We start from the raw sequence: 57,671 nt of genomic DNA, 5'->3' as shown, positions 1-57,671 counted from the left end.
GCAATAATAGCGCCAACGGCGGCGGGGCGGTCGCCGTCGGGCGCGGGAACAGCGCCAATGGCGCCGGGGCGGTCGCGATCGGGAGCAGCAACAGCGCCAATGGCGCGGGAGCGGTCGCGATCGGGGCGAGTGCAAACGCAGCTGCTAATAATTCGGTCGCCCTCGGCTCGGGTTCGGTCGCCGATCAGGCGGACACGGTCTCCGTCGGTTCGCAGGGGGGCGAACGTAAGATCGTTAACGTCGCGGCGGGAGACATTTCGTCGGCGGCCTCCACTGACGCTGTCAACGGGGGGCAGCTGTTCACCACCAACAGTAACGTGTCGACCCTGTCGACCGGGCTGGACGCCACCAACAGCAACGTGTCCAACCTGTCCACGGGCCTATCCACCACCAACAACAACGTGTCGACCCTGTCGACCGGCCTGGACGCCACCAACAGCAACGTGTCCAACCTGTCGACGGGCCTATCCACCACCAACAATAACGTGTCGACCCTGTCGACCGGGCTGGACGCCACCAACAGCAACGTGTCCAACCTGTCGACGGGCCTGTCCTCCACGGATAGCAACCTGTCCAGGCTAGCCTCCAAGACCTCGTCGAGCGTCTCCACCCTGACGTCGGGCCTGTCCTCCACCAACAGCAACGTGGCCACCCTGTCGACTGGCCTGTCCTCCACGGACAGCAACCTGTCCAGGCTGAGCTCCAAGACCTCGTCTAGCGTCTCCACGCTGACTTCGGGGCTGTCCTCCACGGACAGCAACCTGTCCAGGCTAGCCTCCAAGACCTCGTCGAGCGTCTCCACCCTGACGTCGGGCCTGTCCTCCACGGACAGCAACCTGGCCGCGCTGAGCTCCCAGACGTCGTCGAGTGTCTCCACCCTGACGTCAGGCCTATCCTCCACGGACAGCAACCTCGCCAGGCTGAGCTCCAAGACCTCCTCGAGTGTCTCCACCCTGACGTCTGGCTTGGCCTCCACGGACAGCAACCTGGCCACGCTTAGCTCCCAGACGTCGTCGAGTGTCTCCACCCTGACGTCTGGCCTGTCCTCCACGGACAGCAACCTGGCCACGCTCTCCACGACCTTGTCGCCGGTGACCCAGCAGAGCAACGCGATCGCCGCCAACGGCGGAACGGCCGGTGTGACGGCCTTGGGCGGAGGCACCGCGAGCGGCATCGTCTCGACTAATGGCAACGCCTCAGGCGCAGGCGCCGGCTCATATTCTGCGGCAGAGGCGGCGGCCCGGGCGTCCGGCCAGGATTCCGCTGCGACGGGTCAGTTCGCCACCGTGCAGGGGGCCGGAGGAACGGCCTATGGCGCGTGGTCGAGCGTCACTGGGGACAATGGCACCGCGATCGGCTACAGCGCCGTGGCTGGCGCCGGATCTGTCGCCCTCGGTTATGCCAATCAGGCGACCGGTGGGCAGTCCGTCGCCATCGGCTACGCCAACGTGGTGACCGGAAATAACTCGGGCGCCATCGGCGACCCGAATATGGTCGTGGGCTCAAACAGCTACGCCATCGGCAACAACAACTACATTGCCGCGGACAATGCCTTTGTCCTTGGCAACCGCGCCGCCATCGCCGCTGGAAGTAACGGGGCGGTCGTTGTGGGCAATGCGGGCTCCGTAACTGCGGCGAATGGCGTTGCGATCGGCAGCGGGGCCAGTGCAAACGCCGCGAACTCGGTTGCGCTCGGTTCGGGGTCGGTCGCCAACGAGGCGAATACGGTCTCCGTCGGCTCGGCCGGAAATGAGCGGCGTGTCACCAATGTCGCGCCCGGCGTGAACGGGACGGATGCAGTAAACCTCGATCAGTTGAATGCCGGCGTGGCCTCGACCTTGGGAGCAGCCAATGCCTACACCAACACCCAGATCGCGAATCTGAACCGGAACCTCAGCTTCGGTATCGCCGGCGCCACTGCGCTGACGATGATCCCGGAGATTGCGCCCGGCCAGAAGTTCTCGGTCGGCATGGGCGTGGCGGACTTCAACGGCTATTCCGCCGTTGCTCTCGGCTTCAGCGGACGGGTGAATGAACACGTCAACGTCAAGGCGGGCGCCTCCATCTCCAACGGTCGATCGACCTACGGCGGAGGCGTCTCCTTCGGCTTCTAAGGCATTGCGAGGCTTGCCGCGGATAACCTCGCGCAGCGGCATGAAGCGGGCAGGACATCCTTTGCGGACTATCCTGCCCGCTTCACCCGGCCTTTCAAATATTTCATTCGAATTTGCCTCGAATCTTCAAGTTTCAGGATTCCATGTTGCGTGTCGGCATAAGCATACTATCCACCGAAGGCCGTAACGTTTGGAACAGTGGCATCGATCAGAACGTATATTTTCTGGCATCTCTTCTGGACGGCATTCCATTTGTCGATAGGGTCTTACTTCTGGACTGCGGTGATCAGCATCGGGCGCCCGATGATGCCGGCTCATTTGCCGATCGTTTCCCCATCGTGCAGCTCCGCGAGGCGGACGATCTCGTCGATGTCGTCATAGAGCTCGCAGGGGGCCTCGAGCGCGAATGGTGCGCCCGCTTCCGGGCCCGCGGGGGCAAGATCGCGACGCATCTTTGCGGTCATGTCTACGCGCCCTTCGTCGCCCAGACGATCTTCGACCATCGCACCTACTTCAGCGCCGAACCTCGCGACGAGATATGGATCCTTGCCAAGGATCAGCAATTCCGTGCGATGCTGCGCGCGATCCACCGCTGCCCGGTGTTCGAGACGCCTTATCTATGGGCTCCTGATTTTCTCGACGAGTCCGCGGCGACGATGGCGTCGCAAGGGCTGAGTTTCGGCTACAGGCCCGGCTCGCTGAGCGCCGGAGGCGCCGTTCCCGCGATCTTCGAGCCGAACATCTCCCCGATGAAGGTGGGGATAATCCCTTTCCTTATCTGCGAGGAAATGCAGCGGGCGGATCCGCACGCCCTGGCTCGGGTTCACTTCATGAACACTGCCCACATGAAGAACCACCACACGCTAGTTTCATTGGTCGGAAATTCCGATCTGTACAAGGTCGGTAAGGTCAGAATCGAAGCGAGGGACTATTTTACCAAGGTAATGGGGGGCGGCGCTAATTTGGTTGTCAGTCACCAAATTACCTGGTCACAAAACTATCTTTATCTAGACGCCCTGCATGGCAACTACCCGCTCATTCACAACTCTACATTGTTCTCGGATGCGGGATATTACTACCCCGATTCTGATGTCCCGGCTGGCGTCGAGCAATTGCGGCTCGCTATCGCCGACCACGATCACAACCTCGACAGCTACGCCGCCCGCGCGGCGGCGAAGATCGCCTCGCTTTCTCCCGACAATCGCGTCAACCGCGACGCCTATGCCCGGCGACTGCTCGCGCTGGTGGAGCCGAGCCGGCGGAACCGGGTGGCATGAACATGGCGTTCAGCCGAAAGCCGGGCCGCGCGTCGGGAACGCCGCGCGGTCTGAGGATTGGAGTCACCCTTTACGTGCGCGAGGGACACCAATCCCTCTGGGAGAACGGCATCTTCCAGAACTGCTATTTCTTGATTGAGTTGCTCAACCGCTCACCGTTGTTCGAGCGGGCCTTCATCGTAAATGGCGGGCCAGGTGATCCAGCGTTAGCTGGCGATTTCCTATCGCAGGCCTCAGCCCCGGTCATCGATCTCAACGAGGCGATGAACGGGCTGGATGTCGTGATCGAACTGTCGGCCCAACTCGACGCGGAATGGGGTCGCCAGTTCGTGGCCAAGGGCGGGCGCATCGTTTCGATGCATGTGGCGTCCGACTTCATCATCGACGCCGAGCGCATGATCTACGATCTCGATCCTGCCTTGCTGATGGCGCCGACCCCCTATGCCGAGGTTTGGACCCTGCCGGCCTTCGCGAAAACTTGCGCCAGCTATTATGCCTCGGCCCAGCGCGCGCGGGTCCGCGTCATGCCCCATCTTTGGAACGCAACCCTATTGGAGCGCGCCGCTGCGGCGCGCGACACCCGCTGCTTCGAATACGAGGCAGGGAGGGCGCGCTGGCGCTTGGCCATACTCGAACCCAACATCTGTACGGTTAAAACCTGCCACTTGCCGCTGCTTCTCTGCGATGTGGCGCACCGGCTCAACCCCGATGCCATTGAGTCCCTGCGGGTCTTCAATGCCCTCAGGCTCAAGGACCACCCCGAGTTCGTCGCCTATGCGCGCAGCATGGATCTTGTGCAGCAGGGGCTGGCCACGTTCGACGGGCGTTTTCCGATCTTCGAGATCCTGGGGCGGGAATGTGACGCCGTCGTCTCTCACCAATGGGAAAATGCTCAGAACTATCTCTACTACGAGGCGCTTCATGGGGGCTTCCCGCTAATCCACAATTCAGATCTGCTTGGCGACTGCGGCTATCGCTATCGCGATTTCGATCCCGCGGACGGCGCACTGGCGCTCTTGCAGGCCCTGGCCGAGCATGATCGCAACCTCGAGGCCTATCGCGCCCAGGCTCAGGCTTTCCTGAGCGGACTCGATCCTTGTCGGGATGACAATATCGCAACCTTCAGCACTGCCATCGCCGGGCTCTATGACGCCAAGCGCCCCGCATGAATCGTCGGACTGTACGGAATGGACTGCTGGGGCTCGCACTGAGCATCGGCGGGATGGGCGTAGGTTATATATCCGGTATCGGTCATGCCGCCCCGGCTCGGAACAACACTCCGCTGGTGACGCTCGCCGCTCAGAAGATTGGTGTCCGCCAATGTCTGCCCGCCGTCACTTCCATCGCCCAACGCGGCCTCCTGGGCGCGACCATGCAGGACATCGTTCTCAATTGGGATCATCAGGCGCCTGACGCGGGGCCATTCTTTTCTATGACCGGCATGGGGGCGGCTGTTCAACGTGCGACGCTGTCGATCACCGCCGTTCCTGTCGCTGGTGGCAGTTGCGCAGTTCTGGTCGAGCGCGTTTCCTCAGGGGCGGACAATTGCTCGATCGTCGCCACCCGTGACCTGCCGCCGATGCCCGGGGGCAAATTGATCGACGGAATTACGGTCTACCAGAACCCCAAGCAGCCCGAGGAAACCTACACGCTCGTGCAGAACCCAGGCAGTTGCATCGTCATCCGCCGGCAGGTGGTGTTCAAATGGTCCGCCGGCCAATGAGGTCGTGAGCCAATGGGCCTGAAAAGGACCTGAAAAGGAAGCGCCTCTCCAGCCTGTCTTTTGGCCCTGCATTGCCCGGGCGTTCAGATTTCTAACGATGCGCTTTGAAGGTCGAAGTCACTTTTTTTCGGCGGTCGGGCCCACGCGAGTCTGTGGCGGGCTTGGCCGATGCGGCGATCCGAACGGTCAGTCGGCTAGTCCACCTTGGACGCTGGTGTCGCCGCCTGTCTTCGAACGCGAGCTTGTCCCCGCGCGGTCCTGCTCCCATTCGCGCCAGTCGAGGCCAGCTGATGGGCGATCGAGCGCGGAGCGGCAACTTCGTTCAGCCTCAATCAACCCGTCCCCACACGACCGCGGACGCGAGGATCGGGGCATCGAAAAAAATTCCACTGAACCAAGGCGCTAGGCCCACGTTCGTCCGGCAGGAGCAAAACAATGTGACCGACGCCGTCCAGCCCTCTTCAGGCATTCCGACCCCACCCCCACGAGTTACGTCGAGGCAGGGTCTGGCGGATCGCCAGGACCTGGCGCTAATCGCCGTGCAGCGCACCCGCATGCCGATGGTGATCACCGACCCGCACCAGCGGGACAATCCGATCATCCTGGCAAACCAGGCCTTTCTGGACCTAACGGGCTATGCCCCCGCCGAGGTGGTCAACCGCAACTGCCGCTTCCTCCAAGGGCCCGAAACGGCGCCCGACGCGACAGGCCGCATCCGCGCGGCGCTTGAGGCCGAGACCGCGATCGAGCTTGAGCTCCTCAATTATCGGAAGGACGGAAGCACCTTCCTCAACCAGCTTTACGTGTGCCCGGTGCATGACGATGAGGGGCGCCTGGCCTATTTCTTCGCATCTCAGCGTGATGTCTCTGAGCGCATCCAGGTGCAGGCTCTGAAGGACGCCGAGCACCGGCTCCTGCGAGAGGTCGACCATCGGGCCATGAACGCGCTCGCCCTGGTGCAGGCGATCACCCGATTGACGAAGGCCGACACCGTCGCGGCCTACGCGGCCGCGGTCCAGGGCCGGATCTCGGCGATGGCCCGGGCCCACGCGTTGCTGGCCCTGGGAGGCTGGTCCCCAGTGTCCCTCGAGAAGGTGCTCCAACAGGAGGTGGGCGGGTTCTCTGGCGAGCGGGTGGTGTTGGCAGGTCCGCCCGTGATGATCCCCGCCAATCTGGTCCAGCCGCTGATGGTGCTGACCCATGAGATGGTCTCCAATGCTGCGACGCATGGAGCCTTGTCGGTCGCTGGCGGGATATTGTCGGTGTCCTGGGGCCAAACGCCGCCGCCCGTACGGGTCATTCTAAGGTGGCGCGAGCGGGGCCGGGCGCCGGAGGTCGACCACGCGGAAGGGTTCGGGTTGCGGATCATCCGATCGGTCCTGCGGCAGCAGCTGCGGGGCACGTTGGTGCAATCCTGGGAAGCCGATGGCCTGGTCTCCGAGATGAGCTTTCCGACCGCACTGCCTGCCGCGCAATAGGGCAGGCGCGCCTCTCGGCCGGTCGGCAAGCCTTGGAACGCCGTCGGCGGCCAACGCCTGCGACGATCTCGAAAGATGAACGTGAATCCGCCTCGGAAAAGCATCCGCGCGCGAGGATGTGGGGCCTACGTCGGATCTTTTAGGGCGCAACACCGGCAATGGCCTGCGCCGCACTTCCGCCGATACGATTCCAGCCGGGAACCTACAGTCAAGCCAGCCGCTTCGCCTAATTCCACGAACAGCTGCGCGGTCCAGTTCCCATGGCTCTCGAAATCGCGGTTGGACCGCAAAAGCTGGTGCTCAATCAGGGCTCGGTCTTCGCCGTCACCGACCAGGACGGCCAAATCAGCTGGCCGACCGACAAGGGCGTCTACTATTCCGACACCCGGATGCTCTCGAGTTGGCGGATCTACGCCGACGGCGAGCCCTGGAACCTGCTGAATTCCGGAAATATCGCCTTCTTTGCGGCCCGCATATTTCTCACCAACCGGAAGCTCGCCACCGAGACCGGTGAGGTCGCCGCGGGCTCGCTCGGCCTGACGATGGGCAGGTCCCTGGAGGGCGGGATGCACGAGGACCTGGACCTCGTGAACCACGGTCCGACCCGCGCGCAGTTCAATCTCGAGATCGCCATGCGCAGCGACTTCGCCGACCTCTTCGAGGTCAAGTCGAACGCCATCGTGCGGCGGGGACGGGTAGCCACCAGCTGGTCCAGGGCGCGCGCCACGCTGACTACGACCTACGAGAACAAGGACTTCCACCGCAGGCTGAGCGTGCAGGTGCGCAACGCCGGCTCGCCGGCAGTGTACGCCAACGGCCGCCTGAGCTTCGACATCGACCTCGCGCCAGGCGCGACTTGGCACGCCTGCCTGCTCTATGCTTTTTCGGACGGCAAGACGAAGAAACCCGCCCCTGCGGCGTGCATCCAGCACTGCCTGGAGTCGCGGTCCGCCAAGCGCCTGGCCGACTGGCAGGCCAAGGCCCTCACCATCAGCACCAGTAATCAGGAGTTCTACCGTTTCTACCGCCAGTCCATTGAGGATATGGGGGCCCTGCGGTTGCCGCTCGAGGGCACCGACCATCTGGAGTTCGTCCCAGCGGCCGGCATTCCATGGTTCGTCGGCCTCTTTGGCCGCGATAGCCTGATCGTCTCGCTCCAGAACGCGATGGTCTACCCCGACTTCCCCCGGGGCTCCCTCGAGGTGTTGGGGCGCCTGCAGGCCCGCAGGCGGGACGACTTCCGCGACGCCGAGCCCGGCAAGATCATGCATGAACTGCGGACCGGCGAGCTCGCCCACTTCAAGTTGATCCCGCACACGCCCTATTACGGCACCGCCGACGCAACACCGCTCTACCTGATCGTGCTGCATAACGCCTGGCGATCCACCGGCGACGCCGATCTTCTGACCCGGCACATGGCGACCGCCGAGCGGTGCCTCGATTGGATCGATAAATATGGCGATCGCGACGGCGACGGGTTCCAAGAATACCAGACACGATCAGCGGCCGGCTACGAGAACCAGGGCTGGAAGGATTCCGGCGAGGCCCTGGTCTATCCGGACGGCTCCCTGGTGAAGGGGCCCAAGGCGCTCTGCGAGCTTCAGGGCTATGTCTACGATGCTTGGCGGCGGATGGCGGAGATTTACGAAGCCCTCGGAAAGCGACAGCGAGCGGCGGCGCTGCGGACGAAAGCCGCCACGCTGTTTCGGAAGTTTAACGAAGAATTCTGGGACGAGGCGTCCGGCTTTTATGCCTTCGCACTGGACGGCGACAAGAAGCCGGTGCTGAGCGTGGCGTCCAACCCCGGGCACTGCCTGTGGTCCGGCATCGTGCCGCGCGAGCGCGCCGCACGGGTCGTGAAGCGGTTGATGGCGGACGACATATGGAGCGGATGGGGCGCCCGGACGCTGTCGTCAAAGCATCCGGCGTTTAATCCCCACTCCTATCAAAACGGCTCGGTCTGGCCGCACGATAATGGGCTGATCGCTTTGGGCTTCCGGCGCTACGGATTTGCCGAAGAAGCGGCCATGATCGCGCGCGACGTCAGTCGGGCGGCGGGATACTTCGAGCAGCACCGGATGCCGGAGCTCTATGCCGGGCTGCAGCGCGACCCGACTAACTTCCCGGTGCAGTATCTGGGCGCCAACGTGCCCCAGGCCTGGGCGGCGGGCTCCTGCTTCTGGCTGCTGCAGGCCATGCTTGGCTTCCAGCCTGATGCGCCGGCTGGAATGGTCTATCTGGATCCAGCCCTGCCGGCATGGATGCCGGCCCTGGAGTTGACGAACCTCCAGGTCGGTCGCCGCAGCTTCGACATCCGCTTCGTTCGCCAGGGCGACGGCAAGACCGCGTGGGAAGTGCGGCGAGGTGACCGTGACGCGGTTTCCCAGCGTGCCATCGCCACCTATAGCGGGGAAGACTCCATCAACGCAGATCCTGCCTCGCCGCCCGCATGACCGCCCCCAAACCACTCCTGCCCGCGCCGACGATCGTAGTGATGATGGGCGTCTCCGGAACGGGCAAGACCACGGTCGGCAAGGCGCTCGCCAAACGGCTGGGCTGGACGTTCCAGGATGGAGACGACTTCCATCCACAAGCCAACGTCGCCAAGATGAGCTCCGGGCGGCCGCTCGACGACGCCGACAGGGCCCCATGGCTGGCCAGGATCGGAGCCTGGATTTCCGATCAGCTTGCCGCGCGCCGATCCGGCGTGATCGCCTGTTCGGCGCTGAAGCGGACCTACCGCAGGGATCTGAGCGCGGGCCGTCCCGAGGTGATCGTCGTTTTTCTCAAAGGCAGCGAGCCGCTCATCGCCGCGCGGCTTGAACGGCGGCGCGGTCATTTCATGCCGGCCGGCCTTCTCGCCAGCCAGTTCGCCGCGTTGGAGCCGCCCACGCCTGACGAGGAGCCGATCGTCGTGGACATCGACCAACCGGTCGCCGCCCAGGTCAAAGACATCGTCGCGGGCCTGGCTCAGCGCGGGCGCATCGAGGGAAGCTAAGCGGTCAGCCGCCGTGGGCGAAGTTTGAATAGAGGCTCATGCCGCCATCCACGAACAGCGTCGCGCCCACGACATAGTCGGCAGCGTCAGAGGCCAGCCAGACCGCGGCGTCGGCGACATCCTGGGGCTGACCGATACGTCCGTAGGGGATGAGCTTGAGGAGTCTGCGTCGCGCGGCGGGGGTGCCCCAGGCCGCTTGGTTGATCGATGTCTGTATTGCCCCGGGTGCGATGGCGTTGACCCGGATCTTCTCGGGGGCCAGCTCCTGAGCCATGGTCTCCATCAGCATCTTCACCCCGCCCTTGGCGGCGGCGTAGTTGGCGTGGCCTGCCCAGGGTATCTCCTGATGGACTGAGCTGGTGAACAGGACCTTCCCCAGCGCCTTTGACCGTGATGGATCGAGACCCTGGCGGCGAAACCGGCGCACGGCTTCCTGTGCGCACAGGAAGGCCCCGGTCAGGTCCACGTCGAGCGCGGCGCGCCACTCCTCCAGCGTTATTTCCGTGAAGGCGGCGTCTTTCTGGATCCCGGCGTTGGCCACAAGGATGTCGACACCGCCGAAATGCTGAGTGGCGGCGTCGAAGATGGCCTTGATGTCGGCCGGGCGCGAGACGTCACCCTCGGCTTCGGCGGCGCGCCCACCTCTTTCGATGATCTGACGGACGACCGCTGCGGCCTCGTGCGCCTGTCCATGATGGTTCACTAACACCGCCGCGCCAGCCTCGGCGAAGCCCGCGGCCATGCCCGCTCCTATGCCGGAACTCGCACCCGTGATGAGCACGCGTTGGTTGGCAAGGGGCGTTCCAGTCATGGCGATCCTAACTACCTTGCGGGACCGACGTTCCGGAGCGGCGCAGCGGGTCTGGCCGTCCCCAACTCAACATGGGCGTCAAAACCTTGGTCTCGGGGGCGGGCCTCGGAGGCGCGGACAGCGTCTGGAGCCCTCCAGCCGAAGCCTTGAAGGAGGCGGCTGGAACCTGCTCACCCCCCGTTCGTTGCCACCGCGCCCAGTCGCCGAGCTCTGACGGAGTTAGCGGTGGGTCCGGAGGACAGTGTCATGGACACCACACTTATCGTCGTTCTTGCCGTCGTGGTGCTGGCCATCGCCGCAGCCACGTTGATGCTGCTCCGGCAGCGGCGATCACAGGGGCTGCGCAGCCGCTACGGCGCCGAATACATCGCCACCGTCGACGAGACGGGCGACCGCCGGAAGGCGGAGGCCGAGCTCAAGGCCCGCGAAAAGCGGGTGGAAAAGTTCGACATCAGGCCGCTGGACGCTGGCGAAGTGCGACGCTTCTCCGAGCGCTGGCGCGATGTGCAAGCTGAATTCGTGGATAGCCCCGGCGCAGCCATCACAAGCGCCGACGAATTGTTGGCCGAGGTCATGAGCGCCAGGGGTTATCCGATGAGCGAGTTCGAGCAACGGGCGGCCGACCTCTCGGTGGATCACCCGAAGCTCGTCAGCGACTATCGGGTGGCGCACGAAGTGGCAGGCATGCACGCCCGTAACGAGGCCGGCACCGAGGACATGCGCCGGGCCTTCATCCATTACCGCGATCTCTTCGAGGACCTGCTTGGCCTTTCGATCGGGCCGCGAAGCACCGATGAACCCCGAACATTCGTATCAAAGGAGCCTGACGATGAGCGAGCCGCGCGAGTTCGAGACGAGGACGACGGACGCCGAGCTGACCACCGAGCAACTCGCCAACGCCGGGAAGACGCGCGAGATGGTCGGCGAGCCCCGCGCATTTGACGACGACGACGACGACGAGCCGGGCGCCGAGGCAGAGCGGGTCGAGCGCGGCGGCGAAGAGCCCAGGGCCCAGCGCTTGTTCGCCGACGACGAGACAGTCGATCTGCGCCGCTCCTGGGACGAGATCCAGGTTGCCTTTGTTGACGAACCGCGCCGCTCGGTGGAACAGGCCGATCACCTGGTCGCCGCCACGATGAAGCGGCTGGCTGAGATCTTCGCTCAGGAACGCCAAGGGCTGGAAAGTCAATGGGATCGCGGTGACGACGTGTCGACAGAGGACCTGCGCGTCGCCCTGCAGCGCTACCGCGCGTTCTTTACTCGACTGCTTGCGGTCTGACGTTTCCGACGAGCTTCGTCGCGCAGGTCGATCGTACGGCGTTTGCGACCTCGCCGCCGCGCGCCGACGGCCCGCCTATTGGGGCAGCCGTCCGCCGTTAGACATGTGCGGACGCTCAGGGATCTTCGCGCTTGGTCCGAACCGCGGTCTGCTCATCGATAGCCGCAAGCACCGCCTTGGGGTCGGCCGGCGTCGCCAGGTCGTCGGTTTCGTGGTCGATGCGGTCTGCGACGTCCGGGTGATCGCGGCGGAGTTCCTCCAAAAGCGAGATGATTTTCGAACTCTTTCGGTCGGCAAGCAGGGCAAGTTCGAGGATGAGTTGCGCTCGACGGTCCGCGAGCTGATCCTCCCGTCGCTGGGTGACGAGGATCAGCACCGAGACGACCAGGGCCGCAAGCGTGCCGAACAGTTCGAGCCAACCGAAGGCCGGCTTGTCAATGCCGCCTCCGGTCTTGGCGGCGGCGTAGGCGGCCCAGCAGGCGATCCCAGAGAGCAACACTATGACGACGATCGGGCGGCCCAACTTTTCCGTCAGCCAATCGATGGACTGTTGAAGTCTCGAGGCCTCCCGGTAATGAGCCAGGTGAAACTCGGCCAAGCTGTCGACCGTGTCGGCGACCGACGCGCCCAGCGGAGACTCGCTGGGCGGCGGTTCGCGTTTCCCAGACTTCGGGCCTCTCGGCGGCTTATGGCCGCGCGGGGAAGGGAACGGCATGACCGCTAGCTCCGTGCGCGTCTGCCGGGCGTCGAGAGCGGCTTCGATTTCAAAGCCCGCGCCTCGCGTTCTGAAGCTGCCCTGTCCAGCAACCGCTGGGTTGCTCTCGACATTCGCTGGCACTTGTCGTGGAGGCGATCCAGTTCGCGGTCGGTCAGCTTCTCGATCCCCATGAACTCGTCTTCGGCGTCTGAGGCGCGGATGAGCTCGTCGAGCTTGGTCTGAATAGCCGCCCCGTCGCGGTTCTGGGTGTTCTGGATCAGGAACACCATCAGGAAGGTGACGATCGTGGTCCCGGTGTTGATGACGAGCTGCCACGTCTCCGAGAACTTGAACAGCGGCCCGGTGGCGGCCCAGATCAGGACCGAAGCGACACAAAGGAGGAAAGCGACCGGGCTGCCGGTTATTCGGGCGGTCGCGGTGGCGAACCTGGCGAAAAGCTTGTCCATCTGGCGCCTCCGGCCGCGCCGAGGCGCCACGGCCATGATTTTTTCAGAACCCCCGGAACGCTCGCCTCGGGCCGCGTCGCGCGCAGTTGAAGGCCTCAAGGTGTGCGACGGGCCCTGACGAAATGCATGACAACCAGCACGAGTGCGATGAGTAGAATGACGTGGATGGCGGCGGTTGTGACGTGGAACGCGAGGAATCCGAGTAACCACAGTGCGACCAACACGACGGCGATTATGAGAAGCATTTTCTTGGGTCCTTTGTTCTCGCCATCGGGCGGCTGACATCCAGCACCGAGCCCAATGCATCTGCTGAAGCTAGGGTTCCGGCCACGCACGGCAGGCCGCTAAACTTTCACGCCCCGAAGACGATTGTGGATGGCCGTCGCCGCAATGGCGGCCTCGCCCGCGGCCACGGCGATCTGGTTCAATCCGCGAACCACATCACCCGCTGCGAAGAGGCCGTCCACCGAGGTCATCTGGTGGCCATCGACGACTAGGTTCCCAGACGCGTCACAGCGGGCACCGCAAGCTGCAGCGAGGGCCGACTGTGGCTCGCAGCCGAGGGCGAGATAGAGCCGGTCAAAGGTCTTTTGCGCGCCGTCGGCGCTGGTCCACTTGACCGCGGCCTGTGTGAATTCCAGGTCGCCAGCCTGCTCGGCGATCAAGGTCACCTCGTCGGAGTATGTCCTCAGGAAGGCTGCCTCCCGCTCGGCATTGCCGCCATTGCCGAGGACGGCGATCCGCTCGCCGATCGCCTCATAGGCGTCGCAGATCGGGCACATGCGGACCACGCTGCGACGCACGGCGGCCTCAAGGCCAGGCAGGTTGGGCACGCGATCCACGACGCCGGTGGCCATCAGCACAGCTGAGGCTTCGATGCCGGCCGGGCCGGACACCTTGAAAACCGCGCCTACGCGCGCGAGCTCCTCGGCCCGCGCCTCGAGCATCTCCACGCCGAACTGAGCGGCCTGTTCGGTAAGGCGCTCCAGGAATTCCGGCCCACCCACGCCATCGGGGAAGCCTGGCGTGTTATGGCTTTCTGGAATCCAACTCGCGCGGGAGCGGCCTGCGCCCAGCACCAGAACGCGCCTCCGAAACCGTCCGAGATAGATCGCCGCCGTCAGACCCGCAGGCCCGGCGCCAACGACCACCGCGTCATAGGAGCCCATGAGCAACCCGCCTTGGCCAGAGCCCGTTCCCCGTCGCCCCGCTGGCGCGGCGCCTTAGGTCGAAGCCTAGCGCATCGCGCAGGGCCGTTGAGCAGGACGCCTGCGGGCGCTTGGATGTGGCCATCTTGCGGTGTTCCGTTGAAAGGCGAGGAAAGACCCCCTGACTGCAACGCAGGCCAGCAGGTTTTGTGCGAGCAAAGCCCCGGATAATTTGCGGCCCCACCTTCGGATCCGCGCTCGGACCGACGTCGATCAGCGCCTTAGGCCGCCACCGCCGCGATCGCCTTTCGGCTCGTCCTGGTGTCGGCGGCTGCGGCCTTGCGCCGCTTCCACGGACGCCACGCGTCTTCAGGTCCGACAGGATCGCCGAGGTGGTAGGCGGCGATGAAGGCCGCCAACGGTCCGAGCGGCTTCGGAGTGAGCGGGCGAAGCCGGCAGTAGCCGCCCTCCCGAAGGATTTCCAACGCGGCGCCCACGGTGCCGGCCCCGCGGATCGCCTCCTCCATCGAAGGGGCAGGACAGCCCAGCCAATGGGCGAGCAGTTTGTTTCGAAGCCGGATGATCTCCGCGCGATTGGCCGATCCGCTAAGGCCGGCGGCTTCAAGCGACAGGTCGCATTCGGTGTCGAACCCAAGCGAGCGGTTGTTGATGTTGGCCGAGCCAATCCGCAGCAGGGTGTCGTCGACGATGGTCAGTTTCGCATGCACGATGATCGTGCGTCCCAGCGTGGTCACCGGGCTGTAGGCCCGCAGGCGGCCATGCTTGTCCGCTGTCGTCAGTGTCTGAAGAAACGTCAGCCGTGTTCGGTCCATGGTGAGCTGGTCGAAATAGCTGGGTGAGTGCTCCGTGGAGATCAGGATGACCTCTGGCCCGCCTCGCTCACGAAGCCGGTTGGCCAGTTCGGCGGCGATCAGCGGCGAGGTGAAATACTGGTTCTCCATGTAGATGCAGGCCTTCGCCGCGCGGATCGCGGCGATGTGCAGGTCCTCGTTCTCGCGCACCTGAGGATAGTCGCGCCAGGCCGCGCCGGTGCGTGAGACGCCGGCGTCGATGTCGGCGAAGGCTGGCGCGATTTTGCCGGGCCACCGGGGGCGTCGGACCGGCGGGCAGGCATTCAGGGACTCGCCCGTCGCGCGCAGCCAGCGTGATCGGAAGAGCTCGCCCAGCGCGCTCGCAGCCGCGCCCTCCACGAGCCCCATCACCTCATGGCGGCTGTCGAAGTCCTTGTTGTCGCGGCGGGTCTTCTCGCGCCGCGGGTTGTCGTCGAGGTGCTCAGGGGTGTCCCACCGATCTGGCCCGATGTCCCCGCCGCCGCAGAAGGCGAGCGCGTCGTCGATCACGATCATCTTCTGGTGGTGGCACGCGCCCGCCGGAAGCTTGCCGTCGAGGACGAACTTCACGTTCGTGCCTGCGAATACCCTTCGGTCCATCAGGGGAAAGAAGTGCTGGGTCGCGGCGACCGGCATCGCCGACTTCCAGCACAGCACACGCACATCCAGGTTCGGCTTCCTTGATAGCGCGATCAGGAAGTTGCCGATGCGATCGGATTCCTTGCCCGTGCAGTTGGGGCCCGGATGGAAGAACGTCTGCGGTTCGAAGGCCCAGTTGAGCAGATGGACTGAGTGTTTGGCCCGGCCCATCGCCTCCATGGCGGCGTCGAAATAGGCTTCCATGTCGATGAGCAATGCGGCGCGCGAGGCCTTCTCGCACTTCCAGCAGGTCGTTCCCGGTTGCAGCAGCAAACGAGGCCTCCGCGTCTCAGGCCCAGGCCGGGCGTAGCGTCCGCGGCGAGGCCAGGGGTGCGTCCAGGATTTCGCGCAGCCGGACGGCGAGAGTGTCGCGCTGGTAGGGTTTGGCGACCAGGGGGAAGTCGTGCGGCTCCGTGGCGATGTCGTCTCCCAGATAGCCGGACGTGAGCAGCAGGCGTAGCCGAGGCCGCAGGTGCTGGGCGCGGCGCGCGAGTTCGATGCCGTTCATGCCGCCGGGCATCACCACATCGGAGAACAGCAGATCGTAGGGCTGTTCGCCGCTCAGCAGCTCCAGGGCGGCCTGCGCGTTCGTTGTGGTCGCGCAGGCGTAGCCGAGCTCAGTCAACATATCGACGCAGAGGGTGAGAACCTCCGGATCATCCTCCACGATGAGGATTCGTTCGCCGCCGCCCCGAAGCGTGTGAGGCGGGATGGGGGCGGGGCGAACTGCCGCCGGCGCGTCGGTGAGCGGCAGGAAGAGTTCGAAGACCGCTCCCTCGCCGGCGGCGGAGATCACGTTGACCCGTCCGCCGGACTGGCTGACGAACCCATAGACCTGCGACAGTCCAAGGCCCGAGCCCTTGCCCACGTCCTTGGTCGTGAAGAAGGGTTCGAAGATCCGGCGGGCGACCTCCGCGCTCATCCCCTGGCCAGTGTCGCCGACCGCGAGCCTGACCTCGGCCGGCCGGCCCCTGGCGCTCGGAGCCGGCGCGGCGCTGATGGTCAGCCGTCCCACCTTGCCCATTGCGTCGCGCGCATTGACGGCAAGGTTTAGGAGCGCGGCCTCGAGCTGTGCCGGATCGACATTGACCCGCGCTGAGGGTTCGGCCAGGTCGAGCTCGATCGTGACGCCGTCCCCGACTGCCTGCTGGACCAGCGGCGTGAAGGCGCCGACCAGTGCGTTGATCTCGATGACCGTGGGCTCCAGCTGCTGCTGGCGGGAGAAGGCCAGCAGTTGGCCGGTCAAGGTCTGGCCCCGCTCGGCGGCGAAGCGGATCGCCGAGAGTTGGCGCTGCAACTGCGCATCGTCCCCGGCCCGGCGCAGCAGGATGTCTGCGTTCCCCAGCACCACGGTCAGCAGGTTGTTGAAGTCGTGGGCCACCCCTCCGGTGAGCTGGCCGACCGCTTCCATTTTTCGCGCCTGGGCGAGTTGTTCCTCAAGTGAACGCCTGTCGGTGGCGTCGAGCAGGGTGCCGAAAACCTCCCGCTCCTCGGTGCTCGAGTCCGGGTCGAGCACGCCCTGGTCCAGGAACACCCGATAGGTCCCGTCGCGGCAACGCCAGCGATACTCGCAGCTGTAGGCGCCGGTCTGCCTTGCGTGCTCGATGGACTGCTCCACCAGGGCGCGGTCTTCAGGGTGGACCCGCGAAAAGCCGAACGCGGCCTTCCTTGTGAAGGCCGATGCCGCGAAGCCGGTGAGTTGCTCGACGCCGTCGCTTACAAAAAGCGCCCGGTAAGGCGGCTTAGAGGAGCGGGCGTGAAAGACGATAGGAAGGGATTGCAGGATCACCTCCTGACGTCGGCGGCTTTGCCTCAGCGCCGCCTCGGCGGCGTCCTTCTCGGCGCTGACCCGGGCGTTCTCGGCCAGCAACCGGCGGCCTTCGTCCACTTGGCGGCGCACTTCGAGTGTCTTCAGGTGCAGGTCCACCAGGATCGAGACCTTCGAGCGCAAGATGAAGGGATCCGCGGGCTTGAACACCACATCGACCGCCCCGACGGTATAGGCTTGGAAGATATGCGCCTCGTCGCGGAAGACCGCAGTGACGAAAAGGATCGGCGTATCGCGTGTCCGCGGATGTTCCCGGATCAGCCGGGCGGCCTCGTAGCCGTCCATGCCGGGCATATGCAGATCCATCAGGATCACCGCGAAGTCTTCGCCGAGCAGGGTGCGGAGCGCCTCTGGGCCGGAGCGAGCGATGACCAGTTCATGGCCAAGCGACTCCAGCGCCTCGCGCGCGGCGAAGGCGTTCCGCTCGTCGTCGTCGACGATCAGAATCTTTGCCCTCAGGCCCGGACGGGGCAAGACGGTGCTCAACGTCATGGCTAGGCGGCGCCAGCCGGCAGGGCGGGTTCGGGGTGTTCCGTCATCCGCGCCGCGTCCGTCCGTTGCAGCGAGACCCGCATGACCGAGATCAGGTGATCGATGTCCACGGGCTTGGAGACATAGTCCGAGGCGCCGGCCTGGATGCACTTTAGGCGATCGCCTTTCATCGCCTTGGCGGTGACCGCGATGATCGGCAGGTCAGCGAAGCGGGGGACGGAGCGGATCTCGCGCATGGTCTCATAGCCGTCCATGTCCGGCATCATGATGTCGACCAGCACGATATCGACGTCCGGTTGCTGGCGAAGCAGGTCGAGGCCGGCACGGCCGCTTTCGGCGTAGCGCAAGTCCACTCCGAACTCCTCGAGCACGCTGGCCATGGAGAAGATGTTGCGGATGTCGTCATCGATCACCAGGGCGGTGCGGCCGCGAAGGATGGTGTCGTGCTTGCAGGCCGCCGCCAGGCTGAGGCGGATCGCCTCCGGCAGCTGATCGGTGGGCTCGGGGCGGAGCAGGGTGGCTTGCTCCAACAGCTGGTCCGGCGTCCGCGCCAGGCGCGCGTGGCCGCGGAAAACCGCCGTTCGCAGGCGCCGTTCGTCGGCCGCACTGATCTCGCCGGGCGCGTAGAGCACCGCGATCACCGAGCCTGTCTTCAGGAACTCAACCAGCACCGGGATGGGCGCCGCCGAGGTTTCGATGATCAGGCAGTCACCAATCTGGGGCGCGGTCTTGGCGAGCGCCTTCAGGGTCGCCACCCGGGTGACCTCGCCGAAGTTGGCCTTCAGGGTCGCGGCGACCGAGCCTTCCGACCCCAGCAGCAGCACCCGCCTTTCGGCGCCGGCAGAGAGCCTGCGGACCTGATCGAGGCTCGAGGCGACGCCCTCGCGGTCGACCGGCTTGGCGGTGACTCCGAAGGCTCCGATGGCGACGCCGAGCCCGGCCTGGTCGTCGGCGGAAATCACGTGGACCGGGATGTGGCGGGTGTCCGGCATGCGCTTGAGGAGGTCGAGCAGGGCCAGGCCGTCCATATCCGGCAGGCCGATGTCGAGCATGATCGCCTGCGGCGAGAAGCGGCGCGCCAACCCGGGCGCGGCGGCGCCGTCGCGGGTGATGACGCCCTTGAAGCCGGCGTCGCGCACGAGCGACAAGAGGATGCCCGCGAACCGCGGATCGTCCTCGACGATAAGGATCACCGCCTCCCCGGGAGAGAGCTGCTCGCGGTCGTCGGGCACGAACGCAAGGACGGTGTCCTCGGGCTCTGCTGCGAGCGCGCGCACCGTGATGGCGCGACCAGGGTGGCCCACCTGTGGCGTCGGGCTGAAGTTGAGGGGCAGGTAGAGGGTGAACGTGCTGCCGCGACCGAGTTCGCTTTCCACCTTCAGCTCGCCGCCCAGGGTGCGGGTGATCTCGCGGCTGATCGACAGGCCAAGCCCGGTGCCGCCGTACTTGCGGCTGGTCGTGCCGTCCGCCTGTTGGAACGCCTCGAATATGATCCGCTGCTTGTCCTCGGGGATGCCGATGCCGCTGTCCTCGACGGAGAATGCCAGGACCTGACCTGCGTTGTTCAGGTGCTCGTTGGCCGGCGTCCAGCCGCCTTCGACCCGATCGATCTTGAACCGCACGGCGCCCGAGGCGGTGAATTTGAAGGCGTTGGACAGCAGGTTCTTGATGATCTGCAGCAGGCGCTTGTCGTCGGTGTACATGGACGGCGGCAGGGTCTCGCCGACCTCGATCGCGAACTCCAGTTTCTTGTCCTGGGCGATCTGAGCGAAGGTTCGGTTCATCTGCTCACGCAGCGAAGCGAATGACGTCTCCCCGATATCGAGGGTGACTGTGCCGGACTCGATCTTTGAGAGGTCGAGGATGTCGTTGATAAGGCCGAGCAGGTCGGAGCCGGCAGCATGGATATTCTTGGCGAACTCGACCTGTTTCGAAGAGAGATTTCCCTGGGTGTTCTCACTGAGCATCTTTGAGAGGATCAGCAAGCTGTTGAGCGGCGTGCGCAGCTCATGGCTCATGTTGGCCAGGAATTCCGACTTGTATTTCGAGGTCAGCGCCAACTGCTCGGCCTTCTCCTCCAACGCCAGCTTGGCCTGTTCGACCTCACGGTTTTTGGCCTCCACCTGAGTGTTCTGCGCCGATAGCAGGACGGCCTTCTCCTCAAGCTCGGCGTTGGTCTGTTGCAGCTCCTCCTGCTTGGCGCGAAGCAATTCCTCCGACTGCCGGAGCGACGCCGCCTGCTGCTCCAGGGTGCCGTTGGTGGCGGTCAGCTCCTCTTGGCGCGCCTGCAGCTCCGACGTCAGCAGCTGCGACTGCTTGAGGAGGTCCTCGGTCCGCATGTTGGCGGCGATGGTGTTGAGCACGATGCCGATGGATTCCATCAGCTGGCTCAGGAAGGATTGGTGGGTCTCGGAAAACTCCCCGAAGGTCGCCAGCTCGATGACGGCCTTCACGTCGCCCTCGAACAACGCCGGCAGGACAATGATGTTGAGCGGCGCGGCGGACCCCAGGCCCGAGCTCACCCGTACATAGCCCCTTGGGACATTGGTGAGCAGGATGCGCTCCTTCTCCTTGGCGCATTGCCCGATCAGGCTCTGGCCGAAACGCACCCGCGAGGCGAGGTTCTCAGGCGCGGCGGCGGCGTAGGCAGCTGCAAGCGTGAGGACCGGTTCGTCGCCCTCGTCACGGTCGGCGACGTAGAAGACGGCGTGCTGCGCGTTGACCAGGGGCGCCAACTCGGAGAGCACCATGTTCGACACGGTCGCCTGGTCGCGCTCGCCCTGCAGCATGCGTGTGAAGCGGGCCAGATTGGTCTTCAACCAGTCCTGCTCGGTGTTCTTCAGCGTCTGATCCTTCAGGTTGCGGATCATCTCGTTGATGTTGTCCTTGAGCGCCGCCACCTCGCCGGACGCCTCGACAGTGATCGAACGAGTAAGCTCGCCCTTGGTCACCGCCGTCGACACTTCGGCGATGGCGCGCACCTGGGTGGTCAGGTTGCCGGCCAGCTGGTTGACGTTGTCGGTGAGGTCGCGCCACAGGCCAGCCGCGCCGGGCACGCGGGCCTGGCCGCCGAGCTTGCCTTCGATCCCCACCTCGCGGGCGACGTTCGTCACCTGGTCGGCGAAGACCGCGAGGGTCTCGATCATGCCGTTGATGGTGTCGGCGAGGGAGGCGATCTCGCCTTTGGCGTCGACGGTCAGCTTGCGCTTCAAGTCGCCATTTGCGACGGCGGTCACCACGTCGGCGATACCGCGCACCTGGCCGGTGAGGTTGGCGGCCATGAAGTTCACATTATCGGTCAGGTCCTTCCAGGTGCCGCCGACGCCCTCCACCCGGGCTTGCCCTCCGAGCTTGCCCTCCGTCCCCACTTCCTTGGCGACCCGGGTCACCTCCGAGGCGAAGGCGTTCAGCTGATCGACCATGGTGTTGATGGTGTTCTTCAACTCGAGGATTTCGCCCTTCACATCGACGGTGATCTTCTTGGAAAGGTCGCCGCGCGCCACGGCGGTAGTGACCTCGGCGATGTTGCGCACCTGGCCGGTCAGGTTGCCGGCCATGAAGTTCACGTTGTCGGTGAGGTCCTTCCAGGTGCCGGCTACGCCGCGGACATTCGCCTGCCCGCCGAGCTTGCCTTCCGTGCCCACCTCACGGGCGACGCGGGTGACTTCCGAGGCGAAGGCGTTCAACTGGTCGACCATGGTGTTGATCGTCGATTTCAGCTCGAGAATCTCGCCCTTCACATCGACCGTGATCTTCTTGGAGAGGTCGCCGTTGGCCACGGCTGTGGTGACCTCGGCGATGTTGCGCACCTGGCCCGTTAGGTTGTCGGCCATCAGGTTCACGTTGTCGGTGAGGTCCTTCCAGGTGCCGGTGACGCCTTCCACCCTGGCCTGGCCGCCCAGCTTGCCTTCGGTGCCGACTTCCCTGGCGACGCGGGTGACTTCCGAGGCGAAGGCGTTCAGCTGATCGACCATGGTGTTGATGGTCGACTTGAGCTCCAAAATCTCCCCTTTCACATCGACGGTAATCTTCTTGGAGAGGTCGCCGTTTGCCACGGCGGTGGTGACCTCGGCGATGTTGCGCACCTGACCCGTCAGGTTGTCGGCCATGAAGTTGACGTTCTCGGTGAGGTCCTTCCAGGCTCCGCCGACGCCCTTGACGTTCGCCTGGCCGCCGAGCTTGCCGTCCGTTCCGACCTCGCGCGCCACCCGCGACACTTCTGAGGCGAAGGAGTTCAGCTGATCGACCATCACGTTGATGGTCGATTTCAGCTCCAGGATCTCGCCCTTCACATCGACGGTGATCTTTTTGGAGAGATCGCCGTTGGCCACGGCGGTGGTCACCTCGGCGATATTGCGGACCTGGCCCGTCAAGTTGTCGGCCATCAGGTTGACGTTGTCGGTGAGGTCCTTCCAGGCCCCGGTGACCCCGCCCACCTTGGCCTGGCCTCCAAGCTTGCCATCCGTGCCCACTTCCTTGGCCACCCGGGTCACCTCGGAGGCGAAGGCGTTCAGCTGGTCCACCATGGTGTTGATGGTGTTCTTCAACTCCAGCACCTCGCCGCGCACGTCGACGGTGATCTTCTTGGAGAGGTCGCCCTTGGCGACCGCGGTGGTGACTTCGGCGATATTGCGGACCTGGCCCGTCAGGTTGTCGGCCATCAGGTTGACGTTGTCGGTAAGGTCCTTCCAAGTGCCGCCGACGCCTTCCACCCGAGCTTGGCCGCCCAACTTGCCTTCCGTTCCCACCTCGCGCGCCACCCGGGTCACTTCCGAGGCGAAGGCGTTCAGCTGATCGACCATGGTGTTGATGGTGTTCTTCAGCTCGAGGATCTCGCCTTTCACATCGACGGTGATCTTTTTGGAGAGGTCGCCCTTGGCCACGGCCGTGGTGACCTCGGCGATGTTGCGCACCTGGCCGGTCAGATTGGCGGCCATGAAGTTCACGTTGTCGGTGAGGTCCTTCCAGGTGCCGGCGACGCCCTTCACGTTGGCCTGACCGCCAAGCTTGCCTTCGGTGCCGACCTCGCGCGCCATGCGTGTGACCTCGGAGGCGAAGGAGTTCAGCTGGTCCACCATGGTGTTGATGGTGTCCTTCAGCTCCAGGACCTCGCCTTTGACGTCCACGGTGATCTTGCGGCTGAGGTCGCCGTTGGCCACGGCCGTGGTGACCTCGGCGATGTTGCGCACCTGGCCGGTGAGGTTGGCGGCCATGAAGTTCACGTTGTCAGTGAGGTCCTTCCACGTGCCGGCCACGCCGCGGACATTCGCCTGTCCGCCGAGCTTGCCCTCCGTGCCCACCTCGCGCGCCACGCGGGTGACTTCCGAGGCGAACGACCCCAGCTGTCCGACCATCGTGTTGACGACCTTGCCGATGCGCAGGAATTCGCCGCGCAGGGGCTGTTCTTCGTTCTCAAGGTCCATGGTCTGGCTGAGGTCGCCCTTGGCGACTGCGCCGATCACCCGCGCCATCTCGGCGGTTGGGTGCACCATGTCGGCGATCAAGGTGTTTACCGCATCGACGCTCGCCGCCCAGGAGCCGGTCGCCGCTGGAACCTTCGCGCGCCGGTTGATTTTGCCCTGGCGGCCAACGACCTCGCCAAGCCGGCTGAACTCCTGGCTCATCCGGTCGTTGAGTTCGACCACGTCGTTGAACGCCTCGGCAAGATCGCCGTCGAGTCCCGTCAGGTCACCGGGCAGGCGTACCGAGAAATCCCCCCGCCGGAAGGCTCGCAGGACCGAGAGCAGTTGGCGGTTGTCGAGTTTGGAGGAGGGGCGGGGAGCCATGGCCTGGGACATGCGACGCTCACGAATCTGGGCCGGGGCCCGGGCTGGGATCAGGTGAGCTGGAGATTGCCGCGAGGGGCTGATCGGCTTGCAGATGCTGATCCGCCGATGCCCCCGCCAACAGCCCTTCTAGCTCTACCATAGCAACGCCGTGGGCCGCCGCGCGTTCCGCGCAACCGCGTTTTTCGGTCGGGCGCGATTGGCGCCCCCCGTCCCGGAACAGGCCGCGCCGCGCCGCGTTCGAGTGGCCCATGCGGCGTGCGGCCTATCGCTTTGCGCCGCCATCCCGAACCGGTCAGGAAGGTCCATGCGTTCGATACTCCTCATGTTCCTCGGCGTGCCCGTGCCCATCATTCTCCTGCTGGCGTTCTGCACGCACCACTTCTGATCCAGCCGCGGGAAAGCCCAATGGACCAAGACCCATCGATGCGTCTGCCGGGAGACGAACCGCAGTCGGCCGTCTCGTGGCCCGCGGTCTTCGCCGGCGCCGTGGCGGCTTTGGCGCTGTCGTTCCTGCTCGTCGCCCTTTTGGCCGGCTTTGGCTTGGCGATCGCGCCGCCATGGCCCGGCGCCCGGCCCGCGCTCATCGGTTTCACCCCGCTGCTCGGCTCCTCGATGATCGCGGTGCAGGTGCTCTCGAGCGCTCTCGGCGGCTATCTGGCGGGCCGCTTGCGGACCAAGTGGCTCAACGTCCACACTCACGAGGTCCACTTTCGCGATACCGCCCACGGATTGTTGGTATGGGCGGTCAGTACGCTTGCGGGGGCAGGCGTTACATTGGTCCTGGCGTCACCAGCGGAGATCATCAGTGCGGGGATGAGCGTCGAGCCGGCCGTCCCACTCGATGCCGCACGCCAGGCAAGCATCCTCGCTCAGTTCTCACTGTTCATGGCGCTCGGCCTACTGCTCGGGGCCTTTGTTGCTTGCGTGGCCGCCGCGATCGGCGGGCTTCGTCGGGACGAAATGCACGCCTCGTTTTGGCGCGAACATGCCTCGCGCCCCTAGCGGGTTCTGAAAGGATGGCCGCCGGATTGCCGCTACGTCCGGGCAGTGTCCTTCGCGCGCGGGACGCAAAATCCTCGTGCCGAAGTCTTATGCCTGGGCAACGCGATCAGGCCGGCGCTTGAGCGGTTGCGACGCAGCCTCCGCCAGGGCCTTTTCTTCCGTTCGAATACGCAGCCAGAGCATGGCGGCGTTGAGCAGCGAGAAGGCGACAGCGTAGCCTGTCAGGCCGAAGACCAGCGGCAAGACGGCGATCTCGCCCGCAACAACGATGTAATTCGGATGCGGCAGGAACCGGTACGGCCCCTTGCGCACCAGGAGCTCGCCCGGAACGACGATGATCCGCGTGGTCCAGCGGTCAGCCATGGAGGCGAGGACCCACGTGCGAAGTATTTCCAGCGCCGCATAGATCGCGACCCAGGCGAGGTTCGCCGGGCGGTCCGAGGCCAGGAGCCAGAGCCCGGCAAGCCAGGCGGCATGCAGGCCGACCAGCATTGGATAGTGCTTCGCGCCCCGTTCGATCCCACCGCGGGCCAGTAGCCGTCGCGTGTTGCGTCTGGCGAAGACCAGTTCAGCGAGCCGCTGCGCCGTCACCAGGGCCAGGATGACGACGGACACAATCATGCGGCGGCGAGGGTCACGGTGCTGGCGGTGAATCCCGGGCCCATAGCGGTCAGCACGGAGCGGTTGGGCAGGCCTTGGCGGCGCGCGCGGTCGAGTACGAAAAGCACAGTCGGCGAGGACATGTTGCCGTGGTCGGCCAGCACCTCGCGCTCATAGTCCAAGGTCCCCTGGCCGAGACCGAAGGCCGTTTCGATAGCCTCAATCACCCTCATGCCGCCGGGATGGCAGATGAAGCGGTCGACCTCCTCGATCGCCAGGCCCTGGCTGGCCAGCATCTCCTCCATCGCCGGCCGGATCTTTTTGCGGATGAACGGCGGCAGGGCGGGGGCCAGGACGACGCCAAGGCCTGACGTCTCGACGCGCCAGCCCATGATGTCCAAGGTGTTGGGCCAGGTGTGTTCGGCGTAGCCGGTCACGGCAGCAAAGCCTTGCGAGCCGGTCGAGAGCATGCAGGCCGCCGCGCCGTCGGAAAAGATCGCCGCCGAGACGATATCGGCCTTGGTCACGGCCTCCAGGCGAAAGGCCATGGAGCAGAGTTCCACGCAGACCAGCAGAACCTTGCAGCCGGGTTGCGCCGCGGCCAGTCGGACCGCCAGCGCCATGCCCGTGGCCCCGCCGGCGCAGCCGATCCCGAAAACCGGCACGCGCGCAGCGTTGGGCCGGAAGCCCATCCGGTCCATCGCGCGAGCCTCGAGGCTGGGCGTCGATATCCCGGTGGTGGATACCGTGACGATGATGTCGACTTCGCCGCCAGTAAGGTGCGCTTCCGCCAGCGAGCGCTCAGCTGCCTGGCAGAAGAGATCCAGCGCAACCTCGTCATAGACCGAGCTCCGCTCGGCCCAGGTGCGCGTCTGCGTGTACCACTCGGCGGGCTTGGCCACTTGGCGTGCGTGCACCCCGGCGTTCTTGAAGACCGGGACCATGTGCTCGAACTGGGGGAAGAGAACGCCATAGACCTCGTTCGCCGCCTCCAGGACTTCGTCCTGATAGAGATTGTGCGGTGGGGTCGCCGTCGCGAGCGATAGCAGATGTACTAAGGGCATGGAGGTTCCGCAGGCGTCCCGCCAGACAAACCCCTGCCTTGCGCCCTGGTTCCGTCGTCTAGGCACGCCGCCATCCAAGCGAGCGGTCGCCACGCGGTGGCTCAACCCACTGGGCCGGGTCGGTCAGGTCCAGGACGGGGTCGCCGCCGGCGGCGGTCCACCTTGCCGCCTCGTCTTTGCCGGTTTCCACGCACTACCAACCCATGGGACCGCGAGGCTGGGCTGGAACCTGCCGCCGAGCGACCCGTTTGAGGTGCCGCTTCATGAAAGGAAGTTCGAATGACGACTCTGAACAAACTCCTGGCGACCGGCACCCTCATCGCAACGGTCGCTGGCGGCGCGCTCGCCGTCTCCGCAGTGCCGGCCTCGGCCGACGTGGTCTGCAATCGGTATAACGAGTGCTGGCGCGTGAACCAGCGCTACACAACCTATCCCCCCCACCTAGGTGTGACCTTCCACGACGACGCCTGGCGTGAACAGAACAAGCACGCCCACTACCATTGGCGCAAGGATCGCGACGACGATCGTGGATACTACTCGCACGGCAGCTGGCACTCCTTCAGCAAGTAAGTCGGTGCGGAAAGGCTGCGTCGGCAGACCTCCGCTGCGAGGCGGCGTGCGCCACGCCGCCTCCTTCCGAGCCCGATTTCCAGAAGAATGAACGTTTCCTACGAACTTCAGCGATCAGCGTCGCCATGGCGCTGCTGTAGCTTGCTCCCCCAAAACGGAAGATCACGCCGCTGCGGCAGCTGACCAGGCGCCAGTCGCGACCGCGTCGGCGGCCCAATGACGCTGCTGCCGACGCCAATAGGGCCGCGTCCAATGCCGCGGCCGCCGCTGATGTGGCGGCAGACACCGCCAAGGCCGCAGCTGGGACGGCGGCCGCAAAGCCGACCTCGCGGCTAGGGACCCAATAGCGGGGAGTCTAACGCGCCTAAGATCGTCTCGACACCAACAAACGGTCGAGATCGGTCGCGGCCAGCTGGGTCGCTAGGCGTTTGCAATCCGCCGCGCCGGATCGGTGAGGACCGGTCTCATCCGTGCAATCGCCTCCTCCACCTGAGACGTCGACACCGCGAAACTCATCCGGAAGAAATGATGGCCCGCGACGGGATCGAAGTCGACGCCTGGCGCCGTCGCGACCCCGGTCTCCCGCAGCAAGGATTTGCAGAAGGCGAGGCTGTCGTCGGTGAGATGGGCGATGTTTGCGTAGATGTAGAAGGCGCCGTCGGGCGGGGCGATGGCGCTCAGGCCTAGGTCGGGGAGGGCGTCCAGCAGCAGCTGCCGGTTTCGCGCGTAGACCTGCACGTGGCCCTCGAGCTCCTCACGGCAGTCGAGCGCCGCTAGGCCGGCATGCTGACTGAGCGACGGCGCCGTCAGGAACATGTTGCCGACGAAGGCCCGCGCGCGAGACAGCCGCGCCTTGGGCGCCAGCAACCAACCCAGTCGCCATCCCACCATGCTGAAATATTTGGAGAAGCTGCTGACGACGAACGCCTCCGGCTCGAACTCAAGCATTGAGCGGGCGGGATCGACGTAGCTCAGGCCATGGTAGATTTCGTCGGAAATGATTCGGATGTTCCGGTCGCGGCAGACCTTGGCGATCGCCGCGAGTTCTTCGGCGGCGATGATCGTTCCCGTCGGGTTGGCCGGGCTGGCGATGATCAGCCCCACAGGAGGCGGATCGAGCTCAGCCACGCTGGCGGCGGTCAGTTGGTAGCGGACTTCCGCTCCACAAGGGATTTCCACCGGGATCATATTCAGGGCCCGCAGGGTGTTGCGGTAAGCGACGTAGCCCGGCCGGGCCAGCGCAATCCGGTCGCCGGGCATAAAGTTGCTGGCGAGCGCCAGAACCAAGGCCGGCGAAGCCCCGCAGGTCAGGACGAACTGTTCCGGATCGACCTCGACGCCGTAAGACTCCTGGTAGTGGCGGGCCAGCCGCGCCTTCAGCGCCGGGCTCTCCCAGTACCCCAGGCCATCGGTGTCGAGGATGCGGTGGGCGAGCGCAATCGCCTCGCGCGGCGCGCCGGTGGAGGGCTGCCCGAATTCCATGTGCAGGATCGAGCGTCCCTCCGCCTGCAGGGCCTGGGCGAGGCGCATGATGGAGATCGCCTGAAACGGTTCGATTTCGGTGGTCATGGCGCCTTCAGTCCGCCGCCGTCTGGGGCTCAACAGGGAAGTCGCTGTTGCACGGCCGCGGGCCGCGCAACAGCCGCCATGCGCCTGGGGGCAGGAGGAGCAGGACGAAGATAGTCAGGAAGATGTAGGCGAGCCGGCGGTCGGCGCCGGCAATCAGCGCGACGCGACCGAACCGCGTGGCGCTGAAGACCGAGCTGGTCAGGGCGACCACTGTGACCGGCAAACGCGCCGCCTTCGGCAGAGGCCGCTCGTTGGGGAGCCGATAGGCCTCCAGGTTTCCCGCCGCAAACACTTCAGAGGCCAAACCTCAAGTCGCCTGACGGCAGGATTCGACTGGCGAACCCTGCATCGACCAACGCTTTGATGCGGTGCGATTGCTGCGGCCAGACACGGGGCGCGAGTTTCGGCGGAGGTGTTCTCTCAAAACCCCTGGCTCATCTTGCCCATGCCGATCATGCATCCACGCCCCGCAGGCCGGTCAGAAGGTCCATGGAGAAATTGTTCCTGCACACAGTCGTCCCGCAGATAGCCTTGCGCACCGCGCGTGTCCAACTGTGGTCAGAGCGGGTGAACTTGAGCCTTCGCCGACGCAGCATTTTCACGGCCTCAAAACGCGCTTAGCGCGCCCAAAGAAAAAAGTCCGGAGGGTATAAGCGGTAGGTGGAAGCGGGCGACGGCGCTCAACGCCTGGCCTTGAGTCGAATTCTCCCGTCACGGCGGCATCCAGCCACGCAGGCGCGCCTGACGTCGTCCCCGCGCGGAATTCAGGACTTGGTCCGGTAGTCGCCGAACGCCTGGTCCCGCTCGGAGAGGCCTTTCGTCACGTTCTTGCGAATGGCGGCGAAGGTTTCGCGGCTGGAGGGCGTGGTGAGCGCCAGCGCCTGGATCTCCGCGCCGGCGCGGATGGCGGCGCGCAGGCCCATCAGCTCCATCGCCCGGTGCACCGAGCGCTTGTTCATCTGCTGCACCTCGGTGGGGATCTTGGCCACGCGCTCAGCCATCGCCAGCACCTGCGCGTCCAGGTCGGCGGCCGGGAAGGCGCGGTTGGCGAAGCCCACTCTCACAGCCTCTAGACCGTCGATGGCGTCGCCAGTCAGCATCATCTCCATGGCGGGCCGCAGGCCGCATAGCCAGGCGTGGAACTGGTTGTCCGGCGGGCTCATCATCCGCACCGGGGGGTACCCGATTTGGGCGTCCTCGGCGACGTAGACCAGGTCGCAGGCGGTCGCGAGCTCGCTGCCGCCCGCGAGGCACCAGCCATGCACCTGAGCGATCACCGGCTTGGCCAGGTCCCAGATGCGGAAGCAGCCCTCTACGACGTGGCGCGACCAGTGCCCGACGCCGCCGGCGGTGTGGAACGGATAGGGCGGCGCGGTCCCGCCGGCTAGGTCGTACCCCGCAGAGAAGCAGGGCCCGGCGCCGCGCAGTATCGAGACCTGCACATCGGGATCGACGTCGGCTGCCTCCAGCGCCGCGAAGACCTCGGCCCGCAGCGCATTGGAAAGGGCGTTGCGCTTCTCGGGCCGGTTGAGCGTCAGGCGGCGCACGTGCGGCGCGGGATCATCGATGATCAGGATGTCTGACGAGGGCGCGCCGATGGATGCGGTCATGGTTCTTGGCACCTTTCGGATGTGGGACGCCGGCCCAGTGGCCCCGGACCGTTGGAGAAGTCGCGGACCGAGCCGCGCCGGCGGACAGCACCGCCCGCCCGGCCCGGCTGGAACGTGAAGCAGACGCCGGCCCGGCCCATGTCGGCGGCCGTCGCGAAGCGGTCCACGTCCATGGTCCGCGAAGCGGCCAGCCAAACGGCTCGGCGTAGGATGAGCACCGCTTCGGCGGTCTCGTGCGGAAGGCGGGCGAGGTTCCGGCTGCGGAGATCTCCCGCCCGGTGTCCGGCGAAAGCGGCCGGCTCGACGATCACCCCGTCCTGCAGCGTCCAGCTCAGCATCGGCGCGCCGTCGCAGGCGAGCGCGGCGACCTGCTCGTCGCCGACCGGATCGGCGACGAAGGCGTCGTAACGTCGGGCGCCGAGGCCGCGAGCCGCCTGGGTCACCGCCAGTCCCGCCACCTCGAACATGTGAGTGCACTGGGCCATGGGATCGGTGAAACGGTAGATCGCGGTTGGATCGGTGGAGAGCGGCAGGCCGGCAAGGGCGCCCAGCGCGCCACCGGCCATCGAACAAGTCGTCCAGGGGTAGCGGATTGTCTGGCCGCTGATCGCCGTGACCCTCCTCCCGTCGTGGTCGAGGGTGACGAGAAAGTGGTGGAAGTCGTCCTCGATCTCGGCGACCGCGCGGCCGACTTCGGCGCTGAGACGGATCGCGCGCCGGTAGCCGGGGCTCATTCTGCGGCGGCCACTGTGAGGCCCGGTGCGGGCTCGCCATAGAGCGTTGTGCGCTGGCGCAGCGGGCGACCGGCCGAAGCTGCGGCGAGTTCAAGGTCGGCGACGGTCAGTTCCTGACCATGTGCGGCGCCGGCGGCCCGGCTGATGGACTCGTTCATAAGCACCCCACCCAGGTCGTTGACACCGCCGTTGAGGCAGGCCGCCGCGCCGTCAAGCCCCAGTTTGACCCAGGAGACCTGGATGGAACCAATCGCGCCGTGCAGGGCCAAGCGGGCGACGGCATGCATCAGCACTGTCTCCCGCCAGGTAGGTCCGCGCCTGGCCTGACCCCGCAGGTAGACCGGCGACTGCATGTGCACGAACGGGAGCGGCACGAACTCCGTGAAGCCGCCGGTGGCGAGCTGCAGCCGCCGAATTGCGAGAAGATGCGCCGCCCAATGCCCCAGGTGATCCAGGTGGCCGAACATGATGGTCGCGGTGGTCTTCAGGCCGATGCGATGAGCCGTCCCGACGACCTCCAGCCATTCCTGCGTGGTCAGCTTGTCCGGGCAAATGCGGCGGCGGACTTCGTCGTGCAGAATCTCGGCGGCCGTGCCCGGCAGGGAGCCAAGCCCCGCGTCCTTCAGCCGGCGCAAGAAGGCCTCGACGGGAACGCCCAGGGTGGCGGCGCCTTGGCTGACTTCCAGAGGCGAGAAGGCGTGGACGTGCATGGCCGGCTCGGCGCTTTTCACCGCCTGCAGGATCGAGAGGTAGGTCTCGCCTGTGTAGCGCGGATGGATGCCGCCCTGCAGGCAGACCTCGGTCGCGCCCCTGACGCGGGCCTCGCGGACGCGGTTTGCGATCTCGTCGAGCGGCAGGTCATAGGGCCTGTCGCGGGTTCCGGCCTTCGTCGAGGTCTTCGAAAAGGCGCAGAAGCTGCAACTAAAGGTGCAGATGTTGGTGTAGTTGATGTTGCGGTTGACCACGTAGGTCACCGCCTCGCCGTTCACTTGGCGCCGTAGTGTGTCGGCCGCTTCGACGACAGCGCGGGCTTGGCCGTCGCGAGCTTCGAAGAGTCGAACGACCTCGGCGGGCGTGAGCGTTTCGGCCCGCGCCGCCTTGGCCAGAATTGCGTCGAGGCCGACCAAGCGGAGCACCGTTGGGGCGTGGCCCAGTGGCTGGGCGGGCGAGCCCGGCGCGACGTCGGCGAGGCCGGGGCTCCAGTCCGTGTCCCGCGCGAGACCTTCGCTGTCGGCAAGCCGGCGGACCGCCTTCGCCACGCCGGGATCGAGCCAGGTCTCGGCGGCGCGCACGAACGCCGGATGGGTGGTCAGGCGCTCGACCAATGGCCGACCGAGCGCGGCGCATTCGGCGGCAAGCGTGGTGATTTCCGGCCACGGCGCTTCGGGGTTCACGTGGTCGATGGTCACGGGCGAGATGCCGCCCCAATCGTCCAGTGCAGCCTCGATCAGCGCTCGCGTTCGTCCAGGATTGAGGTTTGGCGGCGACTGAACGGCGACCTCGGGATCGAGGACCAGGCGGGCGGCCGCGATGCTCCAGACCAGTTCGTCTTCGGAAGGCTCCGGCCAGCCGGCCATTTGGGTGCCCGGCTTGGCCCGGAAGTTCTGGACGATGACTTCTTGCAGGTGGCCGTGTTCGCGGTGAAGGTCGCGCAACGCCAGCAGCGCCTCGATCCGTTCCGCGCGCGTCTCGCCGATGCCGATCAGGATGCCGCTGGTGAAGGGGACCTTGGCCGCGCCGGCCTCGGCGATGGAAGCCAGACGCGTCGCCGGGCGCTTGTCCGGCGAGCCGAAGTGCGGGCCGCCACGGGCGCACAGCCGCCCGCTCGTGCTCTCCAGCATCAGTCCCATGGAGCCACAGACAGGGCGAAGCTTGGCGTAATCCTCGGCGGCCAGCACGCCGGCGTTGATGTGCGGCGCCAGACCGGTCTCGACGAGCACGCGTCCGGCGACAAAGGCCAGATAGTCCACCGTCGTTTCGAAGCCCAGCTTGGCCAGACCTTCCCGCGCGGCGGCGTAGCGCAGTTCCGGCTTGTCGCCGAGGGTGAACAGCGCCTCCTTGCAACCCGCGGCAGCGCCGTCGCGGGCGATCGCCAGCACCTCATCAGGCGACAGGTAGGCGGCGGGCAGCCCGCGGGGCGCTTTGGCGAAGGTGCAGTAGTGGCAGACGTCGCGGCACAGCTGCGTCAGGGGGACGAACACCTTGCGCGAATAGGTCAGCCGTTCCGGCCCGCGGGCGTCTCGGACCACGCGGGCGGCGGCGGTGATCTCCGCGAGCGGCGCGGCGAGCAGCCAATCGGTGAGCTGTCCGTCGTTCACGCTGCCACGCCTCGTCGCGGGAGGAAGGCGCGGGCCAGCGCAGCGGCCCGACCTTTAGTTCCGGAGCCGGCCAGGCGATCGAGGTCCTCGGGCCGGTCGAGGTCCTGGCTGAGGCTCGCGAGGCGCGGAGAGGCTACGGCCAAACCCATTCCAGCTGCGCCGCCGCAATGGCGGCGGAAGCTGTCCGAACCGAACGCCAGCGGGAGCGCCAGGCCTACCGGCTGAATGATCGCGCCGGTCCCGCCGTCCGATTGCGAGCGGACGATCACGATCGCGCCGTCGGCCGCGTGTTTCGCGGCCTCGGTCATTTCGCCAGCGTCCAGGCGCGGCAGATCGCCCGGCAACAGAGCGACGAGACCTTCGGGATTGTGCGCGGCCAGCCGCTGCCGGGCGGTCTCGAAGGCGGCGTTCAGCCCGCGCGGCTCGTGCTCCAACACGATCACCGCGCCAGCGTCGGCGGCGAGCCGCGCGAACTCCGGGGTGGGCGTCACGACGTATGCTCGCTCGACCGATCCGCAGCCGGCCAGGGCTTCCAGCATGTCGGTCAACATCGCTTCGGCCAGGGCGGCGCGCTCAGACTCCGCGAGCCGGGCGGCCAGCCGCGACTTGGCCGCCGGGCCGCCGCGAGCGGCGATGACAACGCGCAGGCTCATGACACCCTCCGCGAACCCGCGGCGGGGCGGGCAAGCTCGGTGGCGAAGGCGATTGTCTCACGGGCCAGACGGAAGCGATCCTCGTCATTCTTCATCACGCTGCGGGCGACGAGTGGTTCGAGCGCAAGCGCACGAAGTTCGGCGGCGTCGGCACGGTCGGTCTCGTCGATCACCAGCCCGTCCAGCAGGCCGCCATAATGGCGCCCCACGGCGGCCGACCCGGGCTCGACGCCCAGCTCCCGCATCAGCTTCGCGGCCGGGCCCTTGATCGCCCGGCCACCGACAATGGGAGAGACGGCCACGATCGGCGCCGAGAGACCGGCCAGACCGGCGCGCACGCCCGGAACGGCCAGGATCGGATCGATGCTGAGATAGGGATTTGACGGGCAAACGATCACCGCAGCGAGGTCCGAGCGCGCCAGGGCCGCCGCGAAGGCAGGAGACGGTCTCGCCCTCTCAGCGCCTGCGAACCGCACGCCGGTCACCACCGGCCGGCACTGCTCGCCGACGAAATAGCGCTGGAAAGGCAGCTCCCCGTCGGCGGTCTGGATGATCGTGCGCACGGACTCATCGGACATTGGGACGACCCGGTGCGCGATCCCCAGCGCCGTCGTCAGCGTGGCGGTGACCTGCGATAGGCTCTCGCCGGCCGCGAGCCGGCGCGTGCGTTCCACATGCATGGCGAGGTCGCGGTCACCAAGGTTGAACCAGCTTTCGCCGCCCAGGCGCTTCAGGGAGTCCATGAAGGCCCAGGTTTCGCCGGCCAGGCCCCACCCGCGTTCGCGGTCGGCCAAGTCCGAGAGGCTATAGGCGACTGTATCGATATCGGGCGAGACGTGTAGGCCCAGGTGGATGAAGTCGTCGCCGGTGTTGACGACGATGGTCAGATCGTCGGGCGCCAGGGCCCGAGTCAGGCCGAACGCCAGCTTGGCGCCGCCGACGCCGCCGCAGAGGGCGATGGTGTGGCCCTTCACCGGAACAGGTCCTTCTCGAGCGGACGGAGCAACTCGCCGATCCCGACGTCCGCCTCGTCGCGGTCATAGCTCGCCCCGCGGACGATCGCGGCAGGCGTGCCCTCGGCGGCCTCACCTATGCTCAGCGACGCGGCGGCTGCGAGCTCATCGGCCACCCCGATCACGGTCGCCTGGAGCTCGCGGCCGAACAGGTCGGTCTCGCCGCGGCGGTCGCGCAGGGGCTTGATCCCGGAGACGCCGATCGCATGTCCCGTGGTCCCCATGCGCCAGGCGCGGCCGACGCTGTCGGAGACGATCACCGCGATCCGCATACCGAAGTGTGCTTCTAGCGCGACGCGCAGTGCTCGCGCGCTCGCGTCGGGGTCTTGCGGCCAGAGCAATACCACAGGCCCCCCGTCTGTCGGCACGTTCGAGGCGTCTATGCCGGCGTTGGCCAGGACGTGGCCGGTTCGGTGGCGTGCGATGATCACGCCAGGAACGACACGCATCAGCTCCTGCGCCTCGGCGACGATAAGCTCGATGACGGCCGGGTCCTTGTCGGCCTTGGCGGCGAGCTCGCGCGCGCCGGCGCTTGGATCGACGGAGGCCAGCGCAACAGCCCGATCCTCGACCTTGGAGACCACCTTCTGCGCCACCACGAGGACGTCGCCCTCCTGCAGCCCCATGGGCTCCAGCGCCGCGATCAGCGCGCCAGCCAGGTCGTCGCCGGCCTTGAAGAGGGGCAGTCCCGAGAGCGGCGTGATGGCGATTCCGGCTGCGCGTTCCGGCGCATCCTTCGGCCGGCCTGTAATGCGCAGACCGGACTGCACCAGCTTGTAGCGGCGGTTGAGCTGGATCAATATCGAGGTCAGGGCCTCGGCCGCCGCGGAGTTGGCCAGCGGTCCGACGTGCCAACTCTTCAGGCCAAGCTCCGCGAGCACGCCGCGGACCACCTCCACCGCCTCGGCGTCGTCGCCGGCGACCAGCACCTCGGATTCGATCGGCCCGCCCGTGGCCAGCTTTTCGGCGCCAATGTTCTGCAGCGCGGAGACGACGCGAACGGCTTCGCCCAGAGCGGCTTGGGTCTCTACGGCCGCCGACCCGGCGGCCGGCAGCTGCACCGTTCCGACTTTCGGCGGCCGCAGCGGCACGGTCGCATCGACCACGATCTTGCCCTGAGCGGCGTCCCTGATCTGCTCCAGCGTCTCGGGGTGGGCGCCGTAGGGGACTGTCAGCACGACGATCTCGCCCTGAGCCGCCGCCTCGGCTACGCCGGCGCCATGCGCAACGCAGTCAGAATGTCCGGCGAGCTCCGCGGCGGCGGCCCGCGCCTTGGCCGGGTCGCGCGAGCCGATCCAGATCTCGTGCCCGCGTGCGGCCAGCCGCCCGGCCAGCGCCGCGCCCAAGGCGCCCGTCCCGCCGATGATGGCAAACCTGGTCAACGCCGCTCCCTTCGCCCCGCTGCGCGGGATCGTTGCGCGAAAGGCTAACAGGTTTCCGAGCCGGCGCGGAGCGCGCCCATCGGGCGAGCTGCGCGTGCACCAACCGTCCTGCAGCACTCCGCTCTTTTTCGCGATTGAACTATAGACTCTTATAATCATTATGATCAATCTAGCTAGAACGAACTATAATGGTGGAGGAGTGGGATGGGCGTGGCGCCTATTGCCCAGGGGCTGTTCGAGGTGGTCGACGGCGGACCGCGGCTGATCGGCGGCGTGCGCAAAAGCGACGGTAAGGTGGTCTTCCCAATGCCTGAGGGGCCGGAGGCCCAGTTCTACGAGCCCACCCACCTGGCGCCGGAAGGAACGCTGTGGTCGTACACGGTGCAGCGGTTCCGGCCGAAGACGCCGCCCTACCAGGGCGCAGACGACGAGGAGAGCTTCCGGCCGTTTGCGCTCGGCTACGTGGAGCTTCCCGGACAGGTGATTGTCGAGAGCCGCCTCGCGACCGAGGACTTCGGATCGCTGAAAGTCGGTATGCCGATGCGCCTGACGCTGATGCCCTTTCACCGAGCCGGCGGCGACGTCCTGACCTTCGCCTTCCAACCCAGCCAAGGGGCCCCAGAATGACCAACGTGCGCATCGTCGGCGTCGGCATCCACACCTTCGGCCGCCATCCCGCCAAGACAGGCCTCGACCAGGGCGTCCATGCCGCCCGCGAGGCGCTTGGCGACGCCGGCCTCGAATGGAGCGACATGCAGTTTGGCTTCGGCGGATCCTCCGCCGCGGGCAACGCCGATGCTGTCCTGCCGCGCCTGGGCCTGACCGGCGTGCAGTTCGTCAACGTCGCCAACGGCTGCGCGACCGGCGGCTCGGCCCTGCTCTCGGGCTACTGGGCGATCAAGTCGGGCGAATTCGACCTCGGCCTGGTTGTCGGCTTCGACAAGCACCCACGCGGCGCCTTCAACTCCGACCCCTCCGAATGGGGTCTTCCGGACTGGTACGGCGAGCAGGGGATGATGCTCACCACCCAGTTCTTCGCCAACAAGATCACCCGCTACATGAGCCTCCACGGCATCACCTCCACGACGCTGGCGCGGGTGGCGGAGAAGGCGTTCGAGAACGGGTCGAAGACACCCCACGCGTGGCGGCGCGAACCTGTGGGGCTAAACACCATCCTGAATTCGCAGATGCTGTCCGACCCGCTGACCAAGTTCATGTTCTGCTCACCGGCCGAAGGCGGCGTGGCGCTGATCCTGGCCTCGGACCGGAAGATGCGCGAACTGGGCCTGGCGGGCCCACGACTGCGCGGCGCGGCGGTGCGCACGCGGGTGAACGGCTCGTTCGAGGTGTTCTCGCCGTCGCTGGACGTCGAGCGGGGTCCCTCTCCGACGGTGCTGGCGTCCAAGGCCTGCTTCGAAATGGCCGAGGTCGGCCCCTCCGAGATCGATGTGGCCCAGATCCAAGACACCGAGTCCGGCGCCGAGGTCATGCACATGGCTGAGAACGGCTTCTGCACCGATGGTGAGCAGGAGCAACTGATCGCCGATGGCGCGACCCGGCTGGGCGGTAAGCTCCCCATCAACACCGACGGCGGGTGCCTGGCCTGCGGCGAGCCCATCGGCGCCTCGGGCCTGCGGCAGGTCTACGAGAACGCCCAGCAGCTGCGCGGCCGCGCCGAGGGGCGTCAGGTCGAGGGCGCCAGGCTCGGCTACAGCCAGGTCTACGGCGCGCCCGGCATTTCCGGCGTCGTGATCCTCGAAGTCTGACCCTGCGGAGCCCCCCCTTGCAGTTCGAACACAGTGAGAAGACCAAGGCGCTCGTGGCGCGCGTCGCGCGCTTCATGGACGAGCATATCTATCCAAACCTGGAGATCTACGCGCGCCAGGAGCACGCGGGCGAACGCTGGAAGGCGGTGCCGATCGTCGACGAGCTGAAGGCCAAAGCCCGCGCCGAGGGCCTTTGGAACATGTTTATGCCGCCGCACAGCGGCCAGACCCATGTCGATGACACCTTCAAGTTCGAGGGCGTTCAACTGACGAACCTGGAGTTTGCGGCCATCGCCGAGATGTTGGGCCGCGTCGGGTGGTCGTCGGAGGTGTTCAACTGCTCCGCGCCGGACACTGGCAACATGGAAGTCCTGATGCGCTATGGCACGCTGGCGCAGAAGGAGCGCTGGCTCCGTCCACTGATGAACGGCGAGATCCGCTCGGCTTTCCTGATGACGGAGCCCGCGGTGGCCTCGTCCGACGCCTCCAACATCGAGACCCGGATCGAACGTGACGGCGACGACTATGTGATTAACGGCCGCAAGTGGTTCTCGTCCGGCGCTGGCCATCCACGGTGCGGCGTCTACATTCTGATGGGCAAGACCGACCCTGGCGCGCGCACCCACGCCCAGCAATCGATGGTGCTGGTTCCGGCGGGGACGTCCGGCGTCACCCTCGAGCGGATGTTGCCCGTATTCGGCTACGACCACGCCAGCCACGGCGGCCACATGCAGGTGCTGCTAGAGAACGTTCGCGTGCCGGTCGAGGAGGCTCTACTGCTCGGCGAAGGCCGCGGTTTCGAGATCGCCCAGGGCCGGCTTGGCCCCGGTCGCATCCACCACTGTATGCGCATTATCGGCGCCTGCGAGGTCGCCCTCGAGAAGATGTGCCGGCGGCTGCTGGATCGCGTCGCCTTCGGCAAGGCGCTGGCCGAGCATTCGATCTGGGAGCAGCGCATCGCCGAGGCGCGGATCGACATCGAGATGTGCCGGCTGCTCTGCCTCAAGGCCGCCTGGATGATGGACGTGGCGGGCAACAAGAGCGCCCGGGCCGAGATCGCCATGGTGAAGGTCGCGGCGCCGCGGATCGCCTGCAAGGTGATCGACGACGCGATCCAGGCGCACGGTGGGGCCGGGGTGACCGCCGACTTCGGTCTAGCCGAACTCTACGCCTCTAACCGCATCCATCGGATCACCGACGGTCCGGACGAAGTTCACGCCCGCACCATCGCGCGCATGGAACTCGGCAAGTACGCCCCGACCAATGCGCCGCGGCAGGCGGTGGCCTGAGCCATGGATGCCGCCCACGCCGACGCCGCGTTCCGCGAGGAGGTCCGCGCCTTCCTGCAAGCGGCCCTGTCGCCCGACATACGCGCCGCCCAGGCCCGGCAGGCCGGCGTTTTCTCCGAAGGCGACCTATGCCGCCGCTGGCACAAGGTCCTGCACGCGAAGGGCTGGGTCGCTCCGTCCTGGCCGAAGGAATACGGCGGTCCCGGTTGGACCCCGATGCAGCGGTTCATATTCGCCGACGAGTGCGCGCGGGCGAACGCCCCGGTCCTGCCGGCCATGGGCCTGCAGATGTGCGGGCCTGTGCTGATGAAGTACGGTACGCCTGAGCAGAAGGCTTTCTTCCTGCCCGCCATGCTGTCGGGCGAGCACTACTGGTGCCAGGGCTATTCCGAGCCGCAGTCGGGCTCCGATCTGGCGTCCCTGCAGACACGCGCCGTCCGCGACGATGACCACTACGTCGTCTCTGGATCCAAGATGTGGACGACGCATGCGCACTTCGCGAACTGGATGTTCGTGCTGGTGCGCACTGACACCGAGGTGAAGCCGCAGGCGGGCATCAGCTTCCTGCTCACCCCGATGGACGCGCCGGGCCTAACCGTGCGGCCGATCATCTCGATCTCGGGCGAGCACGAGATCAACCAGGTGTTCTTCGACGACGTGCGCGTGCCGGCGGCGAACCTGGTCGGCGACGAGAACCAGGGCTGGTCGGTGGCCAAGTACCTTCTGGAGTTCGAGCGCGGCGCAGGCGCCCAAGCGGCGCGGTTGAAGACGATGCTCGATTCGGCGCTGGAGATCGCCCGGGCCGAGGGCTTGGACGATCCGGCCTTCCGCCAGCGTTGGTGCGCCATCGACATTCAGTTGCAGGCGCTCGACCACGCCGAGCGCAGCGTCGCGGAGACTTTGATGGCCGGCAAGAGTGTCGGCGACACCATCGCTTCTCGGCTCAAGTTGACGGTCAGCACGTTGCTGCAGCTGGTCACCGAGCTCGCCATGGAGGCGCTCGGCCCCTACGCGGCGCCGGACCAACGCGAGGCGCTGGGCATGGGCGCGAACCGGCCGCCGGTCGGGCCCGGCTATGCGCTCACACCGACCGCCAAGTACCTGAACAGCCGCGCGGCTACGATCTACGGCGGCTCCAACGAGATCCAGCACAACATTCTGGCGCGCGTGCTCCTGGGCGCCTGAGTCAATCGACGCTTGATTATGATGACAATCATCATCATAATCTCGTCGACCAAGAGATCGACCGCGGGCTCTCGGCCGGCGTCGGCGCAGGGTCCGCAAACGTGGGGCCCAGGAGGAAGACGTGAACGCGATCGTCAAAGAATTCAAAGTCATCGATACGGACACCCACGTCATCGAGCCGTACGACCTGTGGACGACGCGCACGCCGAAGAAATTTGCCGACCAGGTGCCGCAGGTCCGTTGGGACCCCAAGATGAACGAGGACGCCTGGTATTTTAACGGCGAGCGCACCGGCGCCGCGGCCGGCGCGGCTATGGCAGGCTGGCATGAATACCCGCCCAAGCGGCCGCAGAAGCTCGAGATGGTCGACCCGGCCCTCTACCAGAACACGGCACGCCTGAAGCGGATGGACGAGTACGGCATCTACGCCCAGATCCTCTATCCGAACGTGGCGGGTTTCGGCGCAGGCCGGTTCCTGGGACTCGGCGATCGCGAGCTGATGCTGATCTGCGTTCAGGCCTACAACAACTGGCTGACCGAGTGGGCGAGCGCCGACCCCAAGCGCCTGATCCCGCAATGCGCCCTGCCGTTCTGGGACCTCGACGCGACGGTCGCGGAGATGGCCCGCTGCGCCGCCCTGGGCCACAAGGGTGTGATCTTCTGCGCCGAGCCGGAGACCTTCGGCCTACCGAAGCTGACCGATCCGCACTGGGACAGACTGTGGGCCGCGGCCCAGGACCTCGGCTTGCCGATCAACTTCCACGTCGGCGCCGGGGACATGTGGTACTTCGACATGATGCACCCGTCAGTAAAGCCGCACGCGGCTTTCGCCTCGATGGGCGCGCTGTTCTCGCTCGACCTGGCCCAGACCATCGCTCAGATCATTTGCGGCGGCGTCTGCCATCGCTTCCCGAAGCTCAACTTCGTGGTGGTCGAAAGCGGTGTCGGCTGGATCCCCTACCAGTTGGCCAGCCTCGACTACCAGTGGCTGAACTGCGGGGCGCACCTGGAGAACCCGGAGTACAAGCTGCTGCCGAGCGAGTTCTTCAAGCGGCAGATTTACGGCTCCTTCTGGTTCGAGAAGAAGACCCTGAAGCCCACGATCGACATTCTGGGCGCCGACAACATCCTCTATGAGACCGACTTTCCGCACCCGACCAGTATGAGCCCGGGCCCCGCGACATCGGCGACCTATCCATCGCTCTATATGGAAGAGGCGTTCGCAGGGGTCGATCGGGCCGACGTGGAGAAGATCGTCCACGGCAACGCCGCGCGCATCTATCACCTCGACTGACCTCCCGAGGAACACTTCCGGCCGGGCCAGGGGGCCCGGCCGGACTTTCCTGAACGGGCCGGCGGTGGGCCCACGGGCGGCAAGGGGAGGCGACGTGGCGGACTACTTCGATTTCAGGGACAAGGTCGTGCTGGTCACCGGCGGCAGCCGGGGCCTGGGCCATGAGATGGTCAAGGCGTTCGCGACCAGCGGCGCGGACGTGATCATCGCCAGCCGTAAGCTGGAGGCGTGTGAGACGGTCGCCGAAGAGGTGAGGGCGTTGGGCCGCCGCGCTCTCGCCGTCGGCTGCCACGTCGGCCAGTGGGATGCGATTCCGGTGCTGGTGGAGGCGGCCTACGATGCCTTCGGCAAGGTTGATGTCCTCATCAACAACGCGGGCATCGCGCCCACAGCGCCGCGCTCGTCCGAGGTCTCGGAGGAGCTGTTCGACAAGACCGTGGGCGTCAACTTTAAGGGCCCTTTCCGGCTCTCAGCCTTGATTGGCGACCGCATGGTGGCCGCGGGCTCGGGGTCGATCGTCAACGTCTCCAGCATGGCCGCAGAGAAGCCCAGCCCGACCTATCCGGTCTACGCGGGCGCCAAAGCCGCGCTCAACATCATGACGAAGGACCACGCCCTTGAGTTCGGCCCGAACGTGCGGGTGAACGCCATCCAGTGCGGCCCGTTCTGGACCGACATCGCCAAGAGCTGGCGCGAGGAGGCGGACCGCAACTCGCCGGCGGCGGTGAAGCGCATCGGCCGGCCGGAGGAGATCGCGACGACGGCGCTTTATCTCGCCAGCGACAGGTCGAGCTTTACGACCGGAGCGGTGATCCGCCTCGACGGCGGCGTGCCGTGAGGGCCGACCGATGAGCGAGACCATGCGCAAGTACCTGGGCGAAACGGTGGCAGTGAAGGCCGCCTACCAGATCGACGCCGCCCGCCTTGCCGAGTTCCTGGGCGACACCGTGGTCGGCTACGAAGGTCCGCTGAGCCTTGCCCAGTTCGAGGGCGGCCAGTCGAACCCCACCTACCTTCTGACCACACCGCGCGCGAAGTACGTGCTGCGCCGCAGGCCGCCCGGCGTGCTGCTGAAATCGGCGCATGCCGTGGACCGTGAATTCCGGGTGATGCGCGCCCTCTTCGAACAGGGCTTCCCGGTCCCCGAGCCGCTCGTGCTCTGCGAGGACCCGGACGTGCTGGGCACGGCCTTCTACATCATGCGCCATGTGGCGGGGCGGGTGTTCCTGATCAGCGCCATGCCCGACCTCACGCCGGCTGAGCGCGCGGCGGTCTACGACTCAGCCAACGAGACGCTGGCTCGCCTGCACAGCCTCGACCATGTGGCCCTCGGCCTCGAAGACTTCGGCCGGTCGGGCAACTATTTCGGCCGCCAGGTAGGACGCTGGAGCCAACAATATGAATCCTCCAAGACCGACGACATCGCCGAGATGGACCGGCTGATCGACTGGTTGCCCAGGGCCTTGCCGCCGGAAGGCGAGACCCGGCTGATCCACGGCGACTATTCGTTCCACAATCTGCTGATCGCGCCGGATAAGCCGCAGGTGGCGGCCGTTCTGGACTGGGAGCTCTCGACCACGGGCGACCCGATGGGTGACCTGACTTATCACGCAATGGAATGGTACCGGCCGCACGACGGTGACTCGCGCGGCACGCTGGTCGACTACGATCTCGTCGCGCTCGGCATCCCCAGCCTGGACGCTTATGTCGCGCGCTACTGCGAGCGGGTGGGGCGCGCGGCGCCCGAGAACCTCGGCTTCTACAAGGCCTACAACCTCTTTCGGGTGGCGGCGATCGTACAGGGCATCGTTGGCCGCGCTCTCGCCGGCAACGCCGCCGCTGAAGGCGCGAGCCGCCAGGCTGCGCGCGTCCGGCCGCTGGCCGAAGCCGCGTGGGCCGCGGCCCTCGAAGCCGGCGCCGCTTGAACAAGGAGTCTCGCGCATGACCCCCTCCGCGCAGCGTCAATGGGTGGTCGCCGAACGGCCGGTCGGGCGGCCGTTGAAGGACTCCGACTTCCAGCTTGCCGACGCGCCCGTGATCGCGCCGCGCGACGGCGAGGTGCTCGTCCAGACCCAGGTGCTGAGCTTCGACCCGGCACAGAAGAGCTGGATGGAGAACGCCGCCAACTACCGTGCGCCGGTGCAGATCGGCGGCGTCATGCCGGGCTCCGGCGGCGGCGTCGTGGTGGCGTCCGCGCACCCCGACTTCGCCGCGGGCGAGAGGGTGGTCGGCGATCTGGGCTGGCGAGAATATCCGACGATTGCTGGCGGGCATCTGCAGAGGGTCCCGTCCGGCATCGCCGTTGAAGCGGCGCTCTCGGTGCTCTGGGGCACCGGCCGCACGGCCTATCTGGCGCTGATGAAGGTTGGCAAGCCGGTGGCCGGCGACACGCTGGTGATCTCCGGGGCGGCGGGCGCCACGGGTTCACTGGTCGGCCAGATCGGCAAGCTTGCGGGCTGCCGGGTGATCGGAATCGCCGGCGGGCCTGAGAAGTGCGCTTGGCTGACCGACGAGCTCGGTTTCGACGCGGCCATCGACTATCGCAGCGAGAAGGTGCGCGCCCGGCTGCGCGAGCTCTGTCCCGGCGGGGTGGACATCTTCTTCGACAACGTGGGCGGCGAGATCCTGAACGACGTGCTTGCGAGGCTGGCGGTCGGGTCGCGCGTGGTCATCTGTGGCGGCATCTCCCGCTACAACTTCGATCCGCGCAGCCCCGAGATGCCGGAGGGGCCTCGCAACTATTTCAACGTGGTGTTCACCGGGGCGACCATCCAGGGCTTTCTGATGCCGCATTACGAGCGGGACTTTCCCGAGGCCGATTCGCGTCTGGTCGGCTGGCTTCGAGAGGGACGGATCAAGGCTCGGCCCGACGTGCTCCAGGGATTCGAAAGCGCCCCCGTCGCGCTCAGGCGTCTGTTCGAAGGCAAGAACCGCGGAAAGCAGCTGTTGCAGCTCGACCACTAAGGGCGATCGCTGCTTCGCACTGAAGAGAGGATATGTTGACATCCGGCTAATCATCATAATGATCACCATTTAATAACAGAGGTGTGGGAAGGGACGCTTGGGACAGCCCAGGCCGCATTTGAGCGGTCCCAGGCAGCGCGGTGAGTCTCCACCGCTCGTCTCCGCCCGCCGATCCAGGTGGGAGTCAATCACCCCACCCAAACCGTAGCCCGTCAGCGCGGGCAGAATGGGAAGAACGGGGGAGAAACCATGAACGTCGTGACCGCCCGCTACAGGTCCAAACTTCAGCAATGCGCAGCCTTAGGCGCGCTCATCGCCGGCGCAGGCCTGATAGCGAGCCCCGCCCTGGCGCAGACAGCCAAGAACGCGACGACCGCAGCGCCGGCCGCGAGCGAAGCGCCCGCTATAAGCGAGCTGATCGTGACGGCGACCAAGCGCGAGGAGGCGCTCAGCCGGGTGCCGATCGCGGTCACGGCGCTCAGTGGCGATCAGGTCAAGGCCGCTCACATCGAAAACTTCGACGATGTGCCGGCGCAAGTTCCCGGCGCGGCTTTCATATCTACCAAGGGTCAAAGCACCGCCAACGTGTCGATCCGAGGGCAGGCGGCGACCAACGACGCGCCGGCGCTGGAACTGCCCGTCGCCATCTTTATGGATGACATCTACTACGGCACGCTTGCGTCCTTCGACGCCGACTTCTTCGACATTGGCCAGATTGCTATCCTGCGCGGCCCGCAAGGAACCACATTCGGCCGAAACGTCGTGGGCGGGGCGCTGCAGATCACCAGCAACAAGCCCAGGCTGAACGACCAGTTCGGCGAGGTGGACCTGACCCTGGAAACCTATGACCGGCACAATGCGTCGGGCTTCACAGGGCAGGGCTTCTTCAACATGCCGGTCAATGAAAAGACAGCCGTGCGGCTGGCCTATAGCGTCAAGGCCGTGGATGGCTACATGCACAACGTACTGACGGGAAACAACCTGTCGGACCAGAAGAGCTACGCCTTCCGTCCCTCCCTGCTCTGGGAGCCGGCCGACGACCTGCATGTCTCGGCGTTCCTGCAGTACAACCACGAAAACGAGTATTCGAGCGGATACCAGTTCTTCGGACAGGGCTCGGTAGTGGCCAATGCGAAGGCGGTCTCATCCGATCCGTGGGACATCTTCCAGGACGTGGACGGCCACAACCGGCGTGACATCTTCGCCTCGCAGGTGCGCGGAGACTGGGATCGCTCCTTCGGGACGCTCACCGCCATCACCAGCTACCGGACGCTGAATTCGGACTACGTCGACGACGGCGACTCCGGCCCGCTCCCGATGAACAACAATTCGATCAATGCGAGCCGCGAATTCCAGTTCAGCGAGGAGCTGCGCCTCACCTCACCAAGCGGCAAGCGTCTCGAGTACGTGGCGGGCCTGTACTACAGCTTTGAGAACCTCAGGAAGTCGATCAGCTTCGGTTTCAATGGCACGATCCCAGGTATGTTCCTCGGGGTGCTGACCGGCGGAAAGCTGCAGAACGAGACCGTGACGGGCGATGCCCACGTCAATTCGATCGCGCCGTTCGCCGAAGGCAAGTTCCATATCAACGACCAGTTCGCGGTGACCGTCGGGGCGCGCTACACCGTTGAGGACAAGAACGGCTACACCAAGCACGCGAACGGGTCGGTCTTCTACGGCGCGCCCTTCGACGTCAACTTCTCGCATACGTGGAGCGCGTTCACCCCGCGCGGCATCATTGAGTGGACCCCCACCAACACGATGCTCTTCTACGGCAGCGTTTCGACGGGATTCAAGGGCGGCGGCTGGTCGCTGACCAGCACCAACCCGGTTGCCGCCGTTACGCCGCTCTCGCCCGAGAAAAGCACGAGCTACGAGATCGGGAGCAAGGTCCAGTTGTTCGACCACCGCCTGTCGTTCAACGTCGCGCTGTTCCAGGCCGATACCCGCGACCTGCAGGTTCGCTCTTTGGTGGGGCCCGTCCTCACAGACACCAACGCCGGCGAAGAGCGGGCGAAGGGCGTCGAAATCGAGGCAGTGGCCGCGCCGGTCTCGGGCCTGCGAGTTGGCCTGAACTACGCCTACAACGAGGCGATCTACCGATCGTTCAAGGGATGCGTGGCAGGCGGGGTGGATTGCTCGGGCAACCGTGTCCCGTATGTTCCGCTGAACGACCTGAGGGTATTCGGCGACTACACGTTTGAGGCCCTGAGCGGGTCGGTCAACCTGCACCTTGACGATCAGTGGGCCTCGACCACTGAGGTTTCGCCGACCAACTACCGCCTGGGCGGCCAACCCCTCGCGCGCCCCTTCACGAAGAAGGACGGTCTGCTCAACGCGTCGGCCAGCTACGAGCCGCACAATGCAAAATGGCGGCTACAGCTGTGGGGCAAGAACCTGACCAACGTCTGGTACATGGCTGCGCCCTCGAACTACTACTTCTACTTCCTCACCACGGCCGAATTCGCTGCGGGCCTGCGGGAAGTCGATCGCGGCGTGATCAATCCGCCGCGCCAGGTCGGCGCGACGTTCACCTACAGGTTCGAATAGCGTAACGGCGCCCGGCCGCAGCCCTGCGGCCGGGCCCCGACAGATCAGGTTCGGTTCGGCGATGCGCAAACACTCCTCCGGCGAGCTCTCGTCCGCCTACGGCTGGTTCGCGCTGGGCCTGCTGTTCGTCGTCGCCCTCTTCAACTACATAGATCGCACGATCCTCTCGATCATGCAGGTGGCGCTGAAGCGGGACCTGCACCTGTCCGACACCCAGTTGGGCACGCTGACGGGGCTGTCGTTCGCGCTGTTCTACACGACCCTCGCATTGCCGGTCGCCCGCTTGGCCGACCGCGTGGCGCGCAAATACGTCCTGACGGCCGCGCTCACCATCTGGACCCTGATGACCGTGGCCAGCGGTTTCGCCGGCGGGTATCTCACCCTGCTCCTCTGCCGCGTCGGCGTAGGCGTGGGCGAGGCCGGCTGCGTGCCCTCCAGTCATTCGATGATCTCCGACTATTTCCCGCGCCACCGCCGCGCGCGGGCTATGGCGGTCTGGGGGCTGGCGCTCCCGCTTGGCGGAATGCTGGGGTTCGGATTCGGCGGGAAGCTGACGGCGGCGCTGGGTTGGCGAGAGACCTTCAAGGTGGTGGGCCTCGCCGGCCTCCTCATGGTCCCGGTCGTCGTGCTGCTGCTCAAAGAACCGAAGCGCGGACGGTTCGAGACCGACCACCCGTTAACGTCCCCGTTCCGCCGGGGATTCATGGAGTCGCTCACACTGCTCTGGAACTTGCGCTCGTTCCGCTATCTCGTGATCGGCGAGGCGCTGCAGGCCTGGGCGCAGGCGGCCATGATGGCCTGGAACGCACCCTTCTATTCGCGCGTGCACGCGATGCCGATCAGCGAAATCGCCACCTGGCTGGCGCTGATCACAGGGTTCGGCGGCGCTACGGGAACGTTCCTCGGCGGCGCGCTGGCCGAACGATTGGGCCGGCGTGATGTGCGCTGGTATCTGCGGGTGCCCTCGATCGCCGCCTTCCTGACCGTTCCCTTCGCGCTCCTGCAGTACTTTACCGGCGACGTACGCCTGTCATTGGCGAGCGCGGTTGTGCCGGCGATCATGGTCAACGTCTACTTGGCCCCAGGAAACGCCGTCTCGCAGTCGCTGGCCCCGCCCGAGATGCGCGCCTTCACCTCGGCGATTTTCGTGCTGGTGGTGAGCTTGGTCGGCACCGGCTTCGGGCCCACAGTCACAGGCCTGCTCAGCGACCTCTTCGCCACGCGCTTCGGCCTCGGCGAGGCGGCTTTGCGCTATGCGCTTCCCACCTCCCTTATCCCGGCGCTCGCCGGCTGCGCCTTTTTCTGGCGTGCGGCCTCGCACCTGCCCAAGGAGATGCGCTCGCTGCATGAGATCGCGCCGCTGGGCGCCAACGAAGTCGAACCCCTGACAGCCGCCCCCGTCGCCGGGGCGTCCTAGGCGCTCAGCGCCACTGCACGGTCTCGCCGATCCGCAGCGGCCAGAACTCGCGGAAGTGCTCGACCTCATAACGGATGTGATCTCGCATCAGGTTGGCGGCCAGTTCCCCATCACCGTTGATGATCGCTTTTGCGAGCTCGCGGTGGTCGTGGACGATGTGCTCCTCAAGCTCGCCGCGCTCGGTCGTGGTCAGGACCTGTTCTGTGACGATGAAGGCCACCGAGCGAAGCACCAGGGACAGCACGCGGTTGTTCGACAGCTCGGCCAGGACGTCGTGAAATCGTAGGCCCTCACGCACCGCGTACGGATGGCTATCGTCGAGGAACGGGCTCAGCGCCTCCCTGACCGCCTCGCGGTCGGGGTTCAAAGCGGCCAACCGGGCGATCACAGGCTCGCTCTCGACCCAGGCTTCCAGGAGTTCGTCGTAGCTGGCGCCCAGCATATGCAGGTGCAGGGTCAACGTGCGCGAAAGGTTGCCGGGCAGGGGCCGGCCGACCACCGTGCCTGCGCCTGGCCCAGGCCGAATTCCGATCAGGCCCTGGACCTCAAGGAGCCGCAGCGCCTCGCGCAGCGACGAGCGGCTGACCCGGTACTGCACGAGCAACTCGGCCTCGAGCGGTAGCCGGTCGCCGGGCTGCAGGTTCTGAGCGACAATGTCGCGCACGATCTCGAGCGCCACGATCTCCGAAGTCTTCAGGTTGCGCCGGGTCAGCTCAAAGTTAACCGGCTTTCGCCCGCTGACGCCGGGGTCCTTCGCCTCAGATGCCATCCGCTCAAGCCCTCCGGTCGGTCCGCGTCCGCGGGCCCGCGCCTTGCTCGCAGCCGCAAACTCACTTTGCAACCCCCGGCGGAGGCTTCTGCTCAGGTTGACAGATTTTGCGGCTAGTTCATAATAATGATTATAACGGACATGACCCAAACGGCGCTGCTGCCCAAGGGCTGAATCCACAGCGTCCGGACCAGGGAGAGCGCCGTCGGCGGCGCCTTTTGTGACCATGCCGAGCGCCTTCGGCGTCGCGACGCCAGCTCCACGCCCTCAGGACCGCAAGCCCGGACCCAGGCAGGGTCCGCTTGCCGGAATCCGCGTCACCGACTTCTGTTGGATGGGCGTCGGAGCCTGCGCGACGCGGCTTCTGGGCGATTTCGGCGCCGAGGTGATCCGGATCGAGGATCGCAATCGGCTCGACATGCCCCGGCGCCTGCCGATCTACAAGGGTGAGGTACGCACTTACGGCGAGGAAGACGCCAACCCCGATCCGAACAAAGGCGGCCTCTTCAACAACTACAACCGCAACAAGCTTGGCGTGACCATCAACATGCGCTCGGCCAAGGGCCGCGACTTGGCTGACCGGCTGATCGCCTCGTCCAGCGTTGTGACCGAGAACTTCGCGCCGGGCGTGATGGAGCGATGGGGGCTCACGTATGAACGCCTGCGCGAGTTGTCGCCGCAGGTGATCTATGCCCGCATGAGTGGCTTCGGCCACAGCGGTCCGCATGCGGAGTACCGCAGCTACGGGCCCGTCGTGCAGGCCGTGAGTGGGCTCTCGCACATCAGCGGCCTGCCTGGCGAAGAGCCCTCCGGCTGGGGGCTGTCGTACATGGACAACGAAGCCGCATTCTTCAACGCCTCGGCGCTCCTGACTGCGATCTATCACCGGATCCTGACCGGCGAAGGCGCCGAGATTGACGTCTCTGCCGTGGAGGCGGGCATCAACCTGATCGGCCCGCTTATCCTCGACGTCTCGGTGAATGGCCGCTCGACGCGCGGTCCTGACTTCCCGGCCGGCAATCGGCTGGAGCATCCCAGCGCCGCGCCGCACGGGGTCTATCCCTGCGAAGGTGAAGATCGTTGGATCGCGATCGCGGTCTTCGATGAAGCCCAATGGCGCGGGCTGCTTTCGGAGATGGGCGATCCGGCATGGGCTGCAGACTTCTCCACCCCCGGCGCACGCGTCGACAACCAGGATGCGCTGGATGCGCACATCGCAAGCTGGACGAAGGACAAGGATCGCCACGATCTCATGCACCGGCTGCAGGCGGCCGGCGTGCCGGCGGGGGCCGTGCAGACCGCGCAGGACACCAACGACCACGATCCCCAAATCGCTAGCCGCCACCTCTTTTTCGAACTTGATCACCCAGTGATCGGCGAGGCGCGGTTCGAAGGAACGCCGATCCAGTTCACCCGCACGGTGCAGGAGAATTGGCGGTCCGCCCCGCTGCTCGGGGAGGACAACGAGCATGTTTTCAAGGGCCTCCTGGGGCTCAATTCGGCGGAGTACGATGAGCTCGTCGCCGAGGGAGTGATCTGACATGGCTGCTGACGCTGGCGGCGCGCCCGTCGCCCACCCGCTCGCCGGATTGAAGGTCGTCGAGGTCGCCGAAGACCCCAGCGGCGAGTTCGCGGGTCTGCTGCTCGCCCAGATGGGCGCCGAGGTGACCAAACTCGAACCGCCGGACGGTTCGCCCACGAGGGCTGTTGGCCCGTTCGCGAAGGGCGCCGTCGGGCCAGACACCAGCCTCAATTTCTGGTTCTACAACAGCAACAAGAAGAGCGCGGTCGCTGACCTCGCGACCGACGCGGGCCAGCGCGTCCTGCATCGGCTGCTGGCCGAGGCCGACGTCTTCATATCGACGCTGCAGCCCGCCAGACTCAAGGACCTAGGCCTGGACCTGAGGGGTCTGACCAACGCCTATTCGCGGTTGATCGTACTGTCGGTCACACCGTTCGGGCTCAGTGGGCCTTGGAAGGACTACAAGTCCTCCGATCTCGTTGCGCTTGCCGCCGGCGGACCGCTGAACAGCTGCGGCTACGACGACCATTCCATCCCGCCAATCCGGCCGGGCGGCAACCAAGGCTACCATACCGCCACCAGCTTTGCGCAGATCGGCGTGATGCTGGCGTTGCTGGAGCGCCAACAGACGGGTCTCGGCCAGCTAGTGGACGTCTCCATGCACGAAGCATGTGCTGTTAACGTCGAGCTCGCCAATCCCTACTGGTTCTATCCGAAGGTCAACGTGAAGCGACAGACCTGCCGCCACGCCCAGCCCTCGCCCACGCAGCCGGCGTTGTTCCGCTGCGCCGACGACCGCTTCGTCTATTTCACCCTGATCCTGGCTGACCCGAAGCCCTGGGCCGCGCTCGTCGCTTGGATGGACTCGAAGGGTATGGCGGCCCAGCTTACCCAACCGGCATATTCGGACCTGCCTTACCGGCAAGCGCGCTTCTACGAGGTGCAGGAGCTGGTCGAGTGTTTCTTCCTCGTCCAGACGGCCGATGACGCCTACCGCGACGGCCAGGCGGTAGGCCTGCCGATTGGGGTGCTGAACGCGCCCGAAGATCTGTTCGCCGACGAGCATCTGCAGGCGCGGAACTTCTTCCAACCCGTCGAGCACGAAGGCGTGGGCGAGGTGCTCTACCCCGGACCGATTTATCGCTTCTCGTCCTTCGGTCAGGCGCCGCGCACGCGCGCGCCGAAGCTGGGCGAGCACACGGACGAAGCGCTCGCTGAACGGATCACGGAGGTGGCTCAATGATCGACGACGAACTCGCCTTCGCGGGCCGCGACAAGGCCGCCGTCGTGGGGATCGGCCAGACCGAGTTCTCCCGCGACTCCGGGCGCAGCGTTCTGTCGCTGGCCTCCGAGGCGTCGCTAAAGGCGATCGCCGACGCGGGCCTGACCGTCGACGACATCGACGGCATCGTGCGATGCGAACAGGACACGGTGCGGCCCTACAGCCTGGCCGCAGCGCTTGGCGCGAAGAACCTCGCCTACTGGGCCGACACCGGGCCCGGTGGCGTGGCGCCCTGTATGATGATGGGCCTTGCGATGGGCGCGGTGATGACCGGCCAGGCCAAGGCGGTGCTGGCGTTCCGCTCGCTCAACGGCCGTTCGGAGACGCGGCTCGGCGCCGGCGGCGACCGCATGGCGAGCCAGGTGGTGGGGGGCTTCGGCACCTACGACGAGTTCTATCTGCCTTACGGCCTGCAGACCGCCGGCCAGACCTTCGCGCTGATGGCGCGCCGCCACATGCTGGAATACGGCACCACCGCCGAACAGCTCGGCGCGGTCGCCATCACCTGCCGCGAGCACGCCCAGCAGACGCCCCACGCCCAGATGCGCGACCGGGCGATGACCATGGACGACTACCTGGCCTCGCGTATGATCTCCACGCCGCTGCGCCTGTACGACTACTGCCTGGAAAGCGACGGCGCTTGCGCCGTCGTAATCACCAGCGCCGAACGGGCGAAGGACTTGAAGAAGCCGCCGGTGCTGATCCGCGCCGTAGCGGGCGGCGCGCCCAACGACCTTCGGCCCGGCATGATGTTCCCGGTCGTCACGCGTGAGGACATCACCGAGCTTGGGGGGCGCAAGGCCGGCGAGGAGCTGTGGCGTCGTGCCGGCGTCGGTCCGAAGGACATGGACATCGCCCAGATCTACGACTGCTTCACCATCAGCGTTATCCTGCAGCTCGAAGCCTACGGCTTCGTCGGCAAGGGCGAGGGTGGGCCGTACGCGGCGTCCGGCGCCCTGAAGCGGGGCGGCGAACTGCCGATCAACACGGGCGGCGGCCATCTCTCCGAGGGCTACGTCCACGGCATGAACCACATCGTACAGGCGGTGCGGCAGCTGCGTGGCGAAGCTGACATGCAGGTCGATGGCGCCGAGCTCTGTCTCTGCACCGGCGGCCCGCTGCCCGTGGGCTCCAGCGTCGTACTCCGGAAGGCCGCCTGATGACCGCCACCATCCTTCCTTTCGACCAGGACCGCGACACGGCGGGCTTCTTTCAGGCCGCCGCCGAGGGGAGGTTGGTCTACAAGGCGTGTGACGACTGTGGTCACGCCCTTCACCCGCCGACCGATCATTGCCCCCACTGTGGCGGCGCCCATACCACCTGGCGCGACGCCAGGGGCACCGGGCGTCTGCACAGCTGGACGACGGTGATGCACCAGATCCATCCCGACTATCCCGCGCCCTACACGCTGGTGGTGGTCGAACTCGACGAGGCTCCGGAGGTCCGCCTGATGGGCCGCCTCGACGGCGAGCCGCTGCTCGTTCCTGAAATGGCCATGCAGGTCTGGTTCGAGCCGCTGGGCGAGGGTGGCCCCGTGTTGCCGCAGTGGAAGCCGGCCTGAACGACGAGAGACGGAGACACGCTGTGAGCGGCAAGCCAACCTTCGGAATCACCACCTACAACTACGAACCGGCCGACATCCTGAACCTGGCCCGGCATGCCGAGCGGTTGGGCTTCGAGGGCCTGTGGTTCGGCGAGCACTACGTCAGCCCGCGGCGATACGAGGGTCACCATCCGTCGCGCAAGGAGACGCCGAATGACAAGAACGATGAACGCGACAAGGAGATCATCGGCGAGAGCGTGCGTATCTACGATCCCTGGTTCCTGCTGGGTGCGGTGGCCGGCGCGACGACACGGCTGAAGGTCGGCACGGCGATCTGCATCGTGCCGATGATGCAGCCGCTTTTGCTGGCGCGCGCGACGATCACCGCCCACGACGTTTCCGGCGGCCGCTTCCTACTCGGCACCGGGGCGGGGTGGCTGAAGGAGGAGTTCGAAGCGGTAGGCGCTCCCTTTGAGACGCGCGGCGCGCGCCTGGACGAGGCGATCGACATCCTGAAGCTTGCCTGGGCCGGCGGCTGGTTCAGCTACGAGGGAACTCATTTCCGTTTCCCCGAGCTCCAGATCTCGCCGCACCCAGTCAAGGTCCCGCTGATCTGTGGCGGCAATTCCGGGCCGGCGCTGCGCCGAGTGGCGCGCGTCGCCGACGGTTGGATCAACTCCGCCAAGATCACCCTGGATGAAGCCCAGGGCATGCGTGACACCATCGAGGCGGCGCGCCAGGCGCAGGGCCGGGCCGGCCAGCCGTTCCAGTATTTCGTGCGCCCGCACACCCCCACCGCCGACGACGTCCGCAGTTATCTCCGAGCGGGCTTCGGCAACATCGTGCTCTGGGGTCCCGACGTATGGCCGAACGATCCGTCCATGTCGCTGGAGGCAAAGGTCGCCGGCCTCGAGAAGGTCGCCCGCGAGCTGGGCGTCGCCCAGGCCGCCGCGGAGCCTGTGGCGTGATGGACCTGAAGCCCGGCTCGCGCTGGAAGAGCGCAGTCTGCAGCGGGGAGTTCGTAATCGTGCGCCCCCCCAAGACCGGAGGCGTGCTGGCGTGCGGCGGTGCGCCGGTGATTCAGTACGGGGCCGAAACGCCCGCGGGCGCGACAGTGTCGCCCGACCATGCCGGCGGCGTGATCCTCGGCAAGCGCTACGCCGATGCCGACAGCGGCATGGTGGTCCTGGCCAGCAAGGGCGGGCAGGGTGGGCTCAGTCTCGACGACCGGCCGCTGGTCCAGGAGGACGCCAAGAAGCTGCCGGCGTCCGACTAGACTATAGACTAACCGCCACGATAGACGGGATCGTCTCTGTCGCGCCGGCCGCGCTGATCGGCGGGCCCGTCATAAAAGCCGCGATCGGCGGCCGGCTCGTAGCGCATCCACTCGCTGATCCCGCGCCGCTCGGCGATGCGCCATTGGCCGTCACGCCGTTCGAACCGGTCCACGTAACGTCCGCCCGAGAAGCGGTCTTCGTGTGGTTCGCCGCTCGGTGGCGGTGTCGCACCGAAGCGGTGCAAGGCGGTGTAGTAGGTCTCCGCATAGGCCACTTCGCCCGCGAGCTCGATGGAGACGGGCCCCAGCTGGTGGTGGGACAGCTCGACCTTGCGAACGATCTCCAGTGCAAATCCGCAGAAGTCCGCCGAAGCGCCGTCGAAGTTGCCGTGGCGGTGGCGCGCATCCGGATGGAAGCAGCTACGCAGCATGGCCTCATCGCACCGGTCTATTGCGCGGGCGTAGCGCAAAACCACTTCGGTGATCGCCGCACGGTTCTCAAGGGCCTCGAGCCGGTGGGCGAAGTCGTCGCTGTCAGACACCGGTACCCTCCAGACGCGCTGCTTCGGCCAGGGCGTCGGCCATGAGCCGTTCCGCCTGCGCGAAAAGTGCTGAGTCAACCGCCACGCCGCTGGCGGCGGCGTTGTCCTCCACCTGGCCCGGCCGCGAGGCGCCTATGATCGCCGACGTGACCTCCGGTCGGCGTAGCGTCCAGGCGATGGCGAACTGGGCGGGCGAGAGGCTGGCCTCGGCGGCGATCGCGGGCAGCTTACCGACCGCCTCCAGCACCACGGGACTGAACCAGCGCCGCAGGTGCAGGCTCATCGCCGGGCTTTCGCCACGCCAGCCCTCCGGGAAGGGCGAGCCTGGCGGATAGCGGCCCGCCAACACTCCCTGAGCCAGGGGCGCCCAGACCAGCTGGCCGAGGCCGAGCTCGGCGCTCAGCGGGAAAACCGCGTCCTCCGGCTCGCGCCAAAGGAGCGAGTACTGCGGCTGGCTTGAGACGAAGCGTTCGACGCCGGCCAGGGCGGCGGCTTCGCGCACCTTGTCTTGCGGCCATTCGCTGAAGCCCAGCCAGCGGACCTTGCCCTGCCGCACGATCTCGGACAGCGCCTGCATGGTCTCCGCCAGCGGGGTCTCCTCATCGTAGCGGTGGCACTGGTAGAGGTCGACGTAGTCCGTCTTTAGCCGCCGCAGCGAGTCGTCGATCTGCTTGAATACCTGGGCGCGCGAAAGGCCGCGGTCCATATCGTTCATCGGGCCCCAGAGCTTTGTGGCAATCAGGTAGCGGTCGCGCGGAACGCCTTCCAGGGCATCGGCGATCAGCTTCTCCGCCTCGCCCCACCCATAGACGTTGGCGGTGTCGATCAGGTTGATCCCGAGGTCGAGGGCCCGGCGCACGCAAGCGATATGCTTGGTCCGCACGGACCCCTCGCCATAGGCTAGCCAAGTCCCCAGCGTGATCTCGGAGACCATGAGATCGCTGGCCCCCAGTCGGCGGTATCGCATCTCAGGCGCCTGCGCCCGGGCCGGCCAGCGGCTCGGCGAAATAGCCCAGCGCCAGGCGTCCACCGTCGGCGAAGATGGTCTGTCCTGTTACGTAGGCGGCGTCGTCGCTCGCCAAGAAAGCCACGATCGCCGCGATCTCTTGCGGTCGTGCAATCCGGCCCAGGGGGATGCGCGACAGGACACGCTGCAGTCCTTCGGGGCCGCCGCCGGTCAGGGCCGCGACCATGGGGGTCTCCACGGGTCCAGGGGCGACGGCGTTCACCCGCACGCCATGGGGCGCGAGCGAGAGCGCGGTCATGGCGGTCAGCTGCTTCACCGCCGCCTTGGAGACCGCGTAGGGGATCTGATCGCCGCTGGCCATCACGGCCGCCACCGACGCCAGGTTCACCACGGCCCCCGAATTTTTGGGGGTCATGCGCCGCGCCGCCGCCTGGGTCGTCAGCAGGGTGACGTTGAGGTTGATCCGCATAACTCGGTCAAACTCTTCGGCGGCCAAGTCTATCAACTTCGTGGCGTGGCCGATCACTCCGGCGCCGTTCACCAGGACATCTAGGGGTCCGACCTCGTGGTCGGCGGCTTCGAAAAGGGCTTCGACGGCGCCTGATTCGGTCAGATCTCCGACCACGTGCGGCTGGCCCAGCGCGGCGGCGCTCTCGGCGACACCGGCGTCCATGTCGCTCATGAGGACACGTGCGCCTTCGCTCACGAGACGCTCGACGGTCGCGAGGCCAATGCCTCTCGCGGCGCCGGTGACGACCGCCACCCGCCCGTCGAAACGGCGAGCGCCTGGGTGTTCCGTTTCGTCGGTCAAGCTCGGGATTGCCCTCTATTTGTGAATATCATAATGATGAATTCCGCCAACGCGCAAGCCCGATGGAGGCGCGGGGGCTAGGAGGATCGATGCGGCAGCTCACCCATTTCATCGACGGCGCCTCTGTGGCCGGGACGTCCGGTCGCTACGGCCAGATCTTCAACCCCAACACCGGCGAGGTGCAGGCCCGCGTGGCGCTCGCCACCGCCCAGGAACTGGATGCGGCGGTCGCCTCGGCGCTGCGCGCCCAGCAGACCTGGGGCCTGGTCAATCCGCAGCGGCGCGCGCGCGTCATGTTCGACTTCAAGCGTCTGGTCGAAGCCAACATGAACGAGCTCGCCGAACTCCTGTCGTGCGAGCACGGCAAGGTGATCGCCGACTCCAAGGG

Annotated in this window: 50 protein-coding genes and 1 pseudogene (1 of these 51 running past the window's edge); 29 read left to right on the top strand and 22 right to left on the bottom strand. The window is 66.3% G+C overall.

Translation table 11 applies throughout. The features are described 5' to 3' along the window. The 8 genes and pseudogenes from VGI62_RS22430 to VGI62_RS09765 all read left to right on the top strand — a co-directional run. Positions 1 to 305: pseudogene (locus tag VGI62_RS22430) on the top strand (hypothetical protein) (its annotated part extends 283 nt beyond the left edge of the window); the annotation flags it as partial. 834 nt (positions 306 to 1,139) lie between these two features. Continuing rightward, positions 1,140 to 2,114, top strand: coding sequence for a YadA family autotransporter adhesin (locus tag VGI62_RS09795; protein WP_331504295.1), 975 nt, complete (start codon positions 1,140 to 1,142; stop codon positions 2,112 to 2,114). A gap of 146 nt (positions 2,115 to 2,260) precedes the next feature. Then, positions 2,261 to 3,391, top strand: coding sequence for a DUF2827 family protein (locus VGI62_RS09790; protein ID WP_331504294.1), 1,131 nt, complete (start codon positions 2,261 to 2,263; stop codon positions 3,389 to 3,391). After that, positions 3,388 to 4,560: a DUF2827 domain-containing protein gene (locus VGI62_RS09785; protein WP_331504293.1), complete on the top strand. Its 1,173-nt coding sequence runs from the start codon at positions 3,388 to 3,390 to the stop codon at positions 4,558 to 4,560. Before VGI62_RS09790 ends, VGI62_RS09785 begins: the two co-directional genes overlap by 4 nt. A 116-nt stretch (positions 4,561 to 4,676) precedes the next feature. Next, a complete protein-coding gene (locus VGI62_RS09780; RefSeq protein WP_331504292.1) occupies positions 4,677 to 5,114 on the top strand; it encodes a hypothetical protein in 438 nt (145 codons plus the stop codon). Between the two features lie 437 nt (positions 5,115 to 5,551). Then, positions 5,552 to 6,592 carry a PAS domain-containing protein gene (locus tag VGI62_RS09775; protein WP_331504291.1) on the top strand — a complete coding sequence of 347 codons (1,041 nt, stop codon included), beginning with the start codon at positions 5,552 to 5,554 and terminating at the stop codon, positions 6,590 to 6,592. Positions 6,593 to 6,852: 260 nt separating this feature from the next. Then, on the top strand, positions 6,853 to 9,045 hold the full coding sequence (locus tag VGI62_RS09770; protein ID WP_331504290.1) for a glycogen debranching N-terminal domain-containing protein: 2,193 nt from the start codon (positions 6,853 to 6,855) through the stop codon (positions 9,043 to 9,045). After that, positions 9,042 to 9,590 (top strand): gluconokinase, encoded by a 549-nt coding sequence (locus VGI62_RS09765; RefSeq protein ID WP_331504289.1) that lies wholly within the window; start codon positions 9,042 to 9,044, stop codon positions 9,588 to 9,590. Before VGI62_RS09770 ends, VGI62_RS09765 begins: the two co-directional genes overlap by 4 nt. 4 nt (positions 9,591 to 9,594) lie before the next feature. Here the strand turns inward: VGI62_RS09765 and VGI62_RS09760 are convergent, their stop codons facing one another. Next, positions 9,595 to 10,401 carry a glucose 1-dehydrogenase gene (locus VGI62_RS09760; protein ID WP_331504288.1) on the bottom strand — a complete coding sequence of 269 codons (807 nt, stop codon included), beginning with the start codon at positions 10,399 to 10,401 and terminating at the stop codon, positions 9,595 to 9,597. A 246-nt stretch (positions 10,402 to 10,647) separates the two neighbouring features. Between VGI62_RS09760 and VGI62_RS09755 the strand changes: the two genes are divergently transcribed. Together VGI62_RS09755 and VGI62_RS09750 are read left to right on the top strand one after the other, a co-directional pair. Next, positions 10,648 to 11,343, top strand: coding sequence for a hypothetical protein (locus tag VGI62_RS09755; protein ID WP_331504287.1), 696 nt, complete (start codon positions 10,648 to 10,650; stop codon positions 11,341 to 11,343). Next, complete coding sequence (locus VGI62_RS09750; RefSeq protein WP_331504286.1) at positions 11,318 to 11,680, top strand: hypothetical protein; 363 nt, start codon at positions 11,318 to 11,320, stop codon at positions 11,678 to 11,680. Before VGI62_RS09755 ends, VGI62_RS09750 begins: the two co-directional genes overlap by 26 nt. 115 nt (positions 11,681 to 11,795) lie before the next feature. Here VGI62_RS09750 and VGI62_RS09745 read toward each other — a convergent pair whose 3' ends face one another. The 7 genes from VGI62_RS09745 to VGI62_RS09715 all read right to left on the bottom strand — a co-directional run bounded on the left by VGI62_RS09745 (position 11,796) and on the right by VGI62_RS09715 (position 23,600). Then, complete coding sequence (locus VGI62_RS09745) at positions 11,796 to 12,395, bottom strand: DUF1003 domain-containing protein (RefSeq protein ID WP_331504285.1); 600 nt, start codon at positions 12,393 to 12,395, stop codon at positions 11,796 to 11,798. 5 nt (positions 12,396 to 12,400) lie between these two features. Continuing rightward, the gene (locus tag VGI62_RS09740; RefSeq protein ID WP_331504284.1) at positions 12,401 to 12,844 is read right to left on the bottom strand and encodes a low affinity iron permease family protein; all 444 of its coding nucleotides are present in this window, start codon (positions 12,842 to 12,844) and stop codon (positions 12,401 to 12,403) included. A 95-nt stretch (positions 12,845 to 12,939) separates the two neighbouring features. Next, complete coding sequence (locus VGI62_RS09735) at positions 12,940 to 13,089, bottom strand: lmo0937 family membrane protein (RefSeq protein WP_331504283.1); 150 nt, start codon at positions 13,087 to 13,089, stop codon at positions 12,940 to 12,942. Positions 13,090 to 13,188: 99 nt separating this feature from the next. Further along, positions 13,189 to 14,013, bottom strand: coding sequence for an NAD(P)/FAD-dependent oxidoreductase (locus VGI62_RS09730; RefSeq protein ID WP_331504282.1), 825 nt, complete (start codon positions 14,011 to 14,013; stop codon positions 13,189 to 13,191). A 260-nt stretch (positions 14,014 to 14,273) separates the two neighbouring features. Then, positions 14,274 to 15,755 (bottom strand): phospholipase D-like domain-containing protein, encoded by a 1,482-nt coding sequence (locus tag VGI62_RS09725; protein ID WP_331504281.1) that lies wholly within the window; start codon positions 15,753 to 15,755, stop codon positions 14,274 to 14,276. A 16-nt stretch (positions 15,756 to 15,771) separates the two neighbouring features. Beyond that, entirely contained in the window at positions 15,772 to 17,802 is a 2,031-nt protein-coding gene (locus tag VGI62_RS09720) for a response regulator (protein ID WP_331504280.1), read from the bottom strand. A 2-nt stretch (positions 17,803 to 17,804) separates the two neighbouring features. Beyond that, complete coding sequence (locus VGI62_RS09715; RefSeq protein ID WP_331504279.1) at positions 17,805 to 23,600, bottom strand: HAMP domain-containing protein; 5,796 nt, start codon at positions 23,598 to 23,600, stop codon at positions 17,805 to 17,807. 396 nt (positions 23,601 to 23,996) lie between these two features. On the opposite strand from VGI62_RS09715, the gene VGI62_RS09710 reads away from it, so the two are divergent. Beyond that, positions 23,997 to 24,593, top strand: coding sequence for a hypothetical protein (locus VGI62_RS09710; RefSeq protein WP_331504278.1), 597 nt, complete (start codon positions 23,997 to 23,999; stop codon positions 24,591 to 24,593). Positions 24,594 to 24,680: 87 nt separating this feature from the next. Here VGI62_RS09710 and VGI62_RS09705 read toward each other — a convergent pair whose 3' ends face one another. After that, positions 24,681 to 25,214: an isoprenylcysteine carboxyl methyltransferase family protein gene (locus tag VGI62_RS09705; protein WP_331504277.1), complete on the bottom strand. Its 534-nt coding sequence runs from the start codon at positions 25,212 to 25,214 to the stop codon at positions 24,681 to 24,683. Beyond that, positions 25,211 to 26,257 carry a type III polyketide synthase gene (locus tag VGI62_RS09700; protein WP_331504276.1) on the bottom strand — a complete coding sequence of 349 codons (1,047 nt, stop codon included), beginning with the start codon at positions 26,255 to 26,257 and terminating at the stop codon, positions 25,211 to 25,213. Before VGI62_RS09700 ends, VGI62_RS09705 begins: the two co-directional genes overlap by 4 nt. Before the next feature lie 279 nt (positions 26,258 to 26,536). Between VGI62_RS09700 and VGI62_RS09695 the strand changes: the two genes are divergently transcribed. After that, the gene (locus VGI62_RS09695; protein WP_331504275.1) at positions 26,537 to 26,827 is read left to right on the top strand and encodes a hypothetical protein; all 291 of its coding nucleotides are present in this window, start codon (positions 26,537 to 26,539) and stop codon (positions 26,825 to 26,827) included. A gap of 420 nt (positions 26,828 to 27,247) precedes the next feature. Here the strand turns inward: VGI62_RS09695 and VGI62_RS09690 are convergent, their stop codons facing one another. The 8 genes from VGI62_RS09690 to cofE all read right to left on the bottom strand — a co-directional run bounded on the left by VGI62_RS09690 (position 27,248) and on the right by cofE (position 36,106). Next, on the bottom strand, positions 27,248 to 28,396 hold the full coding sequence (locus VGI62_RS09690; protein ID WP_331504274.1) for a pyridoxal phosphate-dependent aminotransferase: 1,149 nt from the start codon (positions 28,394 to 28,396) through the stop codon (positions 27,248 to 27,250). Positions 28,397 to 28,403: 7 nt separating this feature from the next. Beyond that, positions 28,404 to 28,700, bottom strand: a complete 297-nt coding sequence (locus VGI62_RS09685) for a hypothetical protein (protein WP_331504273.1) — start codon at positions 28,698 to 28,700, stop codon at positions 28,404 to 28,406. Positions 28,701 to 29,160: 460 nt separating this feature from the next. After that, the gene (locus VGI62_RS09680) at positions 29,161 to 30,006 is read right to left on the bottom strand and encodes an enoyl-CoA hydratase-related protein (RefSeq protein WP_331504272.1); all 846 of its coding nucleotides are present in this window, start codon (positions 30,004 to 30,006) and stop codon (positions 29,161 to 29,163) included. Next, the gene (locus VGI62_RS09675) at positions 30,003 to 30,740 is read right to left on the bottom strand and encodes a hypothetical protein (protein ID WP_331504271.1); all 738 of its coding nucleotides are present in this window, start codon (positions 30,738 to 30,740) and stop codon (positions 30,003 to 30,005) included. Before VGI62_RS09675 ends, VGI62_RS09680 begins: the two co-directional genes overlap by 4 nt. Continuing rightward, positions 30,737 to 33,058: a 5-amino-6-(D-ribitylamino)uracil--L-tyrosine 4-hydroxyphenyl transferase CofH gene (cofH, locus tag VGI62_RS09670; RefSeq protein ID WP_331504270.1), complete on the bottom strand. Its 2,322-nt coding sequence runs from the start codon at positions 33,056 to 33,058 to the stop codon at positions 30,737 to 30,739. The genes VGI62_RS09675 and cofH overlap by 4 nt, the downstream gene beginning before the upstream one ends. Continuing rightward, complete coding sequence (cofC, locus tag VGI62_RS09665) at positions 33,055 to 33,711, bottom strand: 2-phospho-L-lactate guanylyltransferase (protein ID WP_331504269.1); 657 nt, start codon at positions 33,709 to 33,711, stop codon at positions 33,055 to 33,057. Before cofC ends, cofH begins: the two co-directional genes overlap by 4 nt. Beyond that, the gene (gene cofD, locus VGI62_RS09660) at positions 33,708 to 34,685 is read right to left on the bottom strand and encodes a 2-phospho-L-lactate transferase (RefSeq protein ID WP_331504268.1); all 978 of its coding nucleotides are present in this window, start codon (positions 34,683 to 34,685) and stop codon (positions 33,708 to 33,710) included. Before cofD ends, cofC begins: the two co-directional genes overlap by 4 nt. Continuing rightward, positions 34,682 to 36,106 carry a coenzyme F420-0:L-glutamate ligase gene (gene cofE / locus VGI62_RS09655; protein WP_331504267.1) on the bottom strand — a complete coding sequence of 475 codons (1,425 nt, stop codon included), beginning with the start codon at positions 36,104 to 36,106 and terminating at the stop codon, positions 34,682 to 34,684. Before cofE ends, cofD begins: the two co-directional genes overlap by 4 nt. Positions 36,107 to 36,316: 210 nt before the next feature. On the opposite strand from cofE, the gene VGI62_RS09650 reads away from it, so the two are divergent. From VGI62_RS09650 to VGI62_RS09605, 10 genes are all read left to right on the top strand, one after another. Next, complete coding sequence (locus tag VGI62_RS09650) at positions 36,317 to 36,733, top strand: Zn-ribbon domain-containing OB-fold protein (protein ID WP_331504266.1); 417 nt, start codon at positions 36,317 to 36,319, stop codon at positions 36,731 to 36,733. Continuing rightward, positions 36,730 to 37,872: a thiolase family protein gene (locus tag VGI62_RS09645; RefSeq protein WP_331504265.1), complete on the top strand. Its 1,143-nt coding sequence runs from the start codon at positions 36,730 to 36,732 to the stop codon at positions 37,870 to 37,872. The genes VGI62_RS09650 and VGI62_RS09645 overlap by 4 nt, the downstream gene beginning before the upstream one ends. Positions 37,873 to 37,889: 17 nt before the next feature. Then, positions 37,890 to 39,161 carry an acyl-CoA dehydrogenase family protein gene (locus tag VGI62_RS09640; RefSeq protein WP_331504264.1) on the top strand — a complete coding sequence of 424 codons (1,272 nt, stop codon included), beginning with the start codon at positions 37,890 to 37,892 and terminating at the stop codon, positions 39,159 to 39,161. Positions 39,162 to 39,164: 3 nt separating this feature from the next. Further along, positions 39,165 to 40,346, top strand: coding sequence for an acyl-CoA dehydrogenase family protein (locus tag VGI62_RS09635; protein ID WP_331504263.1), 1,182 nt, complete (start codon positions 39,165 to 39,167; stop codon positions 40,344 to 40,346). Between the two features lie 121 nt (positions 40,347 to 40,467). After that, the gene (locus VGI62_RS09630; RefSeq protein ID WP_331504262.1) at positions 40,468 to 41,640 is read left to right on the top strand and encodes an amidohydrolase family protein; all 1,173 of its coding nucleotides are present in this window, start codon (positions 40,468 to 40,470) and stop codon (positions 41,638 to 41,640) included. Between the two features lie 94 nt (positions 41,641 to 41,734). Then, positions 41,735 to 42,478 carry a glucose 1-dehydrogenase gene (locus tag VGI62_RS09625; protein WP_331504261.1) on the top strand — a complete coding sequence of 248 codons (744 nt, stop codon included), beginning with the start codon at positions 41,735 to 41,737 and terminating at the stop codon, positions 42,476 to 42,478. Positions 42,479 to 42,488: 10 nt separating this feature from the next. Continuing rightward, positions 42,489 to 43,565 carry a phosphotransferase family protein gene (locus tag VGI62_RS09620; protein ID WP_331504260.1) on the top strand — a complete coding sequence of 359 codons (1,077 nt, stop codon included), beginning with the start codon at positions 42,489 to 42,491 and terminating at the stop codon, positions 43,563 to 43,565. A gap of 16 nt (positions 43,566 to 43,581) precedes the next feature. Beyond that, complete coding sequence (locus tag VGI62_RS09615; protein ID WP_331504259.1) at positions 43,582 to 44,604, top strand: NADP-dependent oxidoreductase; 1,023 nt, start codon at positions 43,582 to 43,584, stop codon at positions 44,602 to 44,604. Positions 44,605 to 44,853: 249 nt separating this feature from the next. After that, positions 44,854 to 47,154: a TonB-dependent receptor gene (locus VGI62_RS09610; protein WP_331504258.1), complete on the top strand. Its 2,301-nt coding sequence runs from the start codon at positions 44,854 to 44,856 to the stop codon at positions 47,152 to 47,154. A gap of 61 nt (positions 47,155 to 47,215) precedes the next feature. Next, positions 47,216 to 48,571, top strand: a complete 1,356-nt coding sequence (locus VGI62_RS09605; RefSeq protein ID WP_331504257.1) for an MFS transporter — start codon at positions 47,216 to 47,218, stop codon at positions 48,569 to 48,571. 4 nt (positions 48,572 to 48,575) lie between these two features. Here VGI62_RS09605 and VGI62_RS09600 read toward each other — a convergent pair whose 3' ends face one another. Further along, positions 48,576 to 49,340, bottom strand: a complete 765-nt coding sequence (locus tag VGI62_RS09600; protein WP_331504256.1) for a FadR/GntR family transcriptional regulator — start codon at positions 49,338 to 49,340, stop codon at positions 48,576 to 48,578. Between the two features lie 226 nt (positions 49,341 to 49,566). On the opposite strand from VGI62_RS09600, the gene VGI62_RS09595 reads away from it, so the two are divergent. Genes VGI62_RS09595 through VGI62_RS09570 form a run of 6 tightly spaced genes read left to right on the top strand, consistent with a single transcriptional unit; the run spans position 49,567 to position 54,963 of the window. Then, complete coding sequence (locus tag VGI62_RS09595) at positions 49,567 to 50,880, top strand: CoA transferase (RefSeq protein WP_331504299.1); 1,314 nt, start codon at positions 49,567 to 49,569, stop codon at positions 50,878 to 50,880. Position 50,881: 1 nt separating this feature from the next. Then, on the top strand, positions 50,882 to 52,105 hold the full coding sequence (locus VGI62_RS09590) for a CaiB/BaiF CoA transferase family protein (protein WP_331504255.1): 1,224 nt from the start codon (positions 50,882 to 50,884) through the stop codon (positions 52,103 to 52,105). After that, positions 52,102 to 53,304 (top strand): thiolase C-terminal domain-containing protein, encoded by a 1,203-nt coding sequence (locus VGI62_RS09585; protein WP_331504254.1) that lies wholly within the window; start codon positions 52,102 to 52,104, stop codon positions 53,302 to 53,304. The genes VGI62_RS09590 and VGI62_RS09585 overlap by 4 nt, the downstream gene beginning before the upstream one ends. Then, a complete protein-coding gene (locus VGI62_RS09580; protein ID WP_331504253.1) occupies positions 53,304 to 53,705 on the top strand; it encodes a Zn-ribbon domain-containing OB-fold protein in 402 nt (133 codons plus the stop codon). The genes VGI62_RS09585 and VGI62_RS09580 overlap by 1 nt, the downstream gene beginning before the upstream one ends. A 23-nt stretch (positions 53,706 to 53,728) precedes the next feature. Then, entirely contained in the window at positions 53,729 to 54,655 is a 927-nt protein-coding gene (locus tag VGI62_RS09575) for a TIGR03619 family F420-dependent LLM class oxidoreductase (RefSeq protein WP_331504252.1), read from the top strand. After that, positions 54,655 to 54,963, top strand: coding sequence for a hypothetical protein (locus VGI62_RS09570; protein WP_331504251.1), 309 nt, complete (start codon positions 54,655 to 54,657; stop codon positions 54,961 to 54,963). Before VGI62_RS09575 ends, VGI62_RS09570 begins: the two co-directional genes overlap by 1 nt. A gap of 8 nt (positions 54,964 to 54,971) precedes the next feature. Here VGI62_RS09570 and VGI62_RS09565 read toward each other — a convergent pair whose 3' ends face one another. From VGI62_RS09565 to VGI62_RS09555, 3 genes are read right to left on the bottom strand one after another with little or no spacing between them, the layout of a single operon-like run. Then, on the bottom strand, positions 54,972 to 55,505 hold the full coding sequence (locus VGI62_RS09565; protein WP_331504250.1) for a nuclear transport factor 2 family protein: 534 nt from the start codon (positions 55,503 to 55,505) through the stop codon (positions 54,972 to 54,974). Then, positions 55,498 to 56,472: an aldo/keto reductase gene (locus VGI62_RS09560; RefSeq protein ID WP_331504249.1), complete on the bottom strand. Its 975-nt coding sequence runs from the start codon at positions 56,470 to 56,472 to the stop codon at positions 55,498 to 55,500. The genes VGI62_RS09565 and VGI62_RS09560 overlap by 8 nt, the downstream gene beginning before the upstream one ends. 1 nt (position 56,473) lies before the next feature. Further along, on the bottom strand, positions 56,474 to 57,283 hold the full coding sequence (locus tag VGI62_RS09555) for a glucose 1-dehydrogenase (RefSeq protein ID WP_331504248.1): 810 nt from the start codon (positions 57,281 to 57,283) through the stop codon (positions 56,474 to 56,476). 89 nt (positions 57,284 to 57,372) lie between these two features. Between VGI62_RS09555 and VGI62_RS09550 the strand changes: the two genes are divergently transcribed. Continuing rightward, positions 57,373 to 57,671 (top strand): aldehyde dehydrogenase family protein (locus tag VGI62_RS09550; protein WP_331504247.1); only part of this gene is annotated, 299 nt, incomplete at its 3' end.

Source organism: Phenylobacterium sp., from assembly GCF_036495085.1.
GTDB lineage: Bacteria > Pseudomonadota > Alphaproteobacteria > Caulobacterales > Caulobacteraceae > Phenylobacterium.
This window is presented reverse-complemented; position numbering and strand designations above follow the sequence as displayed.

Excerpts from the sequence above, each read along its gene's own strand:
- VGI62_RS09785 (WP_331504293.1), top strand. The coding sequence starts at position 3,388 with ATGAACATGGCGTTCAGCCGAAAGCCGGGCCGCGCGTCGGGAACGCCG.
- VGI62_RS09770 (WP_331504290.1), top strand. The coding sequence starts at position 6,853 with ATGGCTCTCGAAATCGCGGTTGGACCGCAAAAGCTGGTGCTCAATCAG.
- VGI62_RS09765 (WP_331504289.1), top strand. The coding sequence starts at position 9,042 with ATGACCGCCCCCAAACCACTCCTGCCCGCGCCGACGATCGTAGTGATG.
- VGI62_RS09760 (WP_331504288.1), bottom strand. The coding sequence starts at position 10,401 with ATGACTGGAACGCCCCTTGCCAACCAACGCGTGCTCATCACGGGTGCG.
- VGI62_RS09755 (WP_331504287.1), top strand. The coding sequence starts at position 10,648 with ATGGACACCACACTTATCGTCGTTCTTGCCGTCGTGGTGCTGGCCATC.
- VGI62_RS09750 (WP_331504286.1), top strand. The coding sequence starts at position 11,318 with ATGGTCGGCGAGCCCCGCGCATTTGACGACGACGACGACGACGAGCCG.
- VGI62_RS09745 (WP_331504285.1), bottom strand. The coding sequence starts at position 12,395 with ATGCCGTTCCCTTCCCCGCGCGGCCATAAGCCGCCGAGAGGCCCGAAG.
- VGI62_RS09740 (WP_331504284.1), bottom strand. The coding sequence starts at position 12,844 with ATGGACAAGCTTTTCGCCAGGTTCGCCACCGCGACCGCCCGAATAACC.
- VGI62_RS09735 (WP_331504283.1), bottom strand. The coding sequence starts at position 13,089 with ATGCTTCTCATAATCGCCGTCGTGTTGGTCGCACTGTGGTTACTCGGA.
- VGI62_RS09730 (WP_331504282.1), bottom strand. The coding sequence starts at position 14,013 with ATGGGCTCCTATGACGCGGTGGTCGTTGGCGCCGGGCCTGCGGGTCTG.
- VGI62_RS09720 (WP_331504280.1), bottom strand. The coding sequence starts at position 17,802 with ATGACGTTGAGCACCGTCTTGCCCCGTCCGGGCCTGAGGGCAAAGATT.
- VGI62_RS09715 (WP_331504279.1), bottom strand. The coding sequence starts at position 23,600 with ATGTCCCAGGCCATGGCTCCCCGCCCCTCCTCCAAACTCGACAACCGC.
- VGI62_RS09710 (WP_331504278.1), top strand. The coding sequence starts at position 23,997 with ATGGACCAAGACCCATCGATGCGTCTGCCGGGAGACGAACCGCAGTCG.
- VGI62_RS09705 (WP_331504277.1), bottom strand. The coding sequence starts at position 25,214 with ATGATTGTGTCCGTCGTCATCCTGGCCCTGGTGACGGCGCAGCGGCTC.
- VGI62_RS09700 (WP_331504276.1), bottom strand. The coding sequence starts at position 26,257 with ATGCCCTTAGTACATCTGCTATCGCTCGCGACGGCGACCCCACCGCAC.
- VGI62_RS09695 (WP_331504275.1), top strand. The coding sequence starts at position 26,537 with ATGACGACTCTGAACAAACTCCTGGCGACCGGCACCCTCATCGCAACG.
- VGI62_RS09690 (WP_331504274.1), bottom strand. The coding sequence starts at position 28,396 with ATGACCACCGAAATCGAACCGTTTCAGGCGATCTCCATCATGCGCCTC.
- VGI62_RS09680 (WP_331504272.1), bottom strand. The coding sequence starts at position 30,006 with ATGACCGCATCCATCGGCGCGCCCTCGTCAGACATCCTGATCATCGAT.
- VGI62_RS09675 (WP_331504271.1), bottom strand. The coding sequence starts at position 30,740 with ATGAGCCCCGGCTACCGGCGCGCGATCCGTCTCAGCGCCGAAGTCGGC.
- cofC (WP_331504269.1), bottom strand. The coding sequence starts at position 33,711 with ATGAGCCTGCGCGTTGTCATCGCCGCTCGCGGCGGCCCGGCGGCCAAG.
- VGI62_RS09645 (WP_331504265.1), top strand. The coding sequence starts at position 36,730 with ATGACCAACGTGCGCATCGTCGGCGTCGGCATCCACACCTTCGGCCGC.
- VGI62_RS09635 (WP_331504263.1), top strand. The coding sequence starts at position 39,165 with ATGGATGCCGCCCACGCCGACGCCGCGTTCCGCGAGGAGGTCCGCGCC.
- VGI62_RS09620 (WP_331504260.1), top strand. The coding sequence starts at position 42,489 with ATGAGCGAGACCATGCGCAAGTACCTGGGCGAAACGGTGGCAGTGAAG.
- VGI62_RS09615 (WP_331504259.1), top strand. The coding sequence starts at position 43,582 with ATGACCCCCTCCGCGCAGCGTCAATGGGTGGTCGCCGAACGGCCGGTC.
- VGI62_RS09610 (WP_331504258.1), top strand. The coding sequence starts at position 44,854 with ATGAACGTCGTGACCGCCCGCTACAGGTCCAAACTTCAGCAATGCGCA.
- VGI62_RS09605 (WP_331504257.1), top strand. The coding sequence starts at position 47,216 with ATGCGCAAACACTCCTCCGGCGAGCTCTCGTCCGCCTACGGCTGGTTC.
- VGI62_RS09600 (WP_331504256.1), bottom strand. The coding sequence starts at position 49,340 with ATGGCATCTGAGGCGAAGGACCCCGGCGTCAGCGGGCGAAAGCCGGTT.
- VGI62_RS09595 (WP_331504299.1), top strand. The coding sequence starts at position 49,567 with ATGCCGAGCGCCTTCGGCGTCGCGACGCCAGCTCCACGCCCTCAGGAC.
- VGI62_RS09590 (WP_331504255.1), top strand. The coding sequence starts at position 50,882 with ATGGCTGCTGACGCTGGCGGCGCGCCCGTCGCCCACCCGCTCGCCGGA.
- VGI62_RS09585 (WP_331504254.1), top strand. The coding sequence starts at position 52,102 with ATGATCGACGACGAACTCGCCTTCGCGGGCCGCGACAAGGCCGCCGTC.
- VGI62_RS09580 (WP_331504253.1), top strand. The coding sequence starts at position 53,304 with ATGACCGCCACCATCCTTCCTTTCGACCAGGACCGCGACACGGCGGGC.
- VGI62_RS09570 (WP_331504251.1), top strand. The coding sequence starts at position 54,655 with ATGGACCTGAAGCCCGGCTCGCGCTGGAAGAGCGCAGTCTGCAGCGGG.
- VGI62_RS09560 (WP_331504249.1), bottom strand. The coding sequence starts at position 56,472 with ATGCGATACCGCCGACTGGGGGCCAGCGATCTCATGGTCTCCGAGATC.